Consider the following 43,215-nt stretch of genomic DNA (forward strand, 5'->3'; position numbering starts at 1 on the left):
ATATACGTTGGGTAAGGTGGAGGGCGTGGTGGACTTGTTTTCGGTTATACTGTCGCCCGACACGTTCACAAACCAAGAATCCTACCATGCTGAAAAAATTGTTGAAATGGCTGGCCGTATTTTTGACGGCATTTGCCGCCGTGTTTGCCGCATTGTTGTTTGTTCCGAAGGACAACGGCAAACCATACCGTATTACCATTACCAAAAACCAAGGTATCTCTTCCGTCAGCCGCAAACTGGCTCAAGACGGCATTGTTTATAACCGTTATGTGCTGGTAGCTGCCGCATATGTGATGGGTGTACACAACCAACTCAATGCCGGCTCTTACCGCCTATCCTCCAAAGTATCAGCTTGGGACATTTTAAAACGCATTAAAAAAGGCCGCCCTGATTCGGTCAGCGTGCAAATTTTGGAAGGCGCGCGTTTTGCCCAAATGCGCCGTATTATCGACAACACTGCCGACATTGCCCACGACACGCGCGGTTGGAGCGATGAAAAACTGATGGCCGAATTGGCGCCCGATGCCTTGAGCAGCAATCCTGAAGGACAGTTTTTCCCGGATAGTTACGAAATTGATGCCGGTGGCAGCGATCTTCAAATTTACAAAATCGCCTACCGTAAAATGCGGGAAAACCTGCAAGAAGCATGGGATGACCGTCAAAGCGGCCTGCCTTATAAAAATCCGTACGAAATGCTGATTATGGCGAGTCTGATTGAAAAAGAAACCGCGCACGAAGACGACCGCGCCCATGTGGCCGCCGTATTCGTCAACCGCCTGAATATCGGCATGCGCCTGCAAACCGACCCGACCGTCATCTATGGCATGGGCGATGCGTATAAGGGCAGAATCCGCAAAGCCGACCTGCAACGCGATACGCCTTACAATACCTACACACGCAGCGGTTTGACACCGACGCCGATTGCACTTCCCGGCAAAGCCGCGCTTGAAGCAGCAGGCCATCCGTCTGATGAAAAATATCTGTATTTCGTCTCAAAAATGGATGGTACGGGCTTGAGCGAGTTCAGCCACAACCTTTCTGAACACAACGCTGCCGTGCGCAAATATATTTTGAAGAAATAAACCGAATAGGCCGTCTGAAACATTTATAATCCCAGTTTCAGACGGCCTTTAAATTGACGATATCCATATGAAACCTAGATTTATTACCCTTGATGGTATAGACGGCGCAGGCAAATCCACCAACCTCGCCGTAATGAAAGCATGGTTTGAGAAACACCAACTGCCCGTATTGTTTACGCGCGAACCGGGAGGCACTCCGGCCGGAGAAGCATTGCGTGAAATCCTGCTCAACCCAGCCACCCAAGTCAGCCTGCGTACCGAAACCCTGCTGATGTTTGCAGCCAGACAGCAACACTTGGAAACAGTCATTCTACCTGCCCTGAAAAACGGCACGCATGTGGTTTCTGACCGCTTTACCGATGCAACGTTTGCCTATCAAGGCGGCGGACGCGGCGTTCCCTTGCAAGATATTGCCATGCTTGAGCATTGGGTGCAGGGCGATTTCCGCCCAGATTTAACTTTGCTGTTGGATGTGCCGTTGGAGGTGTCAATGGTGCGCATCAACCAAACGCGTGAGAAAGACCGCTTTGAACAAGAAGAAGCCGAGTTTTTCAATCGAGTGCGCGAAGTATATCTGCAACGTGCTAACGAACAGCAGGAACGCTATGCCGTCATCGACAGCAGCCAAAGTCTGGATGCGGTAAAAAATCAGATTGAAACCGCGCTAGACAGTCTTTTTGGATTGAATGTTTAAGTTTAAATAAAATGCCGTCTGAAAGAAGAGTAATGTGGTGAAGAAATATTATTACAGAAGTTTTTAGACATAAAACCAAATAAAACGAAATATCAAAACAAATGTAATAAATATCGGTATGCGCCACCAAAAGAACATGATAAAATTACGGCCTCTTACAAAGCCGGTCTGTTAACAACCCGACTTTAGAAAATTTAAACGTCTGAAGCAGCCTGTTTCAGACTTGTTCGCTGTAAAATCTCTCTCGCAAACAGGATCGATAAATGGAAAATTCATTAAAAGAAGCCGCCCTGCAGTTCCACGAATTCCCCGTGCCGGGCAAAATCTCCGTTACCCCAACCAAACCTTTGGCCACTTCTAAAGACTTGGCGTTGGCGTACTCTCCGGGCGTAGCTGCTCCTTGTATGGAAATCCATGCCGATCCTCAAACTGCCTACAAATACACTGCCAAAGGCAATTTGGTTGCCGTGATTTCCAACGGTACCGCAGTGTTGGGTTTGGGCAACATCGGTGCGTTGGCCGGTAAACCTGTAATGGAAGGCAAAGGCGTATTGTTCAAAAAATTCGCCGGCGTTGACGTATTCGATATCGAAATCGATGAAAAAGACCCGCAAAAATTGGTAGACATCATCGCTTCTTTGGAACCGACTTTCGGCGGCATCAACCTCGAAGACATCAAAGCGCCTGAGTGCTTCTACATCGAACGCGAATTGCGCAAACGTTGCAAAATCCCTGTATTCCACGACGACCAACACGGTACCGCTATCATTACCGCTGCCGCTGTATTGAACGCTTTGCGTTATACCGGCCGCAAAATTGAAGAAGCGACTTTGGTGTGCTCCGGCGCAGGTGCCGCAGCGATTGCTTGCTTGAACCAATTGCTGGATTTGGGTCTGAAACGTGAAAACGTAACCGTCTGCGACTCTAAAGGCGTGATTTATAAAACCCGCGAAGACAAAGACCGTATGGACGAGTCCAAACAATTCTACGCCATCGAAGACAACGGCCAACGCGTATTGGCTGATGCCGTTAAAGGTAAAGACATCTTCTTGGGTCTGTCCGGTGCAAACCTGCTGACTCCTGAAATGCTGAACACCATGAACGAAAAACCAATCGTGTTCGCTATGGCAAACCCAAATCCGGAAATTCTGCCTCCATTGGCAAAAGAAACCCGTCCGGATGTGGTAATCGGTACCGGCCGCTCAGACTTCCCGAATCAAGTAAACAACGTATTGTGCTTCCCATTCATCTTCCGTGGCGCATTGGATGTCGGCGCGACCACCATTAATGAAGAAATGAAACGCGCTTGCGTATACGCTTTGGCTGACTTGGCAATGGAAGAGGTAACTGAAGAAGTGGTTGCCGCTTACGGTAAGAAATTCGAATTCGGCGCGGAATACCTGATTCCTACCCCATTCGACTCCCGCCTGTTGCCTCGCGTTGCTTCTGCTACCGCTAAAGCAGCTATGGAAAGCGGCGTGGCTACCCGTCCAATCGCTGACTTGGATGCGTACGCTGCTAAATTGGCTGCATGGGAACTGTAATTCAGTAAATAGTGCTTGATTGAAAAGGCCGTCTGAAAGTTGTATTTCAGACGGCTCTTTTGTTTATTGGGTATTTTAGAAACGGGTTAATGCAACAATCGGAATAATGAATATGATAATCTGCTGATTCAACATAGACGTGGAAATACGGCTTACTTTTTAAGACAGATTTCTATTTTTGGGCTGCTTTGACTTTGCAGAATTTGTACGGGATTAAATACAATATTTTTTCCAGTCTTTTTAAACAACATCAGGCTGTCTGGAATCGAGTTTTCAGACGGCCTGAGTTAATAAAACGGTTTATTTTTGCCAATAGGTTTTGACGTTGACGAACTCATACAACCCGAATTCTGATAGCTCGCGGCCATAGCCGGAAGCTTTGACGCCGCCAAAGGGGAGGCGGAGGTCGCTGCTGGTGTGGCGGTTGATAAAGACAGAGCCTGCTTGAATTTTTTCGGCGTATTTCCATGCATTTGCCGTGTCGGCTGTGTAGATGCAGGCGCCGAGGCCGAAAGGTGTGTCATTGGCAAGTGCGACGGCGTGATCCGGATTGTCGGCACGTAAAATCATGGCAACCGGGCCGAAGACTTCTTCGTGCCAAACGCGGCAGTTTGGGTTGACCTGATCTAATACCGTGGCAGGGTAAAACCAGCTTTCTCCCTCAGGGATATAGCCGCCACTCAAACATTGCGCGCCGTGTGCAACCGCATCTTGAACCTGCTCGTGTACGGTTTGACGCAGGTCTTGGCGGTGAAGCGGGGCAAGGGTGGTGTTCGGATCTTTTGGATTACCGGTTTGCAGTTTGGCGCACTCGGCAAGGAAGAGTGGGATAAACTGTTCGGCAATATCTTGGGTAACAACGATGCGTTTGACGGCATTGCAGGATTGTCCGGCATCGCGAAAGCGCGAATAGCAGGCATCGATGGCTGCGCGTTGCAGATCGGCATCGGGCAGGATGATAAACGGATTGCTGCCGCCCAGTTCAAGGACGGTTTTTTTCAGATGTTTGCCTGCATGGGCGGCAAGCAGGCGGCCGGTGTGGGTCGAACCGGTAAATGCCATGGCATCGGTATCTTCAATGGCTTTAAGCGTGTCTTCATGGCTCAACCATGCGCCGATAAGTGGCAAGCCTTTGGGGACAAGGTCGAAGAGAGTTTCGCTGACGCGGGCAACACTGGGCGCAGGTTTGACTGCACAAGCATTGCCTGCACAAAGGGCAGGGATGGCAAATCGTAAAATCTGCCAAACAGGGTAGTTCCACGGCATGACTGCCAAGACAACGCCTAAAGGCTCGAAGCGGACTTGGCTGAGGCTGGCTTGGGTGGCGATGGTTTTATGGGCAAGCAGTTCGGGGGCAAGGCGGACGTAGTAGCGGATAAGCTCGATGGATTTGCTGATTTCGGCACGGCATTCGTGCAGGCAGCGTCCGACTTCTTCGCAAACCATTTCAGCGAGGCGTTCTTGGTTTTGGGTAAGACTGTCGGCAAATTGCTGTAAGAGGGCGGTGCGCTCGGTAATGCTTGATTGGGCGAAGGTTTGCTGAAGGGTTTGGAGGCGGTTTAATTCGTCGGTAAATTTAGTGTAGCTTTGTGCTGGTCGGCGGCAAATGGTTTCACCGGTAAAGACATGGGTGCTGTGAAACATGGTTGGCTCCTTTGTTTTTATGTTTTTATGAGGCCGTCTGAAAATGTTTCAGACGGCCTTTTATTGTGATAATTGTACTTCAAGCGACCAATTGGGGAAAAATAGATTTTAAGCCGGCAACAATAATCTCTACGGAAATGGCGGCAAGCATCATGCCCATAATGCGGTTGAGGATGGTCAGGCCGGTCGTGCCCAAGCGTTTGCTGATGCGTCCGGCAACAATCAGGATGAGATAGCAAATCAGGCTGACCAAAAAGCCGGAGATGATAATCAGGGCAATATCGCTGTAATTTTTGGCAGCAGAGGAGTAAATGATGACGGTAGAAATACCGCCGGGACCGATGGTAATCGGAATGGCAATGGGGACGACGGCAATGGCTTTTTCATTGCGGCGGACTTGTTGCGCACTTTGATGTTCTTCTGAATGGGAATCAATTTTGGGTTTGGCCGGATTGTCGTTGCCGTTCATTAAGGAGATGGCAATCAGCAAAACCAGAATACCGCCGCCGACTTGGAAAGAGCCCACGCTGATACCGAGTACTTTCAACAAGATACCGCCGCCCAGCGCAAAGACGACAATCACGATGAAAACGGCTAGTGCGGCAGTACGCGCGATTCTGCGTTTTTCTTTGGTGCTGTGGTCTTGCGTCAGGTCAAGATAAATCGAGAGCGCGCTGAAGGGGTTGATCAGTACAAGAAGTGCAACGAGAAGTTTGCCGATTTCTACACCTAATTCCATATTATTCCTTGCTTGCAGTCAGGCCGTCGTTGTCCATATTACGACGGCGGAGGTTTTTGTGTTCGTTGGCAATACCCATCAACAGGGCGAGCACCACCATGATGGAAAGTGTAGCTGTACCGCCGTAGCTGACCAGGGGAAGTGGGACGCCGACAACGGGCAAAATACCGCTGACCATGCCCATGTTTACAAAGGCGTAGCAGAAAAAGGTCATGGTCAATGCGCCTGCCAAAGTACGGCTGTAAAGGGATTGCGCTTGTGCGGCAATCCACAATCCGCGTGCCAGAATGATGAGGTAAACCAGCAGTAAAAGGATATTGCCAATCAGGCCGAATTCTTCGCCGAATACCGCAAAAATAAAGTCAGTCGTTGATTCGGGAATATAGTCCAAATGGGTTTGCGAGCCGTTGAGCCAACCCTTACCCCATACGCCGCCCGAGCCGATGGCAATCATGGATTGGATGATGTGGTAGCCTGCGCCTAACGGGTCTTTGGTTGGGTCGAGCAGGGTGAGGACGCGGGTTTTCTGGTAGTCGTGCATGCCGTAATTCCACAAGAGCGGCAGGGCGGCCACAAAGGCAATAATAGCGGCAAAAATGGCTTTCCAGGGCAATCCGGCAAAAAAGATGACAAAAATGCCCGAAGCCATAATCAGTGCTGCCGTACCGAGGTCGGGCTGCTTCAAGATCAGGGAGACAGGAACAAGAATCAGCACGAGGGCAACAATATAATGTATCCATTTCAGACGGCCTTCATAGCGTTGGAAATACCACGCGACAGTCATGGGAATACCGATTTTCATGATTTCGGAAGGTTGGATACGGGTAAAGCCGAGGCTCAGCCAACGGGTCGAACCGTTGACGGTAACGCCGGCAACTTCGACGCCAATCAGCAGTAATACGCCGACAATATAAACAGGCAGGGCAACTTTGGCAGCCGTTTGCGGCTTGAATACGGCGATAATCCATAAAAGGGCAAAGCCTAAAACGGTATGGATGGTTTTGTTTTCCAATTGGCCGAACTCTTGCCCGTCCGCAGAATAGAGCAGGAACAGGCTCATGATATAGATGGCGAGCATGGCAAAAAACAGCCAAGGGTCAATTGGGGCTGCAATGGTGGATTTTAAATTTTTCCACGCTGATGTGTTATTCATGATGAACCTCCGGCTGTGAGGCAGGGCTTGTCGGCGTCAGTCCGTAGGCGGATTGGAAAATACTGGTAATAGGCTGATGTTTATCAGTTTTTTCAGTTTGGGTCAAATCTGATTCAAGGCCGTCTGAAAACTGTTGCGGCTTGACGTGAAGCATATAAAAATCAGTCATTTCACGAGCCAATGGCGCGGCATACGCACCCCAACCGCCGTTTTCCAAAATAACGGCAATGGCGATTTCAGGTTTTTCCAATGGCGCAAACGAGATAAACCATGCGTGGTCACGGTGTTGTTCGCGTAGGGCTGCGGCATTGTAGCGGCTGCCCTGTTTGATTTGTACGACTTGGGCCGTACCGGTTTTACCGCCCATCGTATAGGCGAGTCCGCCACCGATACGGTGCGCCGTACCACCCGGTTTCAATACCTTTTCCATTGCGCGTTTGACGTATTCGAAGTTATCGGCTTTGAACGGAATTTGACGCTCAGGATTGGGGTTGATACGGGTAATTTTGCGCGCGCCGAAATCTAATACTTCTTTGACCAAATGCGGCTGATGAACGACACCGTTGTTGGCCAGAGATGCTGTCGCATGTGCCATTTGCAAAGGCGTGTAGGCATTGTAGCCTTGGCCGATACTGACGGAAACCATCTCGCCGGCACGCCATTCTTTGGCAGTCGGGTCGGAAGATTTGGCAAAGCGTTTGGCTTTCCATTCGCGGCTGGGCAAAACGCCTACATATTCACTAGGCAGGTCAATACCGGTTTTCTGACCGAAACCGAATTGCGCCAGATACGGAGAGGCTTTATCGATACCCATTTCGTAACCCAAACGGTAGAAGAAGGTATCTGAGGATACTTGAATGGCTTTGCTCAAGTTGGCCGAGCCGTGACCGCTGCGGACGGAGTCGCGGAAAATATGGCGGCTGCCGGGTATGCTCCATGCGCCGGGGGCGGGGACGATGGTGTTTTGAGTGATTTTGCCGCTTTCCAACAAGGCCATGCCCATAAAGGGTTTGAATGTAGAACCCGGCGGATAAAGGCCTTGGGTAACGCGGTTGATCAAAGGCTTTTTCCAATCGTCATTCAGTATTTTCCAAGTGTCGCTGTCGATGCCATCAATAAAGAGGTTGGGGTCGAAGGAAGGCTTGGAAACAAATGCCAAAACTGTACCGTCTTGCGGATTGATGGCCACCAATGCGCCACGACGGTCGCCCAAAATTCGGTCGGCTTCCTGCTGCATACGGATATCCATGCCTAGGCGCAAGGTTTGCCCCATTTTGGACGGGACATTTTTCAATACACGGACGATGTTGCCGTAAGCGTCTTTTTCGACTTCCTGATAGCCTGGAATACCATGAAGCTGGTGTTCGTAATATTTTTCCAAGCCGGATTTGCCGATATGTGTACTGCCGCGATAGAGGGCAGTCAGGCTTTCTTCTTCCAGCATTTCTTTGTCTTTATCGCTAATACGGCCGATATAGCCTAAGAAATGGGAAGTCAGCTTGCCGTAAGGATATTCGCGGAATGTGCGTGAGTTGACCTCTACGCCTTTGAATTCGCGCAGATGTACGGACAAGCGTGCAGTCTCTTCATCGGTCAGCCTGAGCTTGAGCGGGATATTTTCAAATTTTCGATAGCTTTCGCGGTATTTTTTGAAGCGTTTTAAATCTGTCGGCGTAATATCGACGTATTTTTTCAATGCTTCAATGACATCTTCCATCTTGCCTTCGATGCGGCTAGGAATAACTTCGAGCGAAAAGACAGGATAGTTTTTGGCCAATGGAACGCCGTTGATATCGACGATTTCGCCGCGTACAGGCGGCGTTGGAATCAGGGTGATACGGTTGCTCGATGCTTGACCGGAAAACTCATTGTGTTGAGTTACTTGCAGGTAGAAGAACCGCGCCAGCAAAATGGAAAAGAAGATAACAATCAGGATAAACGCAACGAGCAGGCGCAACAAAGCATCGGCTTGTGCTGCCTGAGCGGAAGGTTTTTGGGTATGTTGACCACCGGAAAGACGGCGTGGAAGAATCGGTTTCATCTTTTCAGCGGGAGCGGTAAATACGGGTCACAATCAGCATCAGCTGGCTGAGTATGGGCCAAAGCAGTGCGCCGACAAATGGAGCAACAAAGCCTTGCAAAGTGATGACCTGATGATTAAGGAACAAACGGGCAATAGTTAAGACGGCCTGATTGAGAAGCAGGGCAGCCAATACAGCGGCTAATTGCATAATGTGGCCGTAAAGCATGATTTGGCGGCGGCGGTTTAAGATGAAATAAGTCATCACGACGTAAGACAGGGCATGTAAACCCAAAGTCGCGGCGGTTGCTGCATCGACAATCAGACCGATGGCAAAAGCCAGTCCCATGCCTGCGCGTTGCGGCTGGTGCAATGTCCAATATAGCAATATTAGTGCCGTCATTTCAGGCAGCCAGAAGAATCCGTCAAAGGAAAACGGCATAAAGTCCAGTATCATCATCACAATGAGACTGGCCGCCATGATGTGCAGCGGTACTGCACGGTAAGAATCGTCAAAATCGTTCATGAAATCAGCGTGGGGAAGAAGGGGCGGAAGAAAGTACCAAGACAAAACGGCTGCTGCGTAAAGCGGCCAAAGGCGTCAGTTGCGTATCGTAATAAGGCGTTCCCGATGCGCGGACAACCTTGCTGACGGTTGCAACGGGAATCCCTGCCGGATAAGTACCGTCCAAACCGGAAGTCAGCAGAACATCGCCGGGTTTCAAGTCTGAGCCGGTTGGGAAATAGCGCAAATCCAAACCGTTGCCATTGCCGTATGCCAAGTTGCGTTCGCCGGTGCGGCTAACGGCTATGGGGACAATGCTTTGTCCGCCTGAAATCAGCCCAATTTCTGCACTTTGTGTGTGAACTTGTATCAACAGGCCGATCAAACCGCTTTGATCGATGACCGCATCGCCAACTTTCAAGCCGTCTTGACTGCCCTTGCCGATAATCAGTCTTTCGGAAAGCGGATCTTTGCCATTGGAAATGACTTCCGCACCGATAACGTTGTGAATGCCTTTTTGTTGCAAACCGTACAGTTTTTTTAATTCGCGCAATTCATCAGTATTGACTTTATCTCGCTGCAAATCAATTTTCAGACGGCCATTTTCTTCCAGAAGTTGGCGGTTTTGTTCCAAGAGCTCGGATTTGGACTGGGAGAGGTCGGCAAAATATTGATAAAGTTGAACAGGTTGATTTGCCAGCCATTGAACAGGATAGAGCATGGGCATTACTGCAGCACGTACAGGCTGCATCAATGAAAAGCGGTAATCTGCCACCATCAGGCCGGCAGCCAGAGCGATATAAACGACAAAACGAGGCAACAGCTTAGAGCCTTTTGCCTCGTCAAAGCGCAAAGAAGAGCGTTCCATAACCATCTACCTTATGGGTTTTCCGTGAATACGGTATCCCATTTGCCGATATAGTCCAAAGCCTTACCGGCACCATAGGTAACGCAGTTCAGAGGCTGGTCGGCAATACCGACGGGCAGGCCGGTTGCATCGGCCAAGACGGTATCGATACCGTGCAGAAGCGCTCCGCCGCCGGTCAGCATAATGCCGCGGTCGGCGATGTCGCCGGCCAATTCGGGCGGTGCCTGTTCCAAAGCCAGACGGACAGCACGGATGATTTGATTCACCGTTTCACTCAATGCTTCACGGATTTCATCTGAAGTAACTGCCAAGGATTTAGGCGTACCTTCGGCCAGATCGCGGCCCTTAATGCGCATGGCTGTTTCTGTTTCAAAGCCCGATGCAGAGCCGATTTGTTTCTTCAATTCCTCTGCCGTCGCTTCGCCGATCAAGACGCCGCGATGGCGGCGCAGGTAATGGATGATGCTTTTATCGAATTCGTCGCCGGCTGCGCGGACAGAAGCAGAATAGGCCATACCGCCCAGTGAAAGAATACCGATTTCAGTTGTACCGCCGCCAATATCGACAATCATCGAACCTGCCGCATCTTCAATCGGCAAGCCTGCGCCCAAAGCGGCGGCCATCGGTTCTTCAATCAAATGCACGCTTGCCGCGCCGGCGGCAAACGCCGAATCCAAAATCGCTTTACGTTCTACTTGGGTAGAGCCGCCAGGAACACAGATAACCACGCGAGGCGGAACCAAAGACCGTCCTTCGGTGGCTTTTTTAATCAACATCCCCAGCATACGCTCGGTGATCACAAAATCAGCAATCACGCCGTCCCTCATCGGGCGGACGATTTCGATATTGCGCGGCGCACGGCCCTGCATTTTTTTGGCTTCCGTGCCCACCGCCATAATTTTACTTTTATTGCCTGCGCCGGATTGAATCGCAACCATGGACGGCTCATCCAAAACAATCCCTTTGCCGCGTACAAAAATCAGCGTGTTGGCCGTGCCCAAATCGATGGCAATATCATTGGAGAGGAAACGAGATAAAAGACGAAACATTAGGATTCCTGAAATTCCGGCCCAGCCCGGATGCGTTAAGCAGTATTTAAAATAAGAAAAACAGGTACACGGTTTTAGACGGATAAATGCGCCCTTAAAAGGCCGTCTGAATCAAAACACCATGCCAACCTGTTTGGTTTTCGGTTATAATTCTTCGCTTCATAGAAGACGAAATGCAATGATACCCCAAACCCAAGAGGCATTGCTATCAGACAAGGATTTTTTATGGCCTTAAGCTTAAATGATGTGGAAAAAATTGCAAAACTCTCGCGCCTCACTTTAACGGACGAAGAAAAAAACAAAATGCTTGCCGAGTTGAACGACATTTTCGCCATGGTTGAAAACATGCAAAGCGTCAATACCGACGGCATCGAACCTATGGCGCATCCGCACGAAGCCGCTTTACGCCTGCGCGAAGATAAAGTGACTGAAACCGATCATGCTGCCGAATATCAGGCTGTTGCCCCCGAAGTGCGCAACCGCCTGTATATTGTTCCTCAAGTAATTGAAGAATAAGGTTTCATACGGCCTTTGCTTATCGGCAAGCCCCTATTGCAAGGCCGTCTGAAAGGATTTTTTGTTCAGACGGCCCGATTTATTGATTTAAACGGATGTTTTCAATATCTGTTTTGAAAGCAAAAACTGTTTTATAGAAAGTACGGCACAATGACCGCTTACACGCTCAAACAAGCCAGCAGCCTGCTGCAATCCAAACAAATTTCCGCAGTCGAATTGGCGACCGAATATTTGGCCGCTATTGCTGCGAAAAACCCTACCATCAACGGCTACGTTACCATCGATCAAGATAAGACCCTTGCTGAAGCTAAAGCAGCCGATGCGCGTATCGCGGCCGGTAATGCAACAGCTTTGACCGGTGTGCCGGTTGCTTACAAAGATATTTTCTGCCAAACAGGTTGGCGCAGTGCATGCAGCTCCAAAATGTTGGATAACTTCGTTTCTCCTTATACTGCTACTGTGGTGCAAAACCTGTTGGATGCCGGCATGGTTACTCTTGGCCGTACCAATATGGACGAATTTGCCATGGGTTCGACCAATGAGACTTCGTTCTACGGCGCAACCAAAAACCCATGGAATCTTGAACATGTTCCCGGCGGTTCGTCAGGCGGTTCGGCTGCCGTGATTGCGGCGCGTTTGGCACCGGTTGCGTTGGGTTCGGATACCGGCGGTTCTATCCGTCAGCCTGCATCGCATTGCGGTATTACCGGCATCAAGCCGACTTACGGTACGGTTTCACGTTTCGGTATGGTTGCCTATGCTTCCAGCTTCGACCAAGCCGGCCCTATGGCGCAAACAGCCGAAGACTGCGCGATTTTGTTGAACGCTATGGCCAGCTTTGACGAGCGCGATTCCACCAGTTTGGAGCGCGACAAAGAAGACTACACCCGTGATTTGGACAAGCCGCTCAAAGGTTTGAAAATCGGTTTGCCTAAAGAATATTTTGGCGAAGGCGCAGATGCCGATGTTCAGACGGCCTTGCAAAGCGTTATTGATTTGCTCAAAGTACAAGGAGCGGAGACTGTTGAAGTTTCCCTGCCGCAAACATCATTGTCGATTCCTGCTTATTACGTTCTTGCCTCTGCTGAAGCAAGTACCAACTTGTCCCGTTTTGATGGCGTACGTTATGGCCACCGTGCGGTGCAATTTGGCGATTTGGAAGAAATGTACAGCAACACCCGTGCCGAAGGTTTTGGCAGCGAGGTCAAACGCCGTATCATGATCGGTACTTATGTATTGAGCCATGGTTACTACGATGCTTATTACCTGAAAGCGCAAAAACTGCGCCGTCTGGTTGCCAATGATTTTCAGACGGCCTTTGGTCAATGTGATTTCATTTTGGCGCCGACTGCGCCGACTGCCGCGCCAAAACTCGGCAGCGACATTCACGACCCTGTGCAAATGTACTTATCCGATATTTACACCATCGCCGTGAACCTTGCCGGTTTGCCTGCACTGACTCTGCCTGCCGGTTTCAGCGCAAACGGCCTGCCGATTGGTGTGCAATTTATCGGCAACTATTTCTCCGAAGCCAAAATTTTGGGTGCCGCACATCAAGTTCAGCTGAACAGCGATTGGCACACTAAAGCGCCGGAATAATGTTTTAGGGCCTTGATGATTCAAGGCCGTCTGAAAATAAACCATATAAAAGCGCCTGAATGTATTGAGGTGCTGCATATTGTAGATATTTAAAAACATGACAGCCACCGACTTCATTCAAATCATTGGGACAGCCGCGTTTGCCATTTCCGGCTATTTGGTCGGCTACAACAAGCGGTTGGATGTACTCGGTGTCGTCATTACTGCGTTACTGACGGCTGTCGGCGGCGGCATGATACGCGATGGCTTGGTCGGCCGGATTCCGCAAGTGTTTTTGCAAACCGATGCGCTGATAGTTGTATTTGCCACGCTTGCCATCGCATGGTTGATAAGGGTGCAACGTTATCGCAGCACCTATTTGGCTGCTGCTTTTATTATTGCCGATGCCATCGGTTTGGCAGCGTTCAGCATTACCGGCGCACAAATCGGTATGACCTTGCAGCTCAATTTGTTCGGCGTTATTTCTTTGGCTTTTGTGACTGCCGTTGGCGGCGGTATTGCGCGCGATATTTTGGTCAATGATGTGCCGATGATTTTGCGCACCGACCTTTACGGCAGCGTAGCCATTTTGATTGGCGGGCTGATTTATCTGTTCGGGCATTTGGGCTGGATTAATATCTTTACGTTAAACCTGCTCTTTGCCGGCGGATTGTTGTTTCGCCTGACTGCATACCGTTTCCATTGGCAACTGCCCGGTTTCCAACGCCGCAGGAAATAAACTTATCTTACAGACGGCCTGTTATTGTTTTTTTATTCAGGCCGTTTGAAAAACGAATCACTCATTTAACCGATTAACTTTTTTTCGACAGAAAGACCCTTATGACTTGGGAAACCGTAATCGGACTGGAAATCCACGTCCAACTCAACACCCAATCCAAAATCTTCAGCGGCGCATCCACTGCATTCGGTGCCGAGCCTAATGCCCACGCCAGCGTGGTTGAGTGTGCGTTGCCGGGCGTATTGCCGGTAATGAACCGCGAAGTCGTCGAAAAAGCCATCAAACTCGGTTTGGCTTTGGATGCGAAAATCAATCAGAAAAACGTGTTCGACCGTAAAAACTATTTTTATCCTGATTTGCCAAAAGGCTATCAAATCAGCCAGTTGGATTTGCCGATTGTGGAACACGGCAAGCTGGAAATCGTAGTAGGCGATGAGGTTAAAACCATTAATGTTACCCGTGCGCACATGGAAGAAGATGCGGGTAAATCCGTGCACGAGGGTTTGAACGGAGCCACCGGTATCGACTTAAACCGTGCCGGTACGCCTTTGTTGGAAGTTGTCTCCGAGCCTGAAATGCGTTCCGCAGCCGAAGCCGTGGCATACGCTAAAGCATTGCACGGTTTGGTGACTTGGCTGGATATTTGCGACGGCAATATGGCGGAAGGCTCGTTCCGCGTCGATGCCAACGTTTCTGTACGTCCAAAAGGCCAGGCCGAGTTCGGTACACGTCGTGAAATCAAAAACCTCAACTCTTTCCGCTTCTTGGAGCAAGCCATCAATTATGAAGTGGAAGCGCAAATCGAAATCTTAGAAGACGGCGGTAAAGTACAGCAGGCAACCATGCTGTTTGACCCTGAAAAAGGTGAAACCCGTGTGATGCGTTTGAAAGAAGATGCGCACGATTACCGCTATTTCCCAGATCCAGATTTGCTGCCGGTCATTATTTCAGACGGCCAATTGCAAAAAGCCAAAGAGCAAATGCCTGAATTGCCGCATGAAATGGCGGCGCGTTTTGTTGCCGATTACGGTGTGTCTGACTATGATGCGCGCCTGTTGACTGCCAGCCGCGCCCAAGCTGCCTATTTTGAAGAAGCAGCCAAAGCCTGCGGCCAAGGTAAATTAACGGCGAACTGGATGAACGGCGAGCTTGCTGCTACTTTGAACAAAGAAGGCTTGGAATTGGCTGAAAGCCCTATTACAGCTTCACGCCTTGCCGAGTTGGTTGCTAAAGTTGCAGACGGAACATTAAGCAGCAAATTGGCGAAAAAAGCTTTTGAAGCAATGTGGGCCGAGCCTGAAGCAGGTATTGCCGAAATCATCGAAAAACATGGTTTGCAACAAATTACTGACACTGGTGCAATTGAAGCAATGGTGGACGAAGTGTTGGCAAACAATGCGAAAGCCATTGAGCAATTCCGTTCCGGCAATGAAAAAGCCTTGAATGCGATTGTCGGTCAAGTGATGAAAGCAAGTAAAGGCAAGGCTAATCCGGCTCAAGTTCAAGAGTTGATTAAAGCTAAATTAGCTTGATAGATAGGACAGGCCGTCTGAAAAATAGGTCTTATTTTTCAGACGGCCTTTATTTTTGATTCTAAAACTATTCTAAAACTATTCTAAAAATACCATGACACATACTATTACCTTATCAGATCAAATAACATTTACGGCAAACGATGATGAAACCGTTCTTGCTGCTGCGACCCGTCAGAATTTAAATCTGCCCCATTCTTGTAAAAGTGGCGCCTGTGGACAATGTAAGGCCGAGTTGATGAGTGGCGAATTTGAAATGGGCGATCATATTGATAAAGCCATCAGCGCAGAAGAAAAAGCGCAGGGCAAAGTGCTATTGTGCTGTACTACTGCGAAGAGTGACCTGAAAATCAATGTGCCGGGGTTTAATCCGAATGCTTTGCAGGTGCGCACTTTGCCTGTACGCATCGAAACGATTGAAATCAAACATGATGTTGCTTTGTTGAGATTGGCTTTACCTAAAGCGCCGTCATTTGCATTTTATGCCGGACAATATATTGATTTGCTGCTTCCCGGTAATATCAGCCGCAGCTATTCAATCGCCAATTCTCCTGACCAAGAAGGTGTTTTGGAGCTGCATATCCGTAAACGTGAAAATGGCGTATGTTCGGAAATGATTTTTGGTGCCGAGCCTAAAATCAAAGAAAAAGGCATTGTCCGCGTTAAAGGCCCATTGGGTACGTTTACTTTGCAACAAGACAGCAATAAACCGATGATTTTGTTGGCAACGGGTACAGGTTACGCACCTATCCGCAGTATTTTGCTTGATTTGATTCATCAGAATAGCGAACGTCAGGTTCATTTTTACTGGGGGGCACGTCAGCAGGAGGATTTGTACGCATTGGAAGAAGCAGAAGCATTAATAGGCCGTCTGAAAAATGCGAAATTCTCGTCTGTTCTTTCTAAGCCTGATTCCGATTGGAAAGGGGGGAGTAGATACGTGCAAAATGTTGCCGCACAAAATTATCCTGATTTGAGCCAATATGAAGTTTATGCTTGCGGGTCACCAGCCATGACGGAGAATGCGCAAAGTTTGCTGACTCAAAAATGCGCTTTACCGGAAGATGCCTTCTTCTGTGATGCTTTTTCACCGGCATAGTGATGTGTATACAGGATTTATATGTTTGAATGCAGGTGTTAAGAGTAGAATTTGATGGCAATCTGTTTGAAAAAGAGTGTGTTTTTGCACACTCTTTTTTCTATGTGGTAGTTATTGAACAGATGCTTATATAGCTATTTTGTTTTTAAAAATTGAATTGATTATTTATCATAAAGAAAAAGGCCGTCTGAATATTTCAGACGGCCTTTGTTTTGAAGCAAGTATTAGCTACCAATCAGTTTCAAACGTTGACCAGGGGTCACAGTACGGGTATTGCGGTTCCAACGACGAATATCATTAACATCAACATTGAAACGGCTGGCAATGGTGTTCAAAGTATCGCCTTTGCGTACAGTGTAGGAAACGTTTTGAATCGGGTTGCCGCGGACTTTTGCCGGAGCAGCTGTAACACGGAGGATTTGGCCTTTTTTGATATTGTTGCCTTTGATGTTGTTGGCAATAATCAAATCGGCTACGCTTAAGTTGTAACGTTTGGAGATGTTAAACAGCGTATCGCCATCTTCCACACGGTGTGTGCCTGCTGCAAGTGCTGCAGTTTGTGTGTTTTGTTGACCACTTACACGGGCAAGACGTGCATTGATTCGGCTTTGTTGTTTAACGGTATTGGCTGCGATACGTTCTGTACGAGCGTTTTCAGTAGTGACAACAGTTTGAACTTGTTTGGTTTCAGGAGTCGCTTCAGCAACAGTCGCTGCAGATTCCTCTGCAGGTCGGCTTTGTACCAAAGCCATCAGGTCATCATGCTCTTCTTGAACCGGCGCAGCAGCAACAGATTCAACTGCTGGAGAAGGGGCTACATTGTTTGCGGCAACAGTCGGTGCAGTCAAGTCGGCAGGGATAGCCGCTTTGGGTGCTTCTGCAACATTTGTGGTAGCAGGCTCAATAGCAGTATGGACCATGGCTACAACTGGGGCGGTCATTTCTATACTTGCAACTTGAGGCTGCTGTTTGGTTTCTGTTACCGCTACGGAAGTAACGTTTTCAGTTTTGCTGTGTGCAATAAAGTCAACCGGTTTAGTGGACTGAGGAACAACAGGTGCAACAATATTGGTCACGGTAGTTTGAGCGACTTTAACCGGTTCTGCTACGTTGGAAGCAATAATCGGAGACATGGCCGGCATATTGGATTGGTAAGTATCCGGCGTATTGTCTTTGTCAATAAAGTTAATAATGTCTTGGCTTTGGATAGCTGAGTTTTTAGCCACTAAAATGCTGCGGCCTTCAGAAATGGCGCTACCGCTCAGGCCATTGAGGCGCTTGAGTTCGGCTACGCTCATGCCGGTATCGTTGGCGATGGCATTAAGTTTTTTGTTGCCCAAAGAAGTATAAATATCCCAAGACATCAGGGTATCTGGATTGGCATTGCGGTAGTTCTTCTCAAATGCGGAAACCGCAGAAACCGGTAATAACAGACGACGATTATTTTTAGGGATAAATACCGGGGCATTGAAACCTGGGTTGAGTGCCAACAGTTCGCTTTCGCTGATGTTTGCAAAACGAGCGATTGTGCTGTTATCAATAGGTTTGTCGATGCTGACAGATTTGAAATACGGCTGATTGCTGATTTCGCTGATATTCATGCCGAAAGTTTGCGGATTGGCGACGATGTTGCGGACAGCCAAAAGTTTGGGAACGTAGTTGCGTGTTTCGTTCGGCATACGCAGGTTTTCGTATGTCGGCTCCAAACCTTGCGCACGGGCACGGTTTACGGCGCGACCAACATTACCTTCGCCCCAGTTGTAAGCGGCAAGGGCTAAAGACCAGTCACCGAACATACCGTGCAGGTATTGCAGATAGTTCAGCGCGGCATCGGTAGCGGCGTAAACGTCGTGACGACCGTCATATAAAGGCGTTTTTTCCAAGCCGAAGTGGCGGCCGGTAGCCGGCATAAATTGCCACAGGCCGGATGCGCCGACGTGTGATTTGGCTTTGGTTACGAATGCGCTTTCAATGAAAGGCAGCAAAGCGATTTCAGCAGGCATATTGCGTTTTTTAACTTCATTGGCAATATGGTACATATAAGGTTTGCTGCGGGAGATGGTGCGGTCGAAATATGCACTGTTTGCAGCAAATTTATTTTCATGGCGGCGAACCAGTTCTGTGTTGACTTCGTTGATGCGGAAGTCTTTACGCAATGATGCCCACAAGCTACCAGAGCCAAAGGTTTGTGCTTTGGCTTGGTCGAGCAGGGAGGAGTTGAGGCGCATCATGGCCATGCCGACTTGGTTGGGCGTAGCGTTTTGCGCGTAGGCTGTAGCGGAAACTACCGACAGGCTTGAAACGGTCAGAACGATGGTTTTTAGTTTTGCCATAGTAAATAGAGTTATCAAATATATAATAAAATTTCGTCCTTTCGATAGTATCGTTTCAGCATTTAAACGTCAAGTCGGGCAGGGAATTTGCTTGTATGATGTGGTCGTGGTGTTAAAATTCTGTCACACAAGTCGGGATGCATAGGGGGACATTTAATGGAAACTTTTTTTATGCAAACGCCAATGGGGCAATATCTTGCTCAAAAAGAGGCGGATTTTTTCAGACGGCATTTGCAATATTTGAATAGGCAAGTGTCGGTTCAATTGGGCGGCATATGGCAGAGGCCGTCTGAAAATATGATTGTGGTACCGCGCGATGTGCTGATGGATGCTGAAATGTTGGCATTTGAAACGCATTCCGTGGATGTATTATTGATGCCCCATCTTTTGGAAATTTCATCTGCCGATTTGGTGTTGCAAGAGGCATTTAGGATATTAAAACCCGAGGGCAGGTTGATTTTAACGGGGTTTAACCTTAAATCTTTGTGGGGGTTGAGCTCGTGGTTTGATGGTAAAAGACTGCCTATGAAATCTCAATGCTTGGCTCTGGCTGAGTTGAAACGAAAAACTGCCGCTATTGGTTTTGAAATGGAATATGGGCAGTTTATGGATTATCTGCCTGCTGTGAATTCATCATCTGCTTTGAAGTTTTGGCAGTTTATGGAAAAGGCAGGGGATAGGTGGTGGCCGCAGTGTGCGGCGGTGTATGGTGTGGTTTTAACGAAACATTTGATTGGTGTCCATCCTTTGCCTGAATTGGAATCTGCATTCGATGGCAATACGGTTGCTTTAAGTACGGCACGTTTGGCCGAATAGTTTTCAGACGGCCTATATATAATGATGAATTTGGAGAATAATGATGCCTGAATTACCTGAGGTAGAAACGACTTTACGCGGAATCGCGCCGCATATTGATGGCAAAAAGATAGAAAAAGTCATTATTCGCCAGTTTAAATTGAGATGGCCTATCCATCCGAACTTGGCGCAAATTTTGGCCGGGCGCAAAGTTTTGGCATGCAACCGGCGTGCGAAGTATTTGATTGTTACTTTTGAAACGGGTATTTTACTTATGCATTTGGGTATGTCCGGCAGTTTGCGGATTTTTACCGCCGATGATGAGCGCATCGCCACGCCGGATAAACATGATCATTTAGATTTTGTATTTGATGACGGTACCGTATTGCGTTATCACGATCCGCGTAAATTTGGTGCGGTATTGTGGTATGAGGGTATTGCCGAGCATCATCCGCTGTTGGAAAAGTTGGGACCGGAGCCGCTCTCGGATGATTTTGATGCAAATTACCTGTATCAGAAATTGAAAACCCAAAAGCGTGCAGTCAAATTAGCGCTGATGGATAATGCAGTGGTGGTTGGTGTCGGTAATATTTATGCGAATGAAAGTCTGTTTAAGGCAGGTATTTCGCCATTGCGTCCGGTGAATAAGCTGACCAAGAAAGAATGCGCATTATTGGTGGAAACCGTTAAAGCGGTTCTGCAAAGGGCGATTGAAACGGGCGGCAGTACACTGCGAGACTTCGTTAATAGCGATGGAAAAAGCGGCTACTTTCAGCAGGAATATACGGTCTATGGCCGCCACAATGAGCCTTGTGTCCAATGTGGCGGGTTGATTTTTAAAGAAACTTTGGGGCAGCGTGGAACATTTTATTGTCCAAATTGCCAGAAATAGTTTCAGACGGCCTTAAATGTCAGAGGCCGTCTGAACATAATGAACACAATACAGAAGAAATTTTATGTCTAAACAAAAAGCTCCTTTTTTTAAACGTCTGAGCCGACTTTGCCGTTTGGCAGCTTGGTTATTTAGAACCGGCCGGGATTTGCGTGCCATTGATGGCAACAATGCAGAGGAACGCAATCATGCTGTGGTTGTTTTGGGAAAAGGTGCGTTGGATGCTTTGGATATCGAATTGGAAATCGGCGTACCGCCTCAAGGAAATGTGAGTGGTACTTTGGTGGTGGCCAACCATGTGTCTTGGTTGGATATTTTTGCCATGAGCGCCGTTTATCCGAGCAGTTTTATTGCGAAACAGGAAATCAGCGGTTGGCCGGTTTTGGGGAAAATGGGTAAAAATGCCGGCACGGTGTTTATCAATCGCAATTCCCGCCGTGATGTCGAGCCGATTAATCAGGCGATTTGTGCAGCATTGAAAGCAGGGCAGAATGTCAGCTTCTTCCCTGAGGCGCGTACTTCTTCCGGCTTGGGTATTTTGCCGTTTAAAGCTGCCCTGTTCCAATCGGCTATTGATGCGAAAGCGCCGATTCAGGCGGTAACTTTGCGATATTATGATGACGAAGGACAACGGACGGATCTGCCATCCTATGCGGAGGTAAACCTGCTTCAATCTTTATGGCGCATTGTTTCTATGAAGAAAATCTGTATCCGCTTGGATTTCTCGCCTCAGTACAAATCGACAGATATGCCTGATAAAGACCGCTATGCTTTGAAGGATATTGCGGAAACAGCCATCGGTGAAATTGTGGCTTCGGATTCTCCCGTTCAGCCCTTACCTAAAAAATAATTTCAGTCAGGCACTTGTTTTATTTCAGATAGCCTTCATTTAGAGGAATAGCTGTTTTCGGTTTAATTGAATTGATAGTTTGATGTAATTAATATTATTTGAACTATAAATTATACAAATCGATAGGCCTGCATTAGAATGCAAGCATTGATTCATTTCTCAAACCCGAATTTTTAAGGAGCTTAAAAATGGCTTTGCAAGATCGTACCGGTCAAAAAGTACCTTCCGTAGTATTCCGCACTCGCGTTGGCGACACTTGGAAAGATGTTTCTACTGATGATTTGTTCAAAGGCAAAAAAGTAGTCGTGTTTTCTCTGCCTGGCGCATTTACTCCAACTTGCTCTTCTTCTCACCTGCCACGCTACAACGAATTGTTTGGTGCGTTCAAAGAAAACGGTGTTGACGCAATCTACTGCGTATCTGTAAACGACACTTTCGTAATGAACGCTTGGGCTGCTGAAGAAGAAGCCGACAACATCTACATGATCCCTGATGGCAACGGTGAATTCACTGAAGGCATGGGCATGTTGGTTGGCAAAGAAGACTTGGGCTTCGGCAAACGCTCTTGGCGTTACTCCATGCTGGTTAACGACGGCGTGGTTGAAAAAATGTTTATCGAACCTGAAGAACCAGGCGATCCTTTCAAAGTGTCTGACGCTGACACTATGTTGAAATTTATTGCTCCTGAGTGGAAAGCTCAAGAGTCTGTTGCCATCTTCACCAAACCTGGCTGCCAATTCTGTGCTAAAGCTAAAAAAGCGCTGCAAGACAAAGGCTTGTCTTACGAAGAAATCGTATTGGGCAAAGATGCAACTGTTACTTCCGTTCGCGCTATTACCGGCAAGATGACTGCTCCTCAAGTATTCATCGGCGGTAAATACATCGGCGGTAGCGAAGACTTGGAAGCTTACTTGGCTAAAAACTAATTGCCTGTATGCTTAAGACGGCTTGAAAAGGCCGTCTGAAAGACCAAATATAGAGTTATTCAGACGACGTTTGCAAATCGGCGTTCTGAATAACTCTATATTTACAAGTAGAATTTGAGATTATTGTTTTAAATCGATATTTAGGTATTAACTATTGATTTTTAAATTTTGATAGTTTATGAAGTTTAGGCCGTCTGAAAACGGATAACCTGATGGCAATATCGGTTTGGATATAGACAGTAAGGATAAAATATGAAAAAGATTCAAGCAGATGTGGTAGTACTGGGTGGCGGTACAGCCGGTATGGGCGCATTTCGCAATGCCCGACTTCAAACAGACAATGTTTACCTGATTGAAAACAATGTATTCGGAACAACTTGTGCGCGTGTCGGCTGTATGCCGTCCAAATTGCTGATTGCGGCTGCGGAGGCGCGCCATCATGCTTTGCATACCGATCCGTTTGGCGTGCATTTGGATAAAGACAGCGTAACGGTAAACGGCGAAGAAGTCATGCACCGCGTGAAGTCCGAACGCGACCGTTTTGTCGGTTTTGTAGTCAGCGATGTAGAAGAGTGGCCTGCCGACAAGCGTATTATGGGTACGGCAAAATTTGTTGACGAACACACCGTCCAAATCGATGACCACACTCAAATCACTGCAAAAAGTTTTGTGATTGCTACCGGTTCGCGCCCTGTGATTTTCCCTCAGTGGGAAGTTTTAGGCGATCGCTTGATTGTGAACGATGATGTTTTCTCTTGGGATACCCTGCCTAAGAGTGTGGCCGTGTTTGGTCCTGGCGTAATCGGCTTAGAGTTGGGTCAGGCTTTGCACCGTTTGGGCGTAAAAGTTGAAATTTTTGGCGTAGCAGGCGCGATTGGCGGTATTTCAGACCCTGTTGTCGCTGAAGAAGCCAAAACCGTTTTTGGCGAAGAATTGACTTTGCATTTGGATGCCAAAACCGAAGTTAAATTGGATGCAGAAGGCAATGTTGAAGTTCATTGGGAACAAGATGGCGAAAAAGGTGTATTCCATGCCGAATATGCTTTGGCTGCCGCCGGTCGCCGTCCGAACGTAGACAATATCGGTTTGGAAAACCTGAATATCGAAAAAGATGCGCGTGGTGTGCCTGTTGCCGATCCGCTGACCATGCAAACCAGCATTCCGCACATCTTTATCGCAGGCGATGCGTCCAATCAATTGCCTTTGTTGCACGAAGCTTCCGACCAAGGCAAAATTGCCGGTCACAATGCCGCTATTTTCCCGAATATTGAGGGTGGTTTGCGCCGTAGCGTAATCGGTGTGGTATTTACCAGTCCGCAAATTGCCACTATCGGCTTGAAATACGCGCAAGTTGCGGCGAAATATCAACCTGACGAGTTTGTCATCGGCGAAGTTTCCTTCCGAAACCAAGGCCGCAGCCGCGTTATGCTGGTAAACAAAGGCCATATGCGTTTGTATGCTGAGAAAGCAACCGGCCGTTTCATTGGTGCGGAAGTTGTCGGCCCTGCTGCCGAACATTTGGCACACTTGATGGCTTGGGCGCATCAAATGAAGATGACGATTCCGCAAATGCTGGATATGCCGTTCTACCATCCGGTTATCGAGGAAGGTCTGCGTACTGCATTGCGTGATGCCGATGCAAAATTGAAACAGGCTTGATTATTTGATGGAATAAAGGCCGTCTGAAACTCGTAGTGAGGTTTCAGACGGCCTTTTTTTATGCTTGGAAGCTGTTAAATCAATTCTAAATCCGGACCGGCATTTTGCGCACGACGGCTTCGTAATTGAATGTCTAAGCGCAAATCATGGGCGGAGTCGGCATTTTTAATGGCGTCTTGATAGCTGATATCGCCGTTTTCATACAAGTCATACAAGGCTTGGTCAAAAGTGATCATGCCCATGCCGGTTGATTTTTTCATCATTTCTTTGATGTTGTGGACTTCGCCTTTTTGAATCAAGTCGGCAATAATTGGTGAATTGAGCAAAACTTCGACCGCCGCCACACGACCCCGTCCGCTTTCACGGGGAATCAGTCGTTGTGAAATAAAGGCTTGCAGGTTGAGCGATAAGTCGGTTAGCAACTGGGTACGGCGCTCTTCGGGGAAGAAGTTGATGATGCGGTCGAGCGCTTGGTTGGTACTGTTGGCGTGCAGTGTCGCCATACACAAATGGCCGGTTTCCGCGAAGGAAATGGCGTAGTCCATGGTCTCGCGGTCGCGGATTTCGCCAATCAGAATGACATCCGGTGCTTGGCGCAGGGTATTTTTCAATGCAATCGGCCAATTTTCGGTATCTACGCCGATTTCTCGTTGAGTGATGATGCAGTTTTTGTGTTGGTGGATAAACTCAATTGGATCTTCGATGGTGATAATGTGGTCGAAGCTGTTTTCGTTTCGATAGTCGATAAGAGAGGCGAGGGAAGTGGACTTGCCCGAACCTGTACCGCCGACAAAAATAACCAGACCGCGTTTTCTGAGGGCGATGTCTTTCAGAATAGGAGGCAGATTGAGCGTTTCAAATTTTGGGATATTGCTGTTAATGGAGCGGAATACCAAAGCAGTTGCACCGCGTTGAACCATGGCATTGACACGGAAGCGGCTGGTATCGGGCAGGCTGATGGCGAAGTTGCATTCGTTGGTGGAAGAAAATTCTTCGATTTGTTTGGAAGACATAATCGAAAAAGCGATTTCCATACATTTTTCAGCGCTTAACGGCTCATTGGTCAGCCGCATGATTTTGCCGTCCACTTTCATGGCCGGTGGGAAATTGGTGGTAATGAAAAGGTCGGAGCCTTTGTATTTGTTCATATGGCGTAGCCAAGCGAACAATTCTTCTTTTGCGCCCGGAGTATTTTCGTCAAACATAAGAATTTAGGTATTTAGAATAGAGTTATTTTATTGAGAATAATTATAACAGAAGCAATCATTATTTGCTGTTTGCCAGCTAGAGTGGCTATCTGTTTTAAATTGAGTGTCGTTCTAGGAATATAGCAGATTTTTCAGTATCCCTGTGATTTTAAATTCTGCTGTTATAATGTTGCCCGATCAGTGAATGGAAAGGTAACGAGATGTCAGTACAAACAATTGCCGTGGTCGGCGCAATGGAACAGGAAATCGAGCTTTTGCGTGAAAGCATGGCCAATGTCAAGCATGTGTCTTTCGGTAAATTCTCGGCATATGAAGGCGAGTTGGCCGGAAAACGCATGGTATTGGTTTTGAGCGGTATCGGCAAAGTCAATGCAGCGGTTTCGACTTCTTGGGTCATTCATCAGTTTGCACCGGATTGTGTCATCAATACCGGCAGTGCAGGCGGTTTGGGTAAGGGTCTGAAAGTCGGCGATGTGGTCATCGGCGAAACTGTGGCGCATCACGATGTTGACGTAACGGCTTTTGGTTATGTTTGGGGGCAAGTACCGCAACTTCCTGCTGTGTTTACATCGGATTCAAACTTGATTCGTCAAGCAGAAAAGGCGGTGCAAGTGTTTGAAGGTGCGGCCGTAACGCAAGGTCTGATTGTTAGTGGCGACCGTTTTGTGCACAGCAGCGAAGGTGTTGCGGAAATCCGCAGCCATTTCCCTGAAGTAAAAGCAGTGGAAATGGAAGCTGCGGCGATTGCGCAGACTTGTCACCAGTTGGAAGTGCCGTTTGTGATTATTCGCGCCGTATCCGATTCGGCAGATGAGAAAGCGGACATCAGCTTTGAAGAGTTTTTGAAAACGGCTGCCGTCAGCTCGGCGAAGATGGTTACCGAGATTGTCAAATTGCTATAAAATCATGCAGAAACGTTGAATTTCCGTTAGAATACGGAACGATTCAACCTTATTCTAAGGCCGTCTGAAAACCGAATCCCTGTTTTTTCAGACGGCCTTTCAGCCTTTAATTGTATTTATCTTAATAACAATATGAAAAACATACGGAATTTCTCCATTATTGCCCACATCGACCACGGCAAATCGACGCTTGCCGACCGCTTCATCCAATACTGCGGCGGCTTGGATTTGCGCGAAATGAGTACGCAGGTGCTCGATTCCATGGACATCGAAAAAGAGCGCGGCATTACCATTAAAGCGCAAACCGCCGCGCTCAACTATAAAGCACGCGATGGGCAGGTGTATCAGCTCAATCTGATTGATACTCCGGGACACGTCGACTTCTCTTATGAAGTATCTCGTTCACTGTCGGCTTGTGAAGGCGCACTTTTGGTGGTCGATGCTTCCCAAGGCGTGGAAGCGCAAACCGTGGCGAACTGCTATACCGCGATTGATTTGGGCGTGGAAGTTGTGCCTGTTTTGAACAAAATTGACTTGCCTGCCGCAGAACCCGAGCGCGTGGAGCAGGAAATTGAAGACATCATCGGCATTGATGCCGTTGGTGCGGTGCAATGTTCTGCCAAAAGCGGTATTGGTGTGGAAGATGTTTTGGAAGAAATCATTGCCAAAATCCCTGCGCCGACCGGCGATGAAAATGCACCGTTGCAAGCGGTGATTGTTGATTCATGGTTTGACAACTACGTCGGCGTGGTCATGTTGATTCGTGTGAAAAACGGCACCATCAAACTGAAAGACAAAGTGCGCTTTATGAGCACCAAGGCGGAAACTCAGGTTGAGCAGCTAGGCGTATTCACACCAAAATCAGTTCAAAAACAAGAACTCAAAGCCGGCGAAGTAGGCTTTTTGATTACCGGTGTGAAAGAATTGGGTCAGGCGAAAGTCGGCGATACGGTTACTTTGGTTGCCAACCCCGCCTCTGAGCCGCTACCCGGCTTCCAAGAAGTACAAAGCCAAGTATTTGCAGGCCTTTATCCCGTGGAAAGCCACGACTACGAAGCCTTGCGTGACGCTTTGGAAAAATTGCAGCTTAACGATGCTTCGTTGAAATTTGAGCCTGAGGTTTCCCAAGCATTGGGCTTCGGTTTCCGTTGCGGCTTCTTGGGCCTGTTGCACTTGGAAATCGTGCAGGAACGTTTGGAGCGCGAGTTCGACATGGACTTGATTACCACTGCGCCAACAGTGGTTTATGAAGTCGTGTTGAAAAACGGCGAGAAAATTGAAGTTGAAAATCCGTCCAAACTGCCTGAAATCAGCACTATCGAAACCATTCTTGAGCCGATTATCACTGCGACCATTCTTGTGCCGCAGGAATATGTCGGCAACGTCATGACTTTGTGTAACCAAAAGCGCGGCGTTCAGGTCAATATGCAATACATGGGCCGCCAAGTCATGCTGACTTATGATTTGCCGATGAACGAAGTCGTAATGGATTTCTTTGACAAGCTTAAATCGACTTCGCGCGGTTATGCTTCGTTGGACTACCATTTCAAAGAGTTCCAACCGTCTGATTTGATTAAGCTCGACATTATGGTCAACGGCGAAAAAGTCGATGCCCTGAGCCTGATTGTGCACCGTCAAAGCGCCGTTCACCGCGGTCGCGAGCTGGCATCGAAAATGCGCGAACTGATTCCGCGCCAGATGTTTGATATTGCCGTACAGGCCGCTATCGGCAGTCAGATTATCGCCCGTGAGAACGTCAAGGCCCTGCGTAAAAACGTTTTGGCGAAATGTTACGGCGGCGATATTACGCGTAAGAAAAAACTTCTTGAAAAACAAAAAGCAGGTAAGCGCCGCATGAAACAAGTGGGCAATGTGGAAATTCCGCAAAGCGCATTCTTGGCGATTCTGCAAGTGAGTGATAAATAATGAGTATAAATCTGACTTTAGGCGCAATCGTTGTACTGCTGGCCGGTTTGGTCCTCAACTTCAAAAGCAGCAAAGAGCGCCAGGAAAACGGCGAATGGAGTTCCGGCCTGCAATGGAGTTATCTCTTGTGCATGGTCGGCGTATTCGGCATTCTGTCCGAGTTTATGAGCTTTACCGCCGTATTGCTGGTGTTTGTCGTGTTCACCGGTATTGTTTGGGCAATCCATAAAGGCCGTCTGAAAAAAAGCGAAACCGGCGAAGACAATGCGCATTTTACCGACTATATGGGCGGCTTTTTCCCCATCATCTTGGTTATCTTTGTGTTGCGCAGCTTTATTGCCGAGCCGTTTCAAATTCCGTCCAGCTCCATGCGTCCGGGCTTGGTCAAAGGCGATTTTATCTTGGTGAACAAATTTTCTTACGGTATCCGCCTGCCGATTTTGAATAAGGTCATTATCCCTGTCGGCAACATTGCCCGAGGCGATGTCGTGGTGTTCAATTACCCACTTCAGCCTGAGATGAATTACATCAAACGCATCGTCGGTATTCCGGGCGACGTTGTGGAATACCGTGATAAGGTTTTGACTGTTAACGGTGAAATTATTTCCGAAAAACCAAATGGCAATTATCAATACGCAGATGATACCGATCCGTCTATGATTCATACGCTTGAGCGTTTTCAGACGGCCTTAAACGGCAAAAACTTTGATGTGGTCAAAGAAGCCGGTCAGCCTTCCGTATCCATTGCCGTATTGAACAAATATACCTCCGAAGTGATGCCTGAAAGCAATTACTCGCTTGAAACAAGTGGTTTGGAAAATTGCGAATACGCAGAAGACGGTAATGGCTTTATCTGTAAAGTTCCTGAAGGCCGTTATTTCGCGATGGGCGACAACCGCGACAACAGCGCCGATTCCCGTTATTGGGGATTTGTCGATGACAAACTGATCGTCGGTAAAGCCTTCTTTGTTTGGATGAATTTTGGCGAACTCAGCCGTATCGGTACCAGCATCCAATAAGCAATAAACAGATTGAAAGGCCGTCTGAAAAATTTCAGACGGCCTTTTTGGTATCTATTTTTTGTCTTTTAACGAACCCAAATAAATCGCCAATAAAGTCAAAGTAGCGCCACTCCATTGGACGGCGTTAATCGGTTTATCCAGCCAGAAATAATCGATCAACATGGCGGCGACTGGTTCGGAGAGTAGTAGCAGGCCGGTTAGTGACAAGGATAAAAGCGGGATGGCGTAAGCAATCAATGCCCAAGCGAAGCATTGCATAACGATGCCGTAGATGGAGACTAGAATCACATCGTTTAAAGTCTTAGGATATAGATGGGCGGCATCGAATAGCAGCGATGGGATGACCAAAGCTATTGCACCGCCGAAGCTTAAAATCATCATCAGCGGAAACAAACCGACTTTTTCCTGCTCATGGGTTTTGCGTACGAAAACCATAGACAGGGCCAGCATGGCGCCGGACACTACGCCGCTGACAAATCCCCATGCGGCGTTGTCGTTATGAACGAACTCCGGGCTGCCGATCAAGGCTACGCCTATGGTGGCCAATATCAAACTTAAAATTTGTAAGGTACTTAGGCGTTCCGAATAAAAGAAGAAGCCGATGGCGGCTAAAAAGAAAATCTGCAGGCTGTTGAGCAAGGTGGAAATGCCGGGGCCTACGGCGTGAATGCTTTCGTGCCAAAGGGCGAGGTCGAATGCGAGGAAAACGCCGGATAAGAGTGCGTAGCCAACCGTTTTTCTTTTTGTGGGCATTTTTTGCCTGAAAAAACGTCCGAGCAGAAAAAATATAGGGGCGGCAATCAGCAAACGCCAGAATGCGATGGCATAAGAGCCGACATCGACAAATTTGACGATCAAACTGCCCAAGCCGAAGACGACGCAGCCGACGACCAATAGGGGCGCTGCATAATTTCCCGAACGTGTCTCCATCGGCTTCTCCATCAATCAAATGAAGACAATTATTCCATAAAATATAGATGAGGCGCTAATGATAAATAGTGGTGAGCCAAGATAAAGGGTTTATGATGAAAGGCCGTCTGAAAACTATTTCAGACGGCCTTTTGATGATTTTCTGGCTTGATTTAGTATTGTTGTAGTATAAAATCGTTTTACGCCGTGTTTTCAGACGGCCTGATCAGTTTTGGTTTTGAGAAAAGGATATTGGAAATGGCAAACCCTATTCGTGCGTTTCTGGATTATGTGCCGTCGGTTGATGAGTCTTGTTTTATAGATGAGACTTCGGTTGTGATTGGCGAAGTGTCGCTGGCGGAAGATGTATCCGTTTGGCCTTATGCCGTATTGCGTGGCGATGTGAACAGCATTTCTATCGGCAAGCGCAGTAATGTGCAGGACGGCAGCGTTTTGCATGTGTCGCATAAGAATGCGGCAAAGCCTGACGGTTCGCCTCTGATTATCGGCGATGATGTGACGATTGGGCATAAGGTCATGCTGCATGGCTGCCGAATTGGGAATCGTGTGTTGGTGGGCATGGGCTCGATTATTTTGGACGATACGGTTGTCGAAGATGATGTGATGATAGGCGCGGGCAGTTTGGTGCCGCCGCGCAAGCGTTTGGAAAGCGGTTTTTTATACGTCGGCTCGCCTGTGAGACAAGTGCGTCCGCTGACGGATGAGGAAAAGGCATTTTTGACGTATTCCTCTGCGCATTATGTCCGCCTGTCCGGACAGCATAAAATTTCAAAATAAGGAAAACCAATCCAATGAACGCAATTTATCTGGCTTCGGGCAGTCCGCGCCGTCGTGAGATTTTGGAAAATTTGGGTTTCACGGTACACCGCCTCCCAGCGGATATTGATGAAACCCCTAAAGAAGGCGAAGCCGCGCTGGAGTATGTGCGCCGTATGGCCTGCGAGAAAAATCAGGCGGCGGTGGCGCAATGGTTTGCTGCTCATGATCAAGAGCCTGAGTTTGCTGTATTGACGGCGGATACGACGGTGGCGGATGGTGCGGCTATTTTGGGTAAACCGGAATCCGAAGCGGATGCGGTCGATATGCTGGAACGCTTGTCCGGACGGACGCATCAAGTATTGACGGCTGTATGTGTTTATTGGCAAGGCGTGCGCCATGATGTGGTGCAGACGAGCGAAGTGCGCTTTAAAACGTTGACGGCTGAGGAGATTGCAGCCTATGTTGCCAGCGGCGAGCCGATGGATAAAGCCGGTGCGTATGGGATTCAGGGCTTGGGCGGCGTATTTGTCGAGCATTTGCAGGGCAGTTTTACCGGCGTGATGGGTTTGCCGGTTTATGAGACCGTGCAACTACTGAAATCTTTGGGTTTGGAAGCGCCGCCGTTTGCTTAAAATTAGGCAAATGCCGTCTGAAAGCGTGCCGACAAAAACGCCTGTTTCAGTTACAATACTGCCTTAAACAGCTTGCTTGAAGAAAGATATGAAAGAACATAAGGCCCGGAAACGCTTCGGGCAGAATTTTTTGCAGGATACGCGGATTATTAGCGATATTGTCAACGCAGTCAGACCGCAGCCCGATGATATCGTGATTGAAATCGGCCCGGGCTTGGCCGCCATTACCGAGCCTTTGGCGAAAAAACTCAACTGCCTGCATGTTTGCGAAATCGACCGCGACATCGTACGCCGTCTGAAAACCTTGCCGTTTGCAGATAAATTGGTGATACACGAAGGCGATGTATTGCAGTTTGATTTCAACAGCATTGAAGGCAAGAAAAAAATTGTCGGCAACCTGCCGTACAATATTTCCACGCCACTTTTGTTCCGATTAAGCGAAGTGGCGGACGATGTGATCGATATGCACTTTATGCTGCAAAAAGAAGTGGTCGAACGCATGGTGGCGCAGCCGAAAACCAACGACTATGGCCGTCTGGGCGTGATGCTGCAATATTTCTTCGATATGGAAATGTTGATTGAAGTACCGCCCGAGTCCTTTGATCCTGCGCCGAAAGTGGATTCGGCCGTCGTGCGCATGATTCCGGTGAAACACCGCATCGGTAAAGCGGAAGATTTTGAACATTTTGCCAAACTGGTGAAACTGGCTTTCCATCAACGCCGCAAAACCATACGCAATAATTTGAAGGAACTTGCCGGCGATGATGATTTGCAGGCAGTCGGCATCAATCCGCAGGACAGGGCAGAACACATTGCCGCAGAGAAATATGTGGAATTGAGCAATTATCTGGTTCAAAAGGCCGTCTGAAACAGTGATGGCAATTTTTAAACAACCTCCTATTCAATGGGGGTTTCGGGGTGATTCATATTTGTGGCGCGAGTTGGCGCAGTATTTTGCAGGTAAGGATATGCCGCCTGAGCGGCACCGTTTTGAAGCGGCAATTATCGGCGCAGTTTGGGTATTGACCGGGCATCGTCTCGATAGGGAAGAGCAATTTAAAGTCAATCGGTACAATAAAGGCAAAATCTCAGGCGGCATAGTCAGTTGCCGCTTTGGGCTTGAAACGGCTATTCCTTTGCTTTGGCAGCGGCAAGCGCAACTTAAGCCCCGAAAATTTTGGCAGTTTGGAAAGAAATAATGATTAAATTCAAAAATGTACACAAACATTTTAAAGATTTGCACGTTATCAACGGCGTGAATCTGGAAGTCAAACAAGGCGAAGTGGTCGTTGTATGCGGCCCTTCGGGCAGTGGCAAATCGACGTTGATTCGTACGGTAAACCAACTCGAGCGCATTGAAAGCGGCGAGATTTGGGTGGACGGCATCAATGTTGCCGATCCGAAAACCGATTTGAACAAAGTGCGCGAAGAAGTGGGCTTTGTGTTCCAAGGGTTCAATCTGTATCCGCATTTGACTGTCTTGGAAAACATTATTCTTTCTCCGATGAAAGTGAAAAACCAAAGCCGTGAAGAGGCGGAAAAGAAAGCAATGGAGCTTTTGGAACGCGTCGGCTTGGCGCATAAAAAAGACGCGCTGCCCGGCCAGCTTTCCGGCGGTCAGCAGCAGCGTGTGGCGATTGCACGCGGTTTGGCGATGGAGCCGCGCGTGATGTTGTTTGACGAGCCGACTTCTGCGCTTGACCCTGAAATGGTCGGCGAAGTATTAAAAGTGATGAAAGACTTGGCGGAAAGCGGCATGACCATGATGTGCGTAACCCATGAAATGGGTTTTGCGCGCGAAGTCGCCGACCGTGTGATTTTTGTCGATAAAGGCCAGATTCTGGAAGATGAAACGCCTGAAGAGTTTTTTACCAATCCGAAACACGAGCGTGCCAAACAATTCCTGCAACAGGTGATGACACATTAAACTTAGGCCGTCTGAAATTTCAGACGGCATGATCGGTTTGAATGATTTTTGAAAGTTGAACATTATGTATTTTGTTGACCGTACTGCTGTCGTGTTGAAACCGACCGCCCGTTTTTTGGAATGGTTGAAATCCTCCGATGAGAATATGCCCGATTTGACCATCGAGCAATTGCGCACCAACTGCTCCGTATTCCTGGTGCCGCAATTTGACGAGCCAGAATCCGTCATTTCTTATTTTGACGAACGCTACCAGCAGATTTTTGAAGCCGAATTGGCCGGCTGGGACATCGATAAAAGCAAATGGCCGCAAGACATGAGCCTGAAGGCTTTTTGGGAATTTTTCGATACCGAAATCCACGATATGGTTTTGGATATGGAAGAGGCGGAATTGAACATTACGCCTGTTTTCGACAATATGATGTAAAGCCGTGCGAAGTTTTCAGACGGCCTTAAAGCCCTCGCGTTCTTTGAAAATTCTGATTGTCTTCTTACACCTTTCGGCGTTGGCCTTATGCCTTGCAGAGTTTTACGGCTGGATGATGTGGCTGGGTTTGGCGACGTTGGCCGGCAGTTTTGCCTATGCTTGGCGCAGCGTTAATTTTTACGCTCAAAATGCGGTAAGAAAAATCATCATAGACCGCCAATACCGTGCGACGGTTTACTTGAATGTCGAAGAAAAGGGGAGAAGCGCGGTTTTGCAAGACAGCAGTATGTTGACGGTTTACGCTTTGTTTTTGCAATGGAAAGTTGACGGAAAAATAGTCAAACACTGTATCTTGCCCGATATGGCCGACCGCGATGCCTACCGCCGTCTGAAAGTATGGGCGCGCTGGTGTCGGGAAAAAGAAGACAAAGCAGAACTTGCGGCAGATATGGATTAAACGGCTGTTTCAGACGGCCTTTTTAAGCGATCAATACAATGAAAACATTACAAGACTGGCTTTCTCATTTGGAGACTGCCCATAGTTCCGGCCTGATCGATATGGGTTTGGAGCGCGTGGGAGAAGTGAAAAAACGCATGAATTTGGTGCCGCAGTGTCCTGTCGTCGTGGTGGCGGGTACCAATGGCAAAGGCTCTGTATGCGCTTATTTGTCGCATATTTATAAAGAAGCCGGTTTTAAAGTCGGTACGCTGACCAGTCCGCACCTTCTGCGTTACAACGAACGAATCGCCATCAACACTCAACCGGTTTCAGACGACCTGATTGTTTCCTCATTTGAACGCATAGAAGCGGCACGCGGTGAAATTTCGCTGACGTATTTTGAGTTTAATGCTTTGGCCGCCGTCGATATTTTCATGCGTGAAAATGTGGACGTCATGATTTTGGAAGTCGGTTTGGGCGGACGATTGGATGCCGTGAATGTATTCGATGGCGACTGTTCGGTCGTTACCAGCGTGGATTTGGATCATCAGGCATTTTTGGGCGATACCGTCGAGCAGGTCGGTTTTGAAAAAGCCGGGGTGTTCCGTAGCGGAAAACCGGCCGTGTGCGGTCAAAACCCTGCGCCTGAATCATTGGTCAAACACGCAGAAGAAATTGGTGCAAAACTGTTGATGGTTCAGCGAGATTTTGATTTTGCGTCAATGGAAAGCGTGCAGTGGAACTACCGCTTCCATCCGCAATCTTCAGACGGCCAAAGCCGTAACCGCAATTCTTTGCCGTTTCCTGCTTTGCGCGGCGCGTATCAGTTGTCCAATGCCGCGTGCGCACTGACTGTTTTAGAGTGTCTGAACAATCAGCTGCCCGTTGACATCGGCGCGATTAAACGCGGTTTGCTGTTGGTTGAGAATCCTGGACGTTTCCAAGTTTTGCCCGGCCGTCCGCTGGTGGTTTTGGATGTCGGCCACAATCCGCACGCAGCCCGTGCTTTGCGCCGCAGTCTGATTAACCTTGCCTTTGCACAAAAACGGATCGCCGTATTCAGTATGTTGTCCGACAAAGATATTGACGGCGTGCTGGAAATCGTTAAAGACCAGTTTGACGAGTGGAATATTGCGCCTTTAGATGTACCGCGCGGCATGACTGTGGAGGCTTTGCAGGCCAAATTGGCAGAACACGGCATCGACAATGTAAATGTTTTTGAAACCGTTGCCGCAGCCTACCGCGCTGCTTTGGCGAAAGCAACCGAAAATGATAGAATCGTTGTTTTCGGCTCATTCCATACTGTTGCCGATGTAATGGCTGTTTTGAAAGAACACTAACGAGGAAATTATCATGTCCGACAATAAACAAAAAGAAACTCCAAACGGATACGATTTAGACGGTTACGAACAACTCAAACGCCGCAACCGCCGCCGCTTGGTTTTGGCCTCCGGCTTGGTGGTGGCTTCAGGTATGCTGTTCGGCCTGGCGCTGACATCGGGCGACGATAAAAATTCACCGTTTAAAGAAGCCCCTGTCGGTCAGACTCAAGTCAAAACGGCGGATGAGCCCAGCAAGGCTGTTGTCCTAGAGCCGAATAAAGAGGATGTCGCGATGGCTGAAGAGGCAGCCCGCCATGCGGATGCCGAAGCGCAAAGCAAACCTCAAAATGCCGGCGACGAAGAAGACAATGCACCGGTCGAAGTGCTGAAGCCGAGCCGTGAATCCGCTCCCGAAGATGTCGGCGAGCCGTTGGTTTTGATTAACGATACTTTGGATGATGGCAATATTAAAGGTTTGGAAGAGTCTGAGCGTATTCAACGCGCTGAGGCCGCCAAACGCGAAGCTGCCGAACGCCGAGCCGAAGAACGCCGCCAACGTCAGGCAGAACAACGTGCTGCGGCACGCAAGGCACAAGCCCAACAGGAAGCGGATGAAAAAGAAAACGCATTGGCCGCTAAAAAACGCGCACTTCAAGCGCGTGCTGAAAAAGCAGAGCGTGAAGCCGCTGCCGAGCGCAATAAATTGGCTCAATTGGAAAAGGCAGAGAAAGCCATTGCCGAGCGTAAATCTGCCAAAAACAGTAAAGATAGCGTAAAAGACAAGGCCGAACCTGCTAAGAAAGCAGAAGCCAAAGTTGAAAAACCAAAAAATGAAAAGGCTAAACCGGAAACAGCCAAAGCTGAAAAAGCCGATAAGGTAAAAACTGCCGAGAAGCCGTCTGAAAAAGCCAAGCCTAAAGCCGAAAAAGAAACAGCAGAAGCCAAGCCTGCGAAAAAAGCCGCTATTCAGGCAGGTTATGCTGAAAAAGAACGCGCGCAAAGCCTGCAACGTAAAATGAAAGCGGCAGGCATCGATTCGACCATTACTGAAGTCATGACCGATAAAGGTAAGGTGTATCGCGTGAAATCAGCCAGTTATAAAAATGCACGCGATGCCGAGCGTGATTTGAACAAATTGCGTGTACATGGTATTGCCGGTCAGGTAACCAGTGAGTAATTTGCCTGTCGCCGATTTGTTGGCTGCCGCCGTCATCGTCATCTGCATCATTATCTCGCTGACGCGGGGGATTATTGCTGAAGCAGGGGCGATGGTGGCGTGGGTCGTGTCGTTTATTGCTGCCAGAACGCTTGCCGTGCCGTTTGCCGATGTAGTCTTTAAATCGGTTGAGCCGCATGCTTTGGCGGTTGCCATGGGTTTTGCCGCTGTGTTTTTTCTGGCATGGCTGTTGCAAAAACTGGCACGGTCGCTGTTAAGCAGTTTGGTGTCTGCCGTTGGTCTGGGAAGCATCAACCGTTTGTTTGGCGGCGTATTCGGTGCAGTGAAAGGTGTGATTTTGGTAACACTGGCTGTGATGGTTTTTTCGCATACCGATTTACCGAAGACGGAAGAGTGGCAAAGTTCCCATACGATTCCGTATTTTGAATCACTTGCCGATGCCGCAATGCCGTATCTGCCGGGAAAAGAAGATACGCATGAGGAAGCGGATGATTAATGTTAACGGTTTCAGACGGCCTGAAGGTCGTTTGAAACCGTTTTTTATTTGTCTGAAGGTAGCATTATATTGTCAACAATTTGGGCAAACTCCTCTAAATTATTTTATAATGACGCCTTACCCATTTAACCCTAAAACTCGGAGAGTCTCGATATGTGTGGTGTATTAGGTTTGGTCAGTCATGAGCCGGTCAATCAGCTGCTGTATGACGGTCTGCAGATGCTGCAGCATCGTGGTCAGGATGCGGCAGGCATTGTGACTGCAGAGGGCAGCACGTTTCATATGCACAAAGGCAAAGGCATGGTGCGTGAAGTGTTCCGTACCCGAAATATGCGCGACTTAGTAGGTAATGCCGGCATCGCACATGTCCGCTATCCGACTGCCGGCAATGCAGGCAGCAGCGCAGAGGCCCAGCCTTTCTATGTCAGCTCTCCGTTTGGCATTGTTTTGGCACATAATGGTAATCTGACCAATACCGAAGAGCTGTATGAGAATGTATGCAACAAACACCTGCGCCATGTTAATACCAGCTCTGATTCCGAAGTATTACTCAATGTATTCGCGCATGAATTGCGCCGCGAAGTCTCTAAAAATACAGTTCCTTACCAACTCACCATCGACAATATTTTCAACGCTGTTTCCGAAGTGCACCGTTTGGTGCGCGGCGCATACGGCGTAGTAGCCATGATTGCAGGATACGGCATGCTGGCTTTCCGGGATCCTTTCGGTATCCGTCCGTTGGTTTTGGGTTCGCAAATTGACGAATCCGGTAAAAAATCTTATGCCGTTGCCTCCGAATCCGTTGCCTTCAATGCACTTGCCTATGATTTGGAACGCGATATCCATCCGGGCGAAGCCGTATTTATTGGTTTTGACGGTACGATTATTTCCCGTCAATGCAGCGATAAAGCCAAATTAAGCCCTTGCCTTTTCGAATATGTTTATTTTGCCCGCCCGGACTCTGTCATCGATGGCGTTTCCGTTTATCAGTCCCGTATGGATATGGGCGTATCTTTGGCAGAAAAAATCAAACGCGAGCTGCCGGTCGACGATATCGATGTTGTTATGCCTATTCCCGATACCAGCCGACCCAGCGCGATGGAGCTTGCCGTTCATCTCGAAAAACCTTACCGCGAAGGTCTGATTAAAAACCGCTACATCGGCCGCACCTTTATTATGCCCGGCCAGGCAACGCGTAAAAAATCAGTACGCCAAAAACTCAGCCCGATGGAAACCGAGTTTAACGGCAAAAGCGTTTTATTGGTGGATGACTCCATCGTGCGCGGTACGACCAGCCGTGAAATCGTTGAAATGGTACGCGCTGCAGGCGCACGCAAAGTTTACATTGCTTCTGCCGCTCCCGAAGTACGCTATCCGAATGTGTACGGCATCGATATGCCGACCCGTGAAGAACTGATTGCAAACGGCCGCAGCGCGGCAGAAATCGCAGCCGAAATTGGCGCGGACGGTATCGTCTTCCAAAACTTAGAAGACTTGGAAGCAGTAGTCAAAGCACTCAATCCGAAAATCGAATCCTTTGATTCTTCATGCTTCAACGGTGTTTATCAAACCGGCGATATCGACGAAGCATACCTAAACCGCCTCTCCGCCGAAAAATCAGGTTGCGGCGGCTTAAAAGTACATCCAAGCAAAATGGAACACAGCATCAGTATCAGCGATAGCGATGATGAAGAATAAAGTAAATTGACTTACAATAAAGGCCGTCTGAAAATTAACGTTCAGACGGCCTTTAATTATGTTTTAGACACATCATGAGTACCGAAACCAAAAATTACATCACACCTACCGGTTGGCAGGCATTGAAAGACGAACTGTATCATCTGGTCAACAAAGAACGCCCGGAAATCGTCCAAATCGTTAACTGGGCGGCAAGCAATGGCGACCGCAGCGAAAATGGCGACTATCTTTACGGTAAACGCCGTATGCGCGAAATCGACCGCCGTATCCGCTTCTTAACCAAACGCTTGGAAGCAGCCGTTGTCGTCGACCCTGAAGCGCGCGAAGCCACGGACCAGGTTTTTTTCGGCGCCACCGTTGGCTTATTGCGCGGAGACGGTCGTGAACAAACCGTCAAAATCGTCGGCGTAGATGAAATCGATACTGCTAAAAACAAAATCTCATGGATTTCGCCTTTGGCACGCAGCCTGATTAAAGCACGCGAAGGTGATGAAGTTGTCTTGGATACACCGGAAGGGCGTGAGGTTATAGAGATTCTGTCGGTGGAATATATTAAGATTGACTGATTATGCGTGAATAAAGCAAGTGAAGCTATAAAAGGCCGTCTGAAAAATATACTTTCAGACGGCCTTTTATTGATTGTATCTACGTTTTTAAGATTTTCCGGCTTTATCTCCGATTTTGCTTTCTTTGCCTTGAATCAGATTTTGAATATTGCTTTTATGGCGGTACAACACCAATGCGGCAATGAATACAGTTGCCCATGCCCAAGAGGCGTGTGGCATCATGAAGAAGGCGAAGATGGGTGCGCAGATGGTGGCAACCAGTGCGGCGAGTGAGGATACTTTGAAACCGAATGCCATGACTAGCCAAACCAATGTGCAGAGTAGGGCGGTTGCGGGGGAGAGGGCAAGTAAGACGCCTAATGCGGTGGCTACGCCTTTGCCGCCTTTAAAATTGAAAAATATTGGCCACATATGACCGACCAATGCGGCGATGGCAATCAGGGCTATCGTTGCATCTGACAAATTTAAAGCATCTTGCAGACAGCGTGCCAAGATGACGGCAATCAAGCCTTTTACTGCATCGCCGAGCAGGGTCAGTGCGGCCGCTTTTTTCTTACCGCTGCGCAAGACGTTGGTGGCACCGGGGTTGCCGGAGCCGTAAGTGCGCGGATCGTCCATGCCGTAATATTTTGATACGATGACGGCAAAAGACAGGGAGCCGATAAGATAGGCGGCAATAATGGCGAGTACATTGAACATTTTGGGTGCTTTACTTAAAATGGGAACGGTTATTCTATCAAAAAAACGGACAGGCAAATGGATAAAATCTTTTTGTACGGCATGAAGGCCGATACTTTAATCGGCGTATATGATTGGGAACGCGAGCGTAAACAGACTTTGATTTTGGATTTGGAAATCAGTGTTCCCGAGCGTACCGGCACGAGCGACGATATCGGCGACACCATCCATTATGGCGAAGTATGCGAAGTCGTACGCCTCAGCCTTGCCGAACAGGATTTTTTACTGCTGGAAACTTTGGCGGAACATATCGCCCAATTGATTTTAAATGATTTTGGTGCGGCCAAAGTGCGCGTCCGTATTGTGAAACCCGGTATCTTGCCTGATGTGGCGCAGGTTGGTATTGAAATTGAACGCACTCGGGAATAGGGCTTATCTATGCCGTCTGAAAAAGGATTTCAGACGGCCTTTAATATTTAATAATTTGGAAATGAGGTAAAAAATGGATTTGAAAGAAACTAAATTAAGCAGTGAGCCAATCTACGAAGGTTCTTTTGTTACCATCAGCCGCGATCGGGTGCGCCTGCCCAACGGCAACGAAAGCCAACGGGTTGTGATCCGTCATCCGGGTGCTGCGTGTGTGTTGGCGGAAACGGAAGATGGTAAAGTTGTTTTGGTGAGACAATGGCGTTATGCCGCCGATCAGGCGACGTTGGAATTGCCGGCGGGTAAATTGGATGTGGCGGATGAAGATCCTGCCGAATGCGCTTTGCGTGAGTTGGCGGAAGAAACGCCATATGTCGCCGACAGCGTCAAACTGTTGTACTCCTTTTATACCGCAGTCGGTTTTTGTGATGAAAAAATGTATCTCTACCAAGCGCAAGGTGTGCGTTTGGGTAGCGAATTGAGCAACGATGAGGATGAAATTACAGAAACCGTCCTGATGAGCAAGGAAGAGGTGCGCAATGCATTGGCAAACGATGAAATCAAAGATGGTAAGACTTTGATTGGTTTGCAGTATTGGTTGACTCAGAATTGATATGTTAAGCAGACAATCCTTGATGGATTTTTGAATACTTGAGCCTGATATTTAGATGATAAGGTTTCATACAAACAAGGCCGTCTGAAAAAGCTTTCAGACGGCCTTGTTTTATTTCGTAGCCGGATTTTAGCCTAATAAAGCCGGTGCAAATCGTGTAATCGTATCGCGCAAAACGATGAGTTTGCCGTGGAAGAAGTGGGACGAACCGGCAATGGTGATAACAGGTAGGCCTTGTGGTTCTGCCCATGTCAGGGCTTTGTTGATTTCAACGACTTCGTCTTCCGCGCCATGAATCATCAATGTTTTGGCGACATCGGGAACGTTGGATGGTTCCGGGCGGTCGGTGTAGTGATGGACGGCGGCACCCATCAGCAACAGCAAATCAGGCGTGCGTTCTTGGGCGGCAAAGGTGGAAACGTAGCCGCCGAATGAGAAACCTGCCAGGGCGAATTGCGGCGCGTCAGGATGTTGCGCGCGGGCGTAGTCGATAACGGCAATACAGTCTTGCGTTTCGCCGCGACCGTAGTCGTGTTCACCTTCGCTATTGCCTACGCCGCGCAAATTGGGCAGGTAGCAATGGAAGCCAAGTTGGCTGAGGGCTTTGGCGGCGGTTTGGATGACTTTGTTGGTGTTGGTGCCGCCTTGCAGGGGATTGGGATGGTTGATGATGGCGACGCCGCGGGCGGATTCTTGTGTGCTTGGCAGGTAGATGGTTTCCAGCAAACCGGCCGGGCCGGGGATTTGAATGATGTCGGGTTTGAGCATGGGTGTGTCCTTGTTTGTTTTTTCAGACGGCCTGAAGCGGTTTATAGATAAAAATTCTTGCCGTTGTTTTGATTGTTGGCTTTCAAATCAGCAAGCATCCGTTTGAAGTCCAAGCCGTATTTTTCGCTTAATTTTTCGGCGCGTTTTTTCAGGTTGTCGAGATTTTGTTCTTTAGGGCTACTTTGGAATGCCATGACCGCTACGTTGCCGTGGCTCTCAGCAGGCAGCTCGAGCACGCGGCCGTCAAAGACGTTGAGCAGGCGTTCGACAAAGCGTTGATAACGCTGGTCGCCACTCCACCAGTTGGTGACAAATACGCCGTCGGGGGAGAGGGCATTGCGGCAGTCTTGGAAGAATGGTTCTTCTACCAAATCATCGATAATCTGTTCGCCGTCAAAACCATCTACCAAAATCACATCGGTATTGTGGCGGAACACTTTAATATATTCCGCGCCATCTGCCTCGATAATTTCAAAATTTTCGCCTTCGTGCGGCAATTCAAACAGGCTGCGCGCTACGGCGATGACTTGCGGATTGATGTCAATGGCGGTTTGCTTGGTATGGGGCAGATAGCTGTCTATCCAACGGGCAAACGAGCCGCCACCCAAGCCGATTTGGGTGATGTGTTTGGGCGGGGTTTCTGCAAACAGCAGCCAACCCATCATGGAGCGGCTGTACGACAACACCAGCTCTGACGGATGATCGACATTCATGGAGCTTTGAATCGTGTCGCTGCCCAAGTGCAGGGAACGGATATTGCCTTCTTCGGAAATGCCGACTTCGGGCAGATGAGATTTGGCTGGGCGCAGGCGGCGGTAAGGATGGCGGGGTGGCATGGGTGCAGACGAAAGATATAAAAGGCGTTATTTTAACAGAAACAATGATGTTTTGCGCTGGGGCGGTTTTCAGACGGCCTTTTTGCGTGTTGGATGGAAAGATAAGGCGTGTATTTAATTTTCTTTAAAATCATTGGTTTTTATAATTTCGTGAGTAACTTTGTTTTAAAATGCTTGCCAAGATGGGAACTTATCGGCATAATGCCGACTTCCTTGCCGGTATAGCTCAGTTGGTAGAGCACCTGACTT

General features: G+C 48.3%; 43 protein-coding genes. 30 read left to right on the forward strand and 13 right to left on the reverse strand.

The window, feature by feature from the left end; all coding sequences use genetic code 11:
- Window positions 1–86 precede the first annotated feature (86 nt).
- From mltG to HMPREF2865_RS08915, 3 genes are all read left to right on the forward strand, one after another.
- Window positions 87–1,082: an endolytic transglycosylase MltG gene (mltG, locus tag HMPREF2865_RS08905; protein WP_070646781.1), complete on the forward strand. Its 996-nt coding sequence runs from the start codon at window positions 87–89 to the stop codon at window positions 1,080–1,082.
- Window positions 1,083–1,149: 67 nt separating this feature from the next.
- The gene (tmk, locus tag HMPREF2865_RS08910; RefSeq protein WP_070646782.1) at window positions 1,150–1,776 is read left to right on the forward strand and encodes a dTMP kinase; all 627 of its coding nucleotides are present in this window, start codon (window positions 1,150–1,152) and stop codon (window positions 1,774–1,776) included.
- 263 nt (window positions 1,777–2,039) lie between these two features.
- Entirely contained in the window at window positions 2,040–3,320 is a 1,281-nt protein-coding gene (locus HMPREF2865_RS08915; protein WP_083309593.1) for a malic enzyme-like NAD(P)-binding protein, read from the forward strand.
- Window positions 3,321–3,620: 300 nt separating this feature from the next.
- Here HMPREF2865_RS08915 and HMPREF2865_RS08920 read toward each other — a convergent pair whose 3' ends face one another.
- The 7 genes from HMPREF2865_RS08920 to HMPREF2865_RS08950 all read right to left on the reverse strand — a co-directional run bounded on the left by HMPREF2865_RS08920 (window position 3,621) and on the right by HMPREF2865_RS08950 (window position 11,298).
- Window positions 3,621–4,964 (reverse strand): aldehyde dehydrogenase family protein, encoded by a 1,344-nt coding sequence (locus HMPREF2865_RS08920; protein WP_070646783.1) that lies wholly within the window; start codon window positions 4,962–4,964, stop codon window positions 3,621–3,623.
- 79 nt (window positions 4,965–5,043) lie between these two features.
- Window positions 5,044–5,703, reverse strand: coding sequence for a MarC family protein (locus HMPREF2865_RS08925; RefSeq protein WP_070625463.1), 660 nt, complete (start codon window positions 5,701–5,703; stop codon window positions 5,044–5,046).
- 1 nt (window position 5,704) lies between these two features.
- Window positions 5,705–6,856, reverse strand: coding sequence for a rod shape-determining protein RodA (gene rodA, locus HMPREF2865_RS08930; protein ID WP_070646784.1), 1,152 nt, complete (start codon window positions 6,854–6,856; stop codon window positions 5,705–5,707).
- Window positions 6,849–8,897 (reverse strand): penicillin-binding protein 2, encoded by a 2,049-nt coding sequence (mrdA, locus tag HMPREF2865_RS08935; protein ID WP_070646785.1) that lies wholly within the window; start codon window positions 8,895–8,897, stop codon window positions 6,849–6,851. The genes rodA and mrdA overlap by 8 nt, the downstream gene beginning before the upstream one ends.
- Window positions 8,898–8,901: 4 nt before the next feature.
- Complete coding sequence (mreD, locus tag HMPREF2865_RS08940; protein WP_070646786.1) at window positions 8,902–9,402, reverse strand: rod shape-determining protein MreD; 501 nt, start codon at window positions 9,400–9,402, stop codon at window positions 8,902–8,904.
- A 4-nt stretch (window positions 9,403–9,406) separates the two neighbouring features.
- The gene (gene mreC / locus HMPREF2865_RS08945; RefSeq protein ID WP_070646787.1) at window positions 9,407–10,249 is read right to left on the reverse strand and encodes a rod shape-determining protein MreC; all 843 of its coding nucleotides are present in this window, start codon (window positions 10,247–10,249) and stop codon (window positions 9,407–9,409) included.
- Between the two features lie 11 nt (window positions 10,250–10,260).
- A complete protein-coding gene (locus HMPREF2865_RS08950) occupies window positions 10,261–11,298 on the reverse strand; it encodes a rod shape-determining protein (protein ID WP_070646788.1) in 1,038 nt (345 codons plus the stop codon).
- A gap of 225 nt (window positions 11,299–11,523) precedes the next feature.
- On the opposite strand from HMPREF2865_RS08950, the gene gatC reads away from it, so the two are divergent.
- The 5 genes from gatC to HMPREF2865_RS08975 all read left to right on the forward strand — a co-directional run bounded on the left by gatC (window position 11,524) and on the right by HMPREF2865_RS08975 (window position 16,762).
- Window positions 11,524–11,814: an Asp-tRNA(Asn)/Glu-tRNA(Gln) amidotransferase subunit GatC gene (gatC, locus tag HMPREF2865_RS08955; protein WP_070646789.1), complete on the forward strand. Its 291-nt coding sequence runs from the start codon at window positions 11,524–11,526 to the stop codon at window positions 11,812–11,814.
- Between the two features lie 150 nt (window positions 11,815–11,964).
- Window positions 11,965–13,413 (forward strand): Asp-tRNA(Asn)/Glu-tRNA(Gln) amidotransferase subunit GatA, encoded by a 1,449-nt coding sequence (gene gatA / locus HMPREF2865_RS08960; protein ID WP_070459841.1) that lies wholly within the window; start codon window positions 11,965–11,967, stop codon window positions 13,411–13,413.
- Window positions 13,414–13,510: 97 nt separating this feature from the next.
- Window positions 13,511–14,131, forward strand: a complete 621-nt coding sequence (locus HMPREF2865_RS08965; RefSeq protein WP_004520129.1) for a trimeric intracellular cation channel family protein — start codon at window positions 13,511–13,513, stop codon at window positions 14,129–14,131.
- Between the two features lie 101 nt (window positions 14,132–14,232).
- Window positions 14,233–15,663, forward strand: a complete 1,431-nt coding sequence (gatB, locus tag HMPREF2865_RS08970; RefSeq protein WP_049322898.1) for an Asp-tRNA(Asn)/Glu-tRNA(Gln) amidotransferase subunit GatB — start codon at window positions 14,233–14,235, stop codon at window positions 15,661–15,663.
- A gap of 94 nt (window positions 15,664–15,757) precedes the next feature.
- Window positions 15,758–16,762 carry an FAD-binding oxidoreductase gene (locus HMPREF2865_RS08975; RefSeq protein ID WP_070646790.1) on the forward strand — a complete coding sequence of 335 codons (1,005 nt, stop codon included), beginning with the start codon at window positions 15,758–15,760 and terminating at the stop codon, window positions 16,760–16,762.
- A 224-nt stretch (window positions 16,763–16,986) separates the two neighbouring features.
- Here HMPREF2865_RS08975 and HMPREF2865_RS08980 read toward each other — a convergent pair whose 3' ends face one another.
- The gene (locus tag HMPREF2865_RS08980; protein ID WP_070646791.1) at window positions 16,987–19,095 is read right to left on the reverse strand and encodes a LysM peptidoglycan-binding domain-containing protein; all 2,109 of its coding nucleotides are present in this window, start codon (window positions 19,093–19,095) and stop codon (window positions 16,987–16,989) included.
- Between the two features lie 156 nt (window positions 19,096–19,251).
- Between HMPREF2865_RS08980 and HMPREF2865_RS08985 the strand changes: the two genes are divergently transcribed.
- From HMPREF2865_RS08985 to HMPREF2865_RS09005, 5 genes are all read left to right on the forward strand, one after another.
- Window positions 19,252–19,911, forward strand: coding sequence for a class I SAM-dependent methyltransferase (locus HMPREF2865_RS08985; protein ID WP_070584118.1), 660 nt, complete (start codon window positions 19,252–19,254; stop codon window positions 19,909–19,911).
- 43 nt (window positions 19,912–19,954) lie between these two features.
- Window positions 19,955–20,782, forward strand: a complete 828-nt coding sequence (gene mutM / locus HMPREF2865_RS08990; protein ID WP_070584227.1) for a DNA-formamidopyrimidine glycosylase — start codon at window positions 19,955–19,957, stop codon at window positions 20,780–20,782.
- 64 nt (window positions 20,783–20,846) lie between these two features.
- On the forward strand, window positions 20,847–21,632 hold the full coding sequence (locus HMPREF2865_RS08995) for a 1-acylglycerol-3-phosphate O-acyltransferase (protein ID WP_070646792.1): 786 nt from the start codon (window positions 20,847–20,849) through the stop codon (window positions 21,630–21,632).
- A 188-nt stretch (window positions 21,633–21,820) separates the two neighbouring features.
- Complete coding sequence (locus HMPREF2865_RS09000) at window positions 21,821–22,558, forward strand: redoxin family protein (protein ID WP_003685261.1); 738 nt, start codon at window positions 21,821–21,823, stop codon at window positions 22,556–22,558.
- Between the two features lie 252 nt (window positions 22,559–22,810).
- Entirely contained in the window at window positions 22,811–24,217 is a 1,407-nt protein-coding gene (locus HMPREF2865_RS09005) for a dihydrolipoyl dehydrogenase (RefSeq protein ID WP_070646793.1), read from the forward strand.
- A 74-nt stretch (window positions 24,218–24,291) separates the two neighbouring features.
- Here the strand turns inward: HMPREF2865_RS09005 and HMPREF2865_RS09010 are convergent, their stop codons facing one another.
- On the reverse strand, window positions 24,292–25,422 hold the full coding sequence (locus tag HMPREF2865_RS09010; protein ID WP_070646794.1) for a PilT/PilU family type 4a pilus ATPase: 1,131 nt from the start codon (window positions 25,420–25,422) through the stop codon (window positions 24,292–24,294).
- A 203-nt stretch (window positions 25,423–25,625) separates the two neighbouring features.
- On the opposite strand from HMPREF2865_RS09010, the gene HMPREF2865_RS09015 reads away from it, so the two are divergent.
- The 3 genes from HMPREF2865_RS09015 (at window position 25,626) to lepB (ending at window position 29,272) form a co-directional block, all read left to right on the forward strand.
- Complete coding sequence (locus tag HMPREF2865_RS09015; RefSeq protein ID WP_070646795.1) at window positions 25,626–26,327, forward strand: 5'-methylthioadenosine/adenosylhomocysteine nucleosidase; 702 nt, start codon at window positions 25,626–25,628, stop codon at window positions 26,325–26,327.
- 132 nt (window positions 26,328–26,459) lie between these two features.
- A complete protein-coding gene (gene lepA / locus HMPREF2865_RS09020; protein WP_070646796.1) occupies window positions 26,460–28,253 on the forward strand; it encodes a translation elongation factor 4 in 1,794 nt (597 codons plus the stop codon).
- Window positions 28,253–29,272, forward strand: a complete 1,020-nt coding sequence (lepB, locus tag HMPREF2865_RS09025; protein ID WP_070646797.1) for a signal peptidase I — start codon at window positions 28,253–28,255, stop codon at window positions 29,270–29,272. Before lepA ends, lepB begins: the two co-directional genes overlap by 1 nt.
- Window positions 29,273–29,326: 54 nt before the next feature.
- Here lepB and HMPREF2865_RS09030 read toward each other — a convergent pair whose 3' ends face one another.
- Window positions 29,327–30,205, reverse strand: a complete 879-nt coding sequence (locus HMPREF2865_RS09030; protein ID WP_141752539.1) for a DMT family transporter — start codon at window positions 30,203–30,205, stop codon at window positions 29,327–29,329.
- A 237-nt stretch (window positions 30,206–30,442) separates the two neighbouring features.
- On the opposite strand from HMPREF2865_RS09030, the gene HMPREF2865_RS09035 reads away from it, so the two are divergent.
- The 12 genes from HMPREF2865_RS09035 to greB all read left to right on the forward strand — a co-directional run bounded on the left by HMPREF2865_RS09035 (window position 30,443) and on the right by greB (window position 39,645).
- On the forward strand, window positions 30,443–30,982 hold the full coding sequence (locus tag HMPREF2865_RS09035; RefSeq protein ID WP_049322909.1) for a gamma carbonic anhydrase family protein: 540 nt from the start codon (window positions 30,443–30,445) through the stop codon (window positions 30,980–30,982).
- A gap of 14 nt (window positions 30,983–30,996) precedes the next feature.
- On the forward strand, window positions 30,997–31,596 hold the full coding sequence (locus HMPREF2865_RS09040) for a Maf family protein (RefSeq protein ID WP_070646799.1): 600 nt from the start codon (window positions 30,997–30,999) through the stop codon (window positions 31,594–31,596).
- An 88-nt stretch (window positions 31,597–31,684) separates the two neighbouring features.
- Complete coding sequence (gene rsmA, locus HMPREF2865_RS09045; RefSeq protein WP_049329405.1) at window positions 31,685–32,464, forward strand: 16S rRNA (adenine(1518)-N(6)/adenine(1519)-N(6))-dimethyltransferase RsmA; 780 nt, start codon at window positions 31,685–31,687, stop codon at window positions 32,462–32,464.
- Window positions 32,465–32,471: 7 nt separating this feature from the next.
- A complete protein-coding gene (locus HMPREF2865_RS09050) occupies window positions 32,472–32,795 on the forward strand; it encodes a hypothetical protein (protein ID WP_070646800.1) in 324 nt (107 codons plus the stop codon).
- Window positions 32,795–33,523: an amino acid ABC transporter ATP-binding protein gene (locus HMPREF2865_RS09055; RefSeq protein ID WP_003747231.1), complete on the forward strand. Its 729-nt coding sequence runs from the start codon at window positions 32,795–32,797 to the stop codon at window positions 33,521–33,523. The genes HMPREF2865_RS09050 and HMPREF2865_RS09055 overlap by 1 nt, the downstream gene beginning before the upstream one ends.
- Window positions 33,524–33,587: 64 nt before the next feature.
- Window positions 33,588–33,947, forward strand: a complete 360-nt coding sequence (locus tag HMPREF2865_RS09060; protein WP_049322913.1) for a hypothetical protein — start codon at window positions 33,588–33,590, stop codon at window positions 33,945–33,947.
- A 4-nt stretch (window positions 33,948–33,951) separates the two neighbouring features.
- On the forward strand, window positions 33,952–34,404 hold the full coding sequence (locus HMPREF2865_RS09065; protein ID WP_070646801.1) for a protein YgfX: 453 nt from the start codon (window positions 33,952–33,954) through the stop codon (window positions 34,402–34,404).
- A 38-nt stretch (window positions 34,405–34,442) separates the two neighbouring features.
- The gene (folC, locus tag HMPREF2865_RS09070; RefSeq protein ID WP_070646802.1) at window positions 34,443–35,726 is read left to right on the forward strand and encodes a bifunctional tetrahydrofolate synthase/dihydrofolate synthase; all 1,284 of its coding nucleotides are present in this window, start codon (window positions 34,443–34,445) and stop codon (window positions 35,724–35,726) included.
- A gap of 13 nt (window positions 35,727–35,739) precedes the next feature.
- Window positions 35,740–36,885 (forward strand): cell division protein FtsN, encoded by a 1,146-nt coding sequence (gene ftsN / locus HMPREF2865_RS09075; RefSeq protein ID WP_070646803.1) that lies wholly within the window; start codon window positions 35,740–35,742, stop codon window positions 36,883–36,885.
- A complete protein-coding gene (locus tag HMPREF2865_RS09080) occupies window positions 36,878–37,381 on the forward strand; it encodes a CvpA family protein (protein ID WP_070646804.1) in 504 nt (167 codons plus the stop codon). Before ftsN ends, HMPREF2865_RS09080 begins: the two co-directional genes overlap by 8 nt.
- A 153-nt stretch (window positions 37,382–37,534) precedes the next feature.
- A complete protein-coding gene (gene purF / locus HMPREF2865_RS09085) occupies window positions 37,535–39,079 on the forward strand; it encodes an amidophosphoribosyltransferase (protein ID WP_049322919.1) in 1,545 nt (514 codons plus the stop codon).
- A gap of 74 nt (window positions 39,080–39,153) precedes the next feature.
- The gene (gene greB / locus HMPREF2865_RS09090; RefSeq protein ID WP_070584151.1) at window positions 39,154–39,645 is read left to right on the forward strand and encodes a transcription elongation factor GreB; all 492 of its coding nucleotides are present in this window, start codon (window positions 39,154–39,156) and stop codon (window positions 39,643–39,645) included.
- Window positions 39,646–39,732: 87 nt separating this feature from the next.
- On the opposite strand, the gene plsY is transcribed toward greB, so the two are convergent.
- Window positions 39,733–40,344 carry a glycerol-3-phosphate 1-O-acyltransferase PlsY gene (gene plsY, locus HMPREF2865_RS09095; protein ID WP_070646805.1) on the reverse strand — a complete coding sequence of 204 codons (612 nt, stop codon included), beginning with the start codon at window positions 40,342–40,344 and terminating at the stop codon, window positions 39,733–39,735.
- A 57-nt stretch (window positions 40,345–40,401) separates the two neighbouring features.
- On the opposite strand from plsY, the gene folB reads away from it, so the two are divergent.
- Together folB and HMPREF2865_RS09105 are read left to right on the forward strand one after the other, a co-directional pair.
- Window positions 40,402–40,752: a dihydroneopterin aldolase gene (folB, locus tag HMPREF2865_RS09100; protein WP_070646806.1), complete on the forward strand. Its 351-nt coding sequence runs from the start codon at window positions 40,402–40,404 to the stop codon at window positions 40,750–40,752.
- A gap of 73 nt (window positions 40,753–40,825) precedes the next feature.
- Entirely contained in the window at window positions 40,826–41,362 is a 537-nt protein-coding gene (locus tag HMPREF2865_RS09105) for an NUDIX hydrolase (protein ID WP_070646807.1), read from the forward strand.
- A 129-nt stretch (window positions 41,363–41,491) separates the two neighbouring features.
- Here HMPREF2865_RS09105 and HMPREF2865_RS09110 read toward each other — a convergent pair whose 3' ends face one another.
- Both HMPREF2865_RS09110 and HMPREF2865_RS09115 read right to left on the reverse strand, forming a co-directional pair.
- Complete coding sequence (locus tag HMPREF2865_RS09110; protein ID WP_070646808.1) at window positions 41,492–42,130, reverse strand: alpha/beta hydrolase; 639 nt, start codon at window positions 42,128–42,130, stop codon at window positions 41,492–41,494.
- A 41-nt stretch (window positions 42,131–42,171) separates the two neighbouring features.
- Window positions 42,172–42,966 carry a polyamine aminopropyltransferase gene (locus HMPREF2865_RS09115; RefSeq protein WP_070646809.1) on the reverse strand — a complete coding sequence of 265 codons (795 nt, stop codon included), beginning with the start codon at window positions 42,964–42,966 and terminating at the stop codon, window positions 42,172–42,174.
- Window positions 42,967–43,215: the final 249 nt, after the last annotated feature.

This window comes from Neisseria sp. HMSC073G10 (genome assembly GCF_001812605.1).
Classification (GTDB): domain Bacteria; phylum Pseudomonadota; class Gammaproteobacteria; order Burkholderiales; family Neisseriaceae; genus Neisseria; species Neisseria subflava_A.

Excerpts from the sequence above, each read along its gene's own strand:
- mltG (WP_070646781.1), top strand. The coding sequence starts at position 87 with ATGCTGAAAAAATTGTTGAAATGGCTGGCCGTATTTTTGACGGCATTT.
- tmk (WP_070646782.1), top strand. The coding sequence starts at position 1,150 with ATGAAACCTAGATTTATTACCCTTGATGGTATAGACGGCGCAGGCAAA.
- HMPREF2865_RS08915 (WP_083309593.1), top strand. The coding sequence starts at position 2,040 with ATGGAAAATTCATTAAAAGAAGCCGCCCTGCAGTTCCACGAATTCCCC.
- HMPREF2865_RS08920 (WP_070646783.1), bottom strand. The coding sequence starts at position 4,964 with ATGTTTCACAGCACCCATGTCTTTACCGGTGAAACCATTTGCCGCCGA.
- HMPREF2865_RS08925 (WP_070625463.1), bottom strand. The coding sequence starts at position 5,703 with ATGGAATTAGGTGTAGAAATCGGCAAACTTCTCGTTGCACTTCTTGTA.
- rodA (WP_070646784.1), bottom strand. The coding sequence starts at position 6,856 with ATGAATAACACATCAGCGTGGAAAAATTTAAAATCCACCATTGCAGCC.
- mrdA (WP_070646785.1), bottom strand. The coding sequence starts at position 8,897 with ATGAAACCGATTCTTCCACGCCGTCTTTCCGGTGGTCAACATACCCAA.
- mreD (WP_070646786.1), bottom strand. The coding sequence starts at position 9,402 with ATGAACGATTTTGACGATTCTTACCGTGCAGTACCGCTGCACATCATG.
- mreC (WP_070646787.1), bottom strand. The coding sequence starts at position 10,249 with ATGGAACGCTCTTCTTTGCGCTTTGACGAGGCAAAAGGCTCTAAGCTG.
- HMPREF2865_RS08950 (WP_070646788.1), bottom strand. The coding sequence starts at position 11,298 with ATGTTTCGTCTTTTATCTCGTTTCCTCTCCAATGATATTGCCATCGAT.
- gatC (WP_070646789.1), top strand. The coding sequence starts at position 11,524 with ATGGCCTTAAGCTTAAATGATGTGGAAAAAATTGCAAAACTCTCGCGC.
- gatA (WP_070459841.1), top strand. The coding sequence starts at position 11,965 with ATGACCGCTTACACGCTCAAACAAGCCAGCAGCCTGCTGCAATCCAAA.
- HMPREF2865_RS08965 (WP_004520129.1), top strand. The coding sequence starts at position 13,511 with ATGACAGCCACCGACTTCATTCAAATCATTGGGACAGCCGCGTTTGCC.
- gatB (WP_049322898.1), top strand. The coding sequence starts at position 14,233 with ATGACTTGGGAAACCGTAATCGGACTGGAAATCCACGTCCAACTCAAC.
- HMPREF2865_RS08975 (WP_070646790.1), top strand. The coding sequence starts at position 15,758 with ATGACACATACTATTACCTTATCAGATCAAATAACATTTACGGCAAAC.
- HMPREF2865_RS08980 (WP_070646791.1), bottom strand. The coding sequence starts at position 19,095 with ATGGCAAAACTAAAAACCATCGTTCTGACCGTTTCAAGCCTGTCGGTA.
- HMPREF2865_RS08985 (WP_070584118.1), top strand. The coding sequence starts at position 19,252 with ATGGAAACTTTTTTTATGCAAACGCCAATGGGGCAATATCTTGCTCAA.
- mutM (WP_070584227.1), top strand. The coding sequence starts at position 19,955 with ATGCCTGAATTACCTGAGGTAGAAACGACTTTACGCGGAATCGCGCCG.
- HMPREF2865_RS08995 (WP_070646792.1), top strand. The coding sequence starts at position 20,847 with ATGTCTAAACAAAAAGCTCCTTTTTTTAAACGTCTGAGCCGACTTTGC.
- HMPREF2865_RS09000 (WP_003685261.1), top strand. The coding sequence starts at position 21,821 with ATGGCTTTGCAAGATCGTACCGGTCAAAAAGTACCTTCCGTAGTATTC.
- HMPREF2865_RS09005 (WP_070646793.1), top strand. The coding sequence starts at position 22,811 with ATGAAAAAGATTCAAGCAGATGTGGTAGTACTGGGTGGCGGTACAGCC.
- HMPREF2865_RS09010 (WP_070646794.1), bottom strand. The coding sequence starts at position 25,422 with ATGTTTGACGAAAATACTCCGGGCGCAAAAGAAGAATTGTTCGCTTGG.
- HMPREF2865_RS09015 (WP_070646795.1), top strand. The coding sequence starts at position 25,626 with ATGTCAGTACAAACAATTGCCGTGGTCGGCGCAATGGAACAGGAAATC.
- lepA (WP_070646796.1), top strand. The coding sequence starts at position 26,460 with ATGAAAAACATACGGAATTTCTCCATTATTGCCCACATCGACCACGGC.
- lepB (WP_070646797.1), top strand. The coding sequence starts at position 28,253 with ATGAGTATAAATCTGACTTTAGGCGCAATCGTTGTACTGCTGGCCGGT.
- HMPREF2865_RS09030 (WP_141752539.1), bottom strand. The coding sequence starts at position 30,205 with ATGGAGACACGTTCGGGAAATTATGCAGCGCCCCTATTGGTCGTCGGC.
- HMPREF2865_RS09035 (WP_049322909.1), top strand. The coding sequence starts at position 30,443 with ATGGCAAACCCTATTCGTGCGTTTCTGGATTATGTGCCGTCGGTTGAT.
- HMPREF2865_RS09040 (WP_070646799.1), top strand. The coding sequence starts at position 30,997 with ATGAACGCAATTTATCTGGCTTCGGGCAGTCCGCGCCGTCGTGAGATT.
- rsmA (WP_049329405.1), top strand. The coding sequence starts at position 31,685 with ATGAAAGAACATAAGGCCCGGAAACGCTTCGGGCAGAATTTTTTGCAG.
- HMPREF2865_RS09050 (WP_070646800.1), top strand. The coding sequence starts at position 32,472 with ATGGCAATTTTTAAACAACCTCCTATTCAATGGGGGTTTCGGGGTGAT.
- HMPREF2865_RS09055 (WP_003747231.1), top strand. The coding sequence starts at position 32,795 with ATGATTAAATTCAAAAATGTACACAAACATTTTAAAGATTTGCACGTT.
- HMPREF2865_RS09060 (WP_049322913.1), top strand. The coding sequence starts at position 33,588 with ATGTATTTTGTTGACCGTACTGCTGTCGTGTTGAAACCGACCGCCCGT.
- folC (WP_070646802.1), top strand. The coding sequence starts at position 34,443 with ATGAAAACATTACAAGACTGGCTTTCTCATTTGGAGACTGCCCATAGT.
- ftsN (WP_070646803.1), top strand. The coding sequence starts at position 35,740 with ATGTCCGACAATAAACAAAAAGAAACTCCAAACGGATACGATTTAGAC.
- purF (WP_049322919.1), top strand. The coding sequence starts at position 37,535 with ATGTGTGGTGTATTAGGTTTGGTCAGTCATGAGCCGGTCAATCAGCTG.
- greB (WP_070584151.1), top strand. The coding sequence starts at position 39,154 with ATGAGTACCGAAACCAAAAATTACATCACACCTACCGGTTGGCAGGCA.
- plsY (WP_070646805.1), bottom strand. The coding sequence starts at position 40,344 with ATGTTCAATGTACTCGCCATTATTGCCGCCTATCTTATCGGCTCCCTG.
- folB (WP_070646806.1), top strand. The coding sequence starts at position 40,402 with ATGGATAAAATCTTTTTGTACGGCATGAAGGCCGATACTTTAATCGGC.
- HMPREF2865_RS09105 (WP_070646807.1), top strand. The coding sequence starts at position 40,826 with ATGGATTTGAAAGAAACTAAATTAAGCAGTGAGCCAATCTACGAAGGT.
- HMPREF2865_RS09110 (WP_070646808.1), bottom strand. The coding sequence starts at position 42,130 with ATGCTCAAACCCGACATCATTCAAATCCCCGGCCCGGCCGGTTTGCTG.
- HMPREF2865_RS09115 (WP_070646809.1), bottom strand. The coding sequence starts at position 42,966 with ATGCCACCCCGCCATCCTTACCGCCGCCTGCGCCCAGCCAAATCTCAT.